General features: G+C 34.0%; 48 protein-coding genes and 4 tRNA genes (1 of these 52 running past the window's edge). 42 read left to right on the forward strand and 10 right to left on the reverse strand.

What is annotated here, in order from left to right; genetic code table 11:
* Nucleotides 1–334 precede the first annotated feature (334 nt).
* The 7 genes from ACX6U0_RS12595 to dnaA form a co-directional block, all read right to left on the reverse strand.
* A complete protein-coding gene (locus tag ACX6U0_RS12595) occupies nucleotides 335–1,375 on the reverse strand; it encodes an HD-GYP domain-containing protein (protein ID WP_464960286.1) in 1,041 nt (346 codons plus the stop codon).
* Between the two features lie 86 nt (nucleotides 1,376–1,461).
* Nucleotides 1,462–3,942 (reverse strand): DNA gyrase subunit A, encoded by a 2,481-nt coding sequence (gene gyrA, locus ACX6U0_RS12600; RefSeq protein WP_464960287.1) that lies wholly within the window; start codon nucleotides 3,940–3,942, stop codon nucleotides 1,462–1,464.
* Nucleotides 3,943–4,013: 71 nt separating this feature from the next.
* The gene (gene gyrB / locus ACX6U0_RS12605; protein ID WP_464960519.1) at nucleotides 4,014–5,933 is read right to left on the reverse strand and encodes a DNA topoisomerase (ATP-hydrolyzing) subunit B; all 1,920 of its coding nucleotides are present in this window, start codon (nucleotides 5,931–5,933) and stop codon (nucleotides 4,014–4,016) included.
* 113 nt (nucleotides 5,934–6,046) lie between these two features.
* The gene (gene recF / locus ACX6U0_RS12610) at nucleotides 6,047–7,168 is read right to left on the reverse strand and encodes a DNA replication/repair protein RecF (protein ID WP_464960288.1); all 1,122 of its coding nucleotides are present in this window, start codon (nucleotides 7,166–7,168) and stop codon (nucleotides 6,047–6,049) included.
* Nucleotides 7,169–7,185: 17 nt separating this feature from the next.
* Nucleotides 7,186–7,404, reverse strand: coding sequence for a S4 domain-containing protein YaaA (gene yaaA / locus ACX6U0_RS12615; protein ID WP_088001666.1), 219 nt, complete (start codon nucleotides 7,402–7,404; stop codon nucleotides 7,186–7,188).
* 222 nt (nucleotides 7,405–7,626) lie between these two features.
* On the reverse strand, nucleotides 7,627–8,772 hold the full coding sequence (gene dnaN / locus ACX6U0_RS12620; protein WP_464960289.1) for a DNA polymerase III subunit beta: 1,146 nt from the start codon (nucleotides 8,770–8,772) through the stop codon (nucleotides 7,627–7,629).
* 156 nt (nucleotides 8,773–8,928) lie between these two features.
* Entirely contained in the window at nucleotides 8,929–10,275 is a 1,347-nt protein-coding gene (gene dnaA / locus ACX6U0_RS12625; protein ID WP_464960290.1) for a chromosomal replication initiator protein DnaA, read from the reverse strand.
* 831 nt (nucleotides 10,276–11,106) lie between these two features.
* Between dnaA and rpmH the strand changes: the two genes are divergently transcribed.
* The 10 genes from rpmH (at nucleotide 11,107) to ACX6U0_RS12675 (ending at nucleotide 20,078) form a co-directional block, all read left to right on the forward strand.
* Complete coding sequence (rpmH, locus tag ACX6U0_RS12630; RefSeq protein WP_056467137.1) at nucleotides 11,107–11,241, forward strand: 50S ribosomal protein L34; 135 nt, start codon at nucleotides 11,107–11,109, stop codon at nucleotides 11,239–11,241.
* 143 nt (nucleotides 11,242–11,384) lie between these two features.
* On the forward strand, nucleotides 11,385–11,765 hold the full coding sequence (gene rnpA / locus ACX6U0_RS12635) for a ribonuclease P protein component (protein ID WP_464960291.1): 381 nt from the start codon (nucleotides 11,385–11,387) through the stop codon (nucleotides 11,763–11,765).
* 60 nt (nucleotides 11,766–11,825) lie between these two features.
* Nucleotides 11,826–12,593: a YidC family membrane integrase SpoIIIJ gene (spoIIIJ, locus tag ACX6U0_RS12640; protein ID WP_464960520.1), complete on the forward strand. Its 768-nt coding sequence runs from the start codon at nucleotides 11,826–11,828 to the stop codon at nucleotides 12,591–12,593.
* Nucleotides 12,590–13,228, forward strand: a complete 639-nt coding sequence (gene jag, locus ACX6U0_RS12645; protein ID WP_464960292.1) for an RNA-binding cell elongation regulator Jag/EloR — start codon at nucleotides 12,590–12,592, stop codon at nucleotides 13,226–13,228. Before spoIIIJ ends, jag begins: the two co-directional genes overlap by 4 nt.
* A 167-nt stretch (nucleotides 13,229–13,395) precedes the next feature.
* Nucleotides 13,396–14,772, forward strand: a complete 1,377-nt coding sequence (mnmE, locus tag ACX6U0_RS12650; protein WP_464960293.1) for a tRNA uridine-5-carboxymethylaminomethyl(34) synthesis GTPase MnmE — start codon at nucleotides 13,396–13,398, stop codon at nucleotides 14,770–14,772.
* Between the two features lie 19 nt (nucleotides 14,773–14,791).
* Nucleotides 14,792–16,678 carry a tRNA uridine-5-carboxymethylaminomethyl(34) synthesis enzyme MnmG gene (mnmG, locus tag ACX6U0_RS12655; protein WP_464960294.1) on the forward strand — a complete coding sequence of 629 codons (1,887 nt, stop codon included), beginning with the start codon at nucleotides 14,792–14,794 and terminating at the stop codon, nucleotides 16,676–16,678.
* A gap of 20 nt (nucleotides 16,679–16,698) precedes the next feature.
* Nucleotides 16,699–17,418, forward strand: coding sequence for a 16S rRNA (guanine(527)-N(7))-methyltransferase RsmG (gene rsmG, locus ACX6U0_RS12660; protein WP_464960295.1), 720 nt, complete (start codon nucleotides 16,699–16,701; stop codon nucleotides 17,416–17,418).
* 85 nt (nucleotides 17,419–17,503) lie between these two features.
* Nucleotides 17,504–18,355 (forward strand): nucleoid occlusion protein, encoded by an 852-nt coding sequence (gene noc, locus ACX6U0_RS12665; RefSeq protein ID WP_464960296.1) that lies wholly within the window; start codon nucleotides 17,504–17,506, stop codon nucleotides 18,353–18,355.
* Between the two features lie 129 nt (nucleotides 18,356–18,484).
* Nucleotides 18,485–19,246, forward strand: a complete 762-nt coding sequence (locus tag ACX6U0_RS12670; protein WP_088001648.1) for a ParA family protein — start codon at nucleotides 18,485–18,487, stop codon at nucleotides 19,244–19,246.
* Nucleotides 19,239–20,078, forward strand: coding sequence for a ParB/RepB/Spo0J family partition protein (locus ACX6U0_RS12675; RefSeq protein WP_464960297.1), 840 nt, complete (start codon nucleotides 19,239–19,241; stop codon nucleotides 20,076–20,078). The genes ACX6U0_RS12670 and ACX6U0_RS12675 overlap by 8 nt, the downstream gene beginning before the upstream one ends.
* Before the next feature lie 283 nt (nucleotides 20,079–20,361).
* Here the strand turns inward: ACX6U0_RS12675 and yyaC are convergent, their stop codons facing one another.
* Nucleotides 20,362–20,937 (reverse strand): spore protease YyaC, encoded by a 576-nt coding sequence (gene yyaC / locus ACX6U0_RS12680; protein WP_464960298.1) that lies wholly within the window; start codon nucleotides 20,935–20,937, stop codon nucleotides 20,362–20,364.
* Nucleotides 20,938–21,169: 232 nt separating this feature from the next.
* Between yyaC and ACX6U0_RS12685 the strand changes: the two genes are divergently transcribed.
* From ACX6U0_RS12685 to ACX6U0_RS12810, 26 genes are all read left to right on the forward strand, one after another.
* A complete protein-coding gene (locus ACX6U0_RS12685) occupies nucleotides 21,170–22,012 on the forward strand; it encodes a mechanosensitive ion channel family protein (protein ID WP_464960521.1) in 843 nt (280 codons plus the stop codon).
* A 31-nt stretch (nucleotides 22,013–22,043) separates the two neighbouring features.
* Nucleotides 22,044–22,241, forward strand: coding sequence for a DUF951 domain-containing protein (locus tag ACX6U0_RS12690; protein ID WP_088001640.1), 198 nt, complete (start codon nucleotides 22,044–22,046; stop codon nucleotides 22,239–22,241).
* Between the two features lie 162 nt (nucleotides 22,242–22,403).
* The gene (ychF, locus tag ACX6U0_RS12695) at nucleotides 22,404–23,504 is read left to right on the forward strand and encodes a redox-regulated ATPase YchF (RefSeq protein ID WP_088001638.1); all 1,101 of its coding nucleotides are present in this window, start codon (nucleotides 22,404–22,406) and stop codon (nucleotides 23,502–23,504) included.
* Between the two features lie 128 nt (nucleotides 23,505–23,632).
* Nucleotides 23,633–23,923, forward strand: a complete 291-nt coding sequence (gene rpsF, locus ACX6U0_RS12700) for a 30S ribosomal protein S6 (protein WP_088001753.1) — start codon at nucleotides 23,633–23,635, stop codon at nucleotides 23,921–23,923.
* A gap of 35 nt (nucleotides 23,924–23,958) precedes the next feature.
* Entirely contained in the window at nucleotides 23,959–24,444 is a 486-nt protein-coding gene (gene ssb / locus ACX6U0_RS12705; RefSeq protein WP_464960299.1) for a single-stranded DNA-binding protein, read from the forward strand.
* A 76-nt stretch (nucleotides 24,445–24,520) separates the two neighbouring features.
* Nucleotides 24,521–24,754, forward strand: coding sequence for a 30S ribosomal protein S18 (rpsR, locus tag ACX6U0_RS12710; protein ID WP_088001749.1), 234 nt, complete (start codon nucleotides 24,521–24,523; stop codon nucleotides 24,752–24,754).
* Nucleotides 24,755–24,906: 152 nt separating this feature from the next.
* On the forward strand, nucleotides 24,907–25,833 hold the full coding sequence (locus ACX6U0_RS12715) for a YybS family protein (protein ID WP_464960300.1): 927 nt from the start codon (nucleotides 24,907–24,909) through the stop codon (nucleotides 25,831–25,833).
* Nucleotides 25,834–25,924: 91 nt separating this feature from the next.
* Nucleotides 25,925–27,901: a DHH family phosphoesterase gene (locus ACX6U0_RS12720; protein WP_464960301.1), complete on the forward strand. Its 1,977-nt coding sequence runs from the start codon at nucleotides 25,925–25,927 to the stop codon at nucleotides 27,899–27,901.
* Entirely contained in the window at nucleotides 27,898–28,344 is a 447-nt protein-coding gene (gene rplI / locus ACX6U0_RS12725; RefSeq protein WP_464960302.1) for a 50S ribosomal protein L9, read from the forward strand. Before ACX6U0_RS12720 ends, rplI begins: the two co-directional genes overlap by 4 nt.
* Before the next feature lie 28 nt (nucleotides 28,345–28,372).
* Nucleotides 28,373–29,734 (forward strand): replicative DNA helicase, encoded by a 1,362-nt coding sequence (gene dnaB, locus ACX6U0_RS12730; RefSeq protein WP_464960303.1) that lies wholly within the window; start codon nucleotides 28,373–28,375, stop codon nucleotides 29,732–29,734.
* A gap of 202 nt (nucleotides 29,735–29,936) precedes the next feature.
* On the forward strand, nucleotides 29,937–31,226 hold the full coding sequence (locus tag ACX6U0_RS12735; protein WP_464960304.1) for an adenylosuccinate synthase: 1,290 nt from the start codon (nucleotides 29,937–29,939) through the stop codon (nucleotides 31,224–31,226).
* Nucleotides 31,227–31,399: 173 nt separating this feature from the next.
* A tRNA-Lys gene (locus tag ACX6U0_RS12740) sits at nucleotides 31,400–31,472 on the forward strand.
* Between the two features lie 19 nt (nucleotides 31,473–31,491).
* Nucleotides 31,492–31,563: transfer RNA gene (locus ACX6U0_RS12745), tRNA-Glu, on the forward strand.
* Nucleotides 31,564–31,586: 23 nt separating this feature from the next.
* A tRNA-Asp gene (locus ACX6U0_RS12750) sits at nucleotides 31,587–31,662 on the forward strand.
* Between the two features lie 7 nt (nucleotides 31,663–31,669).
* Nucleotides 31,670–31,742, forward strand: a tRNA-Phe gene (locus ACX6U0_RS12755).
* 375 nt (nucleotides 31,743–32,117) lie between these two features.
* On the forward strand, nucleotides 32,118–32,822 hold the full coding sequence (gene yycF / locus ACX6U0_RS12760; RefSeq protein ID WP_088001626.1) for a response regulator YycF: 705 nt from the start codon (nucleotides 32,118–32,120) through the stop codon (nucleotides 32,820–32,822).
* A complete protein-coding gene (gene walK / locus ACX6U0_RS12765) occupies nucleotides 32,822–34,657 on the forward strand; it encodes a cell wall metabolism sensor histidine kinase WalK (protein WP_464960305.1) in 1,836 nt (611 codons plus the stop codon). Before yycF ends, walK begins: the two co-directional genes overlap by 1 nt.
* Nucleotides 34,654–36,012, forward strand: coding sequence for a YycH family regulatory protein (locus ACX6U0_RS12770; RefSeq protein WP_464960306.1), 1,359 nt, complete (start codon nucleotides 34,654–34,656; stop codon nucleotides 36,010–36,012). The genes walK and ACX6U0_RS12770 overlap by 4 nt, the downstream gene beginning before the upstream one ends.
* Nucleotides 35,999–36,778: a two-component system regulatory protein YycI gene (locus ACX6U0_RS12775; RefSeq protein WP_464960307.1), complete on the forward strand. Its 780-nt coding sequence runs from the start codon at nucleotides 35,999–36,001 to the stop codon at nucleotides 36,776–36,778. Before ACX6U0_RS12770 ends, ACX6U0_RS12775 begins: the two co-directional genes overlap by 14 nt.
* Before the next feature lie 23 nt (nucleotides 36,779–36,801).
* Nucleotides 36,802–37,596 carry an MBL fold metallo-hydrolase gene (locus ACX6U0_RS12780; protein WP_464960308.1) on the forward strand — a complete coding sequence of 265 codons (795 nt, stop codon included), beginning with the start codon at nucleotides 36,802–36,804 and terminating at the stop codon, nucleotides 37,594–37,596.
* 73 nt (nucleotides 37,597–37,669) lie between these two features.
* Entirely contained in the window at nucleotides 37,670–37,861 is a 192-nt protein-coding gene (locus ACX6U0_RS12785) for a CxxH/CxxC protein (protein ID WP_088001616.1), read from the forward strand.
* A 59-nt stretch (nucleotides 37,862–37,920) separates the two neighbouring features.
* Nucleotides 37,921–38,400 (forward strand): 23S rRNA (pseudouridine(1915)-N(3))-methyltransferase RlmH, encoded by a 480-nt coding sequence (gene rlmH / locus ACX6U0_RS12790; protein WP_464960309.1) that lies wholly within the window; start codon nucleotides 37,921–37,923, stop codon nucleotides 38,398–38,400.
* Nucleotides 38,401–38,590: 190 nt separating this feature from the next.
* Nucleotides 38,591–39,460, forward strand: a complete 870-nt coding sequence (locus tag ACX6U0_RS12795; protein WP_464960310.1) for an AraC family transcriptional regulator — start codon at nucleotides 38,591–38,593, stop codon at nucleotides 39,458–39,460.
* Nucleotides 39,461–39,697: 237 nt separating this feature from the next.
* On the forward strand, nucleotides 39,698–40,384 hold the full coding sequence (locus tag ACX6U0_RS12800; RefSeq protein WP_464960311.1) for a response regulator transcription factor: 687 nt from the start codon (nucleotides 39,698–39,700) through the stop codon (nucleotides 40,382–40,384).
* Complete coding sequence (locus tag ACX6U0_RS12805) at nucleotides 40,371–42,437, forward strand: HAMP domain-containing sensor histidine kinase (RefSeq protein ID WP_464960312.1); 2,067 nt, start codon at nucleotides 40,371–40,373, stop codon at nucleotides 42,435–42,437. The genes ACX6U0_RS12800 and ACX6U0_RS12805 overlap by 14 nt, the downstream gene beginning before the upstream one ends.
* Nucleotides 42,438–43,260: 823 nt before the next feature.
* Entirely contained in the window at nucleotides 43,261–44,763 is a 1,503-nt protein-coding gene (locus ACX6U0_RS12810) for a malate:quinone oxidoreductase (protein WP_464960522.1), read from the forward strand.
* 188 nt (nucleotides 44,764–44,951) lie between these two features.
* Here ACX6U0_RS12810 and ACX6U0_RS12815 read toward each other — a convergent pair whose 3' ends face one another.
* Nucleotides 44,952–46,298, reverse strand: a complete 1,347-nt coding sequence (locus ACX6U0_RS12815; protein WP_464960313.1) for a S8 family serine peptidase — start codon at nucleotides 46,296–46,298, stop codon at nucleotides 44,952–44,954.
* A 347-nt stretch (nucleotides 46,299–46,645) separates the two neighbouring features.
* Between ACX6U0_RS12815 and ACX6U0_RS12820 the strand changes: the two genes are divergently transcribed.
* The 5 genes from ACX6U0_RS12820 to ACX6U0_RS12840 all read left to right on the forward strand — a co-directional run bounded on the left by ACX6U0_RS12820 (nucleotide 46,646) and on the right by ACX6U0_RS12840 (nucleotide 54,593).
* Nucleotides 46,646–48,184, forward strand: coding sequence for a GNAT family N-acetyltransferase (locus ACX6U0_RS12820; RefSeq protein ID WP_464960314.1), 1,539 nt, complete (start codon nucleotides 46,646–46,648; stop codon nucleotides 48,182–48,184).
* A 300-nt stretch (nucleotides 48,185–48,484) separates the two neighbouring features.
* On the forward strand, nucleotides 48,485–50,821 hold the full coding sequence (gene helD / locus ACX6U0_RS12825) for an RNA polymerase recycling motor HelD (protein WP_464960315.1): 2,337 nt from the start codon (nucleotides 48,485–48,487) through the stop codon (nucleotides 50,819–50,821).
* A 233-nt stretch (nucleotides 50,822–51,054) separates the two neighbouring features.
* Nucleotides 51,055–52,086, forward strand: a complete 1,032-nt coding sequence (locus ACX6U0_RS12830) for an ATP-binding cassette domain-containing protein (protein WP_464960316.1) — start codon at nucleotides 51,055–51,057, stop codon at nucleotides 52,084–52,086.
* Nucleotides 52,083–52,898 (forward strand): ABC transporter permease, encoded by an 816-nt coding sequence (locus tag ACX6U0_RS12835; RefSeq protein WP_464960317.1) that lies wholly within the window; start codon nucleotides 52,083–52,085, stop codon nucleotides 52,896–52,898. The genes ACX6U0_RS12830 and ACX6U0_RS12835 overlap by 4 nt, the downstream gene beginning before the upstream one ends.
* Before the next feature lie 249 nt (nucleotides 52,899–53,147).
* Nucleotides 53,148–54,593, forward strand: a complete 1,446-nt coding sequence (locus tag ACX6U0_RS12840) for a DEAD/DEAH box helicase (RefSeq protein ID WP_464960318.1) — start codon at nucleotides 53,148–53,150, stop codon at nucleotides 54,591–54,593.
* A 148-nt stretch (nucleotides 54,594–54,741) separates the two neighbouring features.
* Here ACX6U0_RS12840 and ACX6U0_RS12845 read toward each other — a convergent pair whose 3' ends face one another.
* Nucleotides 54,742–56,022: an MFS transporter gene (locus tag ACX6U0_RS12845; protein WP_464960319.1), complete on the reverse strand. Its 1,281-nt coding sequence runs from the start codon at nucleotides 56,020–56,022 to the stop codon at nucleotides 54,742–54,744.
* 671 nt (nucleotides 56,023–56,693) lie between these two features.
* Here ACX6U0_RS12845 and ACX6U0_RS12850 point away from each other — a divergent pair.
* On the forward strand, nucleotides 56,694–57,671 hold the 5' portion of the coding sequence (locus ACX6U0_RS12850) for a sensor histidine kinase (protein ID WP_464960320.1). The gene runs 498 nt beyond the window's last position; 978 of the gene's 1,476 nt are visible here — the first part of the coding sequence; it begins with the start codon at nucleotides 56,694–56,696; the stop codon falls past the right edge of the window.

Raw genomic sequence — 57,671 nt, forward strand, 5'->3', positions numbered from 1 at the left:
TATTAGGCACGCCGCCAGCGTTCGTCCTGAGCCAGGATCAAACTCTCCATAATAGTTAAGTTTAAATCTTGTATTGCTCAAAAAACTAATAATTGACGTTTTACTTCATGTTTTGTTTAGTTTTCAAAGTTCATTTTGTGTCGCTCATTGGCGACTTCTATATAATATCAAAGCTAAAGCTAATGGTCAAGATGTTTTTATAAAATAATTTTAAAAAAATACGTTATTTTCTATTTCAATTTAAAACCCCTTATTTTATAAGGGTTTCTCCGAAAATACGAGACGAAAACAACGCATTTTTTTCATATCATTATTTTATTACTTATAATAATTTCTACTTTAATATTTGTTCTATAAAAATGTTTCGCTCTTTAGCTAGGTCAATTACTCGGTCGCTGTTTTCTTCCTTCACAATTGGTCTTGTTATTTCTCTTTGAGATTGGTATACAATTTTACCTACAGCACCATTAGATAATAAAACCTTATCTCCTAATTGATAATGGATAACAATTTGATTCATTGAATCAATGACAGTTGGATGAAATTTACCGAAGCATTCTTTATTTAAGTGTTCGATAATTTGATAATCATTTAATTCCTCTTTAGAAAATAAAACTTTATTAAAGAAGTAAGCGCTCGCCCCAAGGATCGAAGCATATTCGTTAATATGAGATGCCTTTAACTTTAATGGATAGCCACTTCCATCTAGTCTTTCCTCATGCTGAAGAATAGCTATTTTCATTTGATCTCGTAAGAATTGAACTTTTTCTACCATACGATAACTATGCATTGGATGGTTTTTATAATCAGAACTATTTTCTAATTGTGCAATACTTTTAAAATGATATTTAGCATAGCCTGCATTACAAAGCGCAGCCGAGACACCAACTTGAATAATATCACCTTTTGAATAGTTAAGTTTTTGTGCAATAAGCGTTGAAAGAAGAGTACATAGTAAACTATGGTGAATGATTTTATCTTTATCATCTTTTAAAGTAACATTCGGTCTAGGTATTTTCTTAATCGTTGTATTTTCTATATAGTCGATCAATGGGATTAAGATTTTTCTAAACTCTACAATATTTAGGGGACCCCCAGATTCCCAACTAATAAAGTGAGTACGACACAATTTCATAGCCTCTTGATAAATACTTATAAATTCTAATGAAGTATTATCATTTTTTGACTTTGAAACATTTGATTCATTATTTTGTGCAATATCTACCTCGATTTCGTTTATGAGAAAAGCTCGGATTAAATCAATATCGAAAATTGTTAATTGTTTTCCCGTGTCAACGATAGGAGTTTCTGTATTTGCTAAAACTGGTTTACTTACAACCCAGCCTTCCCTTAACATTTCCGCACGCACTTTCATTAGTAATCCCCCGTATTATTAGTTTAAAAAAGAGAGAACAAATAATTCTGTTCTCTCTTTTCTTGTCATAGGATCAACTTAAAGTATTATTCTTCTGTTGTTTCGATCTCATCTGTTTCTTCAAGTGTAGAAGGATCTTCTTCATCCTCTTTAGCTGCAATAGCGACTGTAGCAACATGACCTTCTTGATCTAGTCTTATTAATTTTACCCCTTGTGTAACTCGTCCAAGTCGAGAAATTTGCTCAATTGGCATACGAATGATTACACCAGACTCAGTAATCAACATTAAATCTTCTTCATCACTTACGCATTTTAAAGAAATCATCTTTCCGTTCTTCTCTGTAACGTTAAGTGTTTTTAGACCTTTACCGCCACGACTTTGAATACGATATTCTTCTTGAGAAGTTCGTTTACCATAACCAAGTTCCGTAACAACTAGAATATCTAAGTGTTCCTCTACTACTTCCATCCCTACAACATAATCATCGTCAGAAAGTGTAATAGCTTTAACACCTGTAGCTGTTCTTCCCATTGATCTTACATCTTCTTCATTAAATCGGATCATCATACCTTTAGAAGTGCCGACAACAATATCTTTCGTTCCATCCGTTAAACGGACTGAAATTACATCATCGTCTTCTCTTAGATTGATTGCGATTAAGCCGTTTGTACGGATATTTGCGAAAGCTGATAATGGAACACGTTTCGAAATACCAAGTTTTGTTGTAAAGAACAGGTACCAATTTTCTAGGAACTCACTAACAGGAATAATAGCATTGATGCTCTCATCTCTTTCAATTCCTAATAAGTTTACAATTGGTAATCCTTTAGCTGTACGACTATACTCTGGGATTTCATATCCTTTTGAACGGTATACTTTACCTTTATTAGTAAAGAATAAAATCGTATCATGTGTCGATGTTGTCAGTAAATGCTCTAGGAAGTCATCTTCGTTTGTACCCATACCTTGTATACCTCGTCCACCTCTACGTTGTGAACGGTACGTAGAAATAGGTAGACGCTTAATATATCCATTATGAGTTAAGCTAACGATAATATTTTCCACTGGTATTAAATCTTCATCTTCTATGATTTCAACACCACCAGGAACAATTGCTGTTCTTCGTTTATCATTATATTGTTCTTTTAATGCTGTTAACTCTTCACGAATGATTTCAAGAACTCTTTCTTCATCAGCAAGAATAGCCTTTAATTCTGCGATTAATTTAATTAACTCTTGATATTCTTCTTCGATTTTCTCACGCTCTAAACCTGTTAAGCGTTGTAATCTCATATCTAAAATTGCTTGTGCTTGCTTTTCTGATAACTTAAAAGTTTCCATTAAACCAATCTTAGCAATTTCTCCTGTTTGAGAAGCTCTAATTAAACTAATAACAGCATCTAAATGGTCTAGTGCTACTTTTAAACCTTCTAAAATATGTGCACGCGCCTCGGCTTTTTCTAATTCAAACTTAGTTCTTCGTTTAATAACGACAATTTGGTGATCTAAGTAATGTTTTAAACAGCTCTTTAGAGATAATACTTTTGGTTCGCCATTTACTAAAGCTAGTAAATTAATACCAAAACTAGTTTGTAATGCAGTTTGTTTATATAAGTTGTTTAAGAGTACATTTGCATTTGCATCTCTTCTAACCTCAATAACAATACGCATACCATTTCTGTCAGATTCATCTCTTAAATCCGTAATACCTTCAATCTTTTTATCGCGAACTAATTCAGCAATTCGTTCAACTAGCTTCGCTTTATTAACTTGATAAGGTAATTCAGAAACAATAATTGTTTGTCTACCATTAGCTTTTTCTTCTATTTCAACTTTTGCTCTTATGATAATTGAGCCTTTTCCTGTTTCATATGCTTTTCTAATACCACTCTTACCTAAAATCATACCTGAAGTAGGGAAGTCTGGTCCTTGAATAAACTCCATTAATTCTTGAGTTGTAATCTCAGGATCCTTACTTAATGCAAGTACCCCATCAATTACTTCACCTAATTGGTGTGGAGGAATATTTGTAGCCATACCAACTGCAATACCTGTTGCTCCGTTCACAAGTAAGTTCGGGAAACGTGCAGGTAATACGATTGGTTCTCTTTCAGATCCATCGTAGTTATCTTGGTAATCTATTGTATTTTTATTAATATCACGGATTAATTCCATTGATATTTTTGACATTCTAGCTTCTGTATAACGCATCGCCGCAGCAGCGTCACCATCCACTGAACCAAAGTTACCATGGCCGTCTACTAACATATAACGGAAGTTAAAATCTTGAGCCATACGAACCATCGTTTCGTAAACCGCTGAGTCACCATGAGGGTGATACTTACCAATTACTTCACCAACGATACGAGCTGATTTTTTATAAGCTTTTTCTGCCGTCATGCCTAAATCATTCATTGCGTATAAAATTCTTCGATGTACAGGTTTTAAACCGTCACGTACATCCGGTAATGCTCGTGAAACAATTACACTCATTGCATAATCTAGGAAGGAATTACGCATTTCATGACTAATATTGATTTCTTTGATTTGTTGATTTTCGTTCAACATCGGCACCTCCCTTTATTTTACGTTTCTATGTAGGAAAAGGAGCATATAGCTCCTTTAATATTTACTTATTAAATATCTAAATTCTTAACATATCTTGCGTTATCTTGAATAAAGTTACGTCTTGGTTCTACTTTTTCACCCATTAATGTTTCGAACGTTTCATCTGCCTCAATTGCATCCTGAAGATTAACTTGAAGTAAAGTTCTCGTTTCAGGATTCATTGTAGTCTCCCATAATTGCTCAGGGTTCATCTCTCCTAAACCTTTATAACGTTGAATAACTGGTTTTGGAACCGCAGATATATTTGAAAGTATCTCTTCCATTTGTCGATCATTATAGGCATACTGAACTTTTTTACCTTGTTGAATTTTATATAATGGTGGTTGAGCAATATAAATATATCCGCTCTCAATTATTTGACGCATATAACGATACAAGAACGTTAACAATAAGGTACGGATATGAGCTCCATCAACATCGGCATCCGTCATCAATATAATTTTGTGATAACGTGCTTTTTCAATATCGAAGTCTTCACCGATTCCTGTACCAAATGCAGTAATCATTGAACGTACTTCATTATTAGATAAAATTTTATCTAAACGTGCTTTTTCTACGTTAATGATTTTTCCACGTAAAGGTAAAATAGCTTGGAAGTGTCGATCACGACCTTGTTTTGCACTTCCTCCCGCTGAGTCACCCTCTACAATATAAATTTCACTTATTGAAGAATCTTTTGATGAACAATCGGCTAATTTCCCAGGCAAACTTGAAACTTCAAGTGCACTTTTTCTTCTTGTTAATTCACGTGCTTTTTTTGCAGCCATACGTGCTCTAGCAGCCATTAAACCTTTTTCTACTATTTTTCGAGCCTCAGTAGGATTTTCTAGTAAGAATTTATCTAACTTCTCACCAAAAACTTGTTCAGTAATTGTACGAACCTCACTATTACCTAGTTTTGTTTTCGTTTGGCCTTCAAATTGAGGATCAGGGTGTTTAATAGATACAATCGCAGTTAAGCCTTCACGTACATCTTCACCAGATAAATTACTATCTTGATCTTTAATTAATCCATTTTTACGGCCGTAATCATTAATTACTCTTGTTAAGGCAGTTTTAAAACCAACTTCATGTGTACCACCTTCATGAGTATTAATATTATTCGTAAATGAATAGATATTACTTGTATAGCTTTCGTTATATTGAAGAGCAATTTCAACAGTTATTCCATCTTTTTCACCAATTACGAAAATCGGTTCTTCATGAATAACTTCTTTTGAACGATTTAAATGCTCTACATAAGATTTGATTCCACCTTCGTAGTGGTAATCTTTCTTTTGTTTGTTCTCTCTACGGTCTTCGATTGTTAAACGCAGACCTCTATTTAAAAATGCTAGTTCTCTTAAACGATTTGCTAACGTATCAAATTCATAAATTGTTGTTTCAGTAAAAATTTCCGCGTCAGGTTTGAAGTGTGTAATCGTACCTGTAATGTCTGATTCACCAACTATACTCATATCAGCTACTGGAACACCTTTGGCAAACTCTTGATAATATATATTTCCATCACGGTGAACATGAACATCTAACTTTGTAGAAAGGGCGTTAACTACAGAAGCACCAACACCATGTAATCCACCTGATACTTTATAACCGCCACCGCCGAATTTACCACCAGCGTGTAGTACTGTCATAATAACTTCTAATGCAGGTCTACCCATTTTTTCATGAATACCTACTGGAATTCCACGACCGTTATCTTTAACTGTAATACTATTATCTTCTTCTATGATGACGTTAATTTCATCACAATAACCCGCTAAAGCCTCATCTATACTATTGTCTACAATTTCCCATACTAAGTGATGCAAACCTTTTCCACTTGTAGATCCGATATACATACCTGGTCGTTTACGAACGGCTTCTAAGCCTTCTAGAACTTGTATTTGATTTTCATCATAATTATGTTCTTGCATTTTCTGATCCATTGTCATGAACACTCACCTACTTTTCTTATTTTACATAAAAGAATTATCAAATTTCAGCTATGCTTTTTAGGCGGCGTAGTAGAAATTTCTAAATAAAAATGTCGAAAATTTACTTAATCAGCATTACTAATAATTGTTCCATGTGAAACATTTATAATGTTTGCTTGCTTTATCGTTTCATGTTGAATGCCGTCGACACTTGTAGTAGTTACAAAAGTTTGCACTTTATTTTGAATAGCATTTAATAAATGAGTTTGACGATAATCGTCTAATTCTGAAAGAACATCATCAAGTAGAAGGATAGGATATTCGCCTACTTCCTCTTTAATTAGTTCAATCTCCGCTAGCTTTAATGAAAGAGCAGTCGTCCGCTGTTGTCCTTGTGACCCAAAAGTCTGGACATTTTTGTCGTTAACCATAAAAACCAAATCATCTCTATGAGGACCAAGCAGTGTAGTACCTCTAGATACCTCACGCTCTTTTTCAGCTTCAAATTGTTTTATGTACTCTTCTTCCATTTTCGTCAAATCTGTTAAATCTGATACATTGATGCTTGGTTTATATATAATTTCTAGTTTTTCAGTCTCTCTAGAAATCTGACTATGAATTGGCGACGCCCAATCTTGTAATAATTTAATAAACGAAATTCGCTTTTCTACTATTTTCACTGCATGTTTTACTAGCTGAGCAGTAAGAACTTCAAGCATTAAATAGTTTCGATCCCGACTCGTTTGTAAGGTTCTAAGTAGTGAATTTCGTTGTTGGAGGATTCTTTGATATTGACTTAATTCATGTAGGTAAACTGGCGATACTTGTCCTAATTCCATATCAAGAAATTTACGACGCACTTGTGGACTACCTTTTACTAAGTGTAAATCCTCTGGAGCGAACATAACGACATTCATTACGCCTATATATTGACTTAACTTCATCTGTTCAAGATGGTTTAGCTTCGCTTTCTTACCTTTCTTTGAGAGGATTAGTTGTAGTGATACATGTTGATTTTTCTTTTGTAACGTACCTTTAATTGTACCATACTCTTCATCCCAACGTATCATTTCTTTATCGTTGCTCGTACGATGCGACTTTGTTAAAGCTAGCACATAGATAGATTCCATTAAATTTGTTTTACCTTGTGCATTTTCTCCAATTATAACATTTACGTTATTTTGGAAATTTAATTCAAGTTGTTCATAATTACGATACTGTTTTAATTGTAAATCTTTAATATACAATGGGATTCCCCCAAAACTTATGAAGTTATAATATACGTACCAATTCCTGTAATAGAAATAGTGTCATTTACAACTAATTTCTTACCTCTTCTATTTTCAGGCTCATTATTTACAAAAATCTCGTGTTCAGATAAAAACCACTTTGCCATTCCGCCTGTATCAATTACACCCGCTAATTTTAAAAATTGTCCAAGTGTAATATATTCAGTATTTATTTTAACTTTTTCATTTTTCATTTTTCATCACCCTCAAATATCCATTTCTTAATTGTACTAAACTTCTAACAGAAAAAAAATAGGAATCCCATATTTTCTATTGCAAGAGTAAAAAGACTGACCTATTTGTACTTTGCACTCTCCAAAAGACAGTTAGTAGAAAAAATATAAATCATTCTACAAAACAAGTGGAGGTTGCTAGTACATTCTATAGGTCAGCCCCTTTTAGGTAGAATTTACTAACTAGTATGTGCGAACAGGTAAAATTAATTGCAATGTTCTTGAATCATTAACCGTACGGATTAAAAATGGTCTCATTGCTCCTGTAAACTGAATATAAATTTCAGGACTTTCAATGGCCTTTAATGCATCCATTACATATTTCGCACTAAATGATATTTTTAACTCTTCACCCTTAATATCCTCACAAGCAATCTCATCAACGACTTTTCCGATTTCCGGAGAATAAGAAGAAATATTTACAAGTGTATTACCTTTTGTTTCTAAGTGTACAACATTGTTTCTACCTTCTCTTGCAAGTAGAGAAGCACGATCAATCGCTTGTAAAAACTCTTTTGTCATTACAGTTAGTTCGGTTTTGCTTTCACTTGGAATCAATTTTGAAGTATCAGGATAATTTCCTTCAAGTAATCTCGTAAAGAACAAAATATGCTTTGTTTTAAATAATGCTTGGTGTTCAGTTAAAACGATATCAACTTTTTCATTGCTATCATCAAGAATTTTACTTAATTCATTTAAACTTTTTCCTGGGATTACGACACTTGCTTTAAACTCACTTGATAAAGCATTGTTGTCAATTTTAGCTTGTCTTAAAGCTAAGCGGTGACTATCAGTAGCAATACAAGTTAGTTCTCCATTTTCTATCTTCCAATTTACACCTGTTAAAATTGGTCTTGTTTCAGATGTAGATACTGCGAAAACAGTTTGACGAATCATAAATTTAAGTAAATCTGCAGAAATAGAAATTGTTTCATGTTCTTCAATTTGTGGAAGTAATGGATACTCCTCTGCATCAAAGCCATTTAAACTAAATTCTGTTTTTCCTGCTCTTATAGTTGTTACATAATGACTGTCTGATTCTAATTCCACAAAATCAGCAGGTAATTTTTTTACAATATCACTAAAATATCTAGCGTTAAGTACGATACTTCCTGGTTGTTTCACATCTACTAATTGTTGGTCGTCTACAATAGTTGGTAGATAAGATTCAATAGAAATATCTGAATCACTACCTGTTAAAGTAAGACCTTCATTTGTAACAACTAATTTTATACCCGTTAAGATTGGAATTGTTGTTCTAGATGAAACAGCTCTCATTACATCTTGTACAGCTTTAACAAGATGATCTTTTTGTACTGTAAATTTCATTTTTTGTACTCCTTATATATTTTATAAAATAATATAGTAATAGTAGTAGGGCCTGTTAATTTGTGGATAACCCTAATTTAGTAAAGAAAAATAAGTCTATCAACATGTGGATAGACTGTGTAAAAAAACTAGAAAGTTATGCACAGCTTCAAGTATCTACTGATTTAATTTTTCATTAATCTCTTTAATTTGAGATTGAAGTTGTGAGTCAGTTTCTACCAATTTCGATATCTTTTCATGTGCATGAATAACTGTTGTATGATCTCTACCACCAAACTCTTCTCCAATTTTAGGTAAGGAATGGTCTGTAAGCTCTCTAGATAGATACATTGCTACTTGCCTAGGAAATGCTACTGATTTAGTACGCTTCTTGGCTTTAAAGTCCTCTAATTTAATATTAAAAAACTCTCCCACAGTACGTTGGATATCATGTATTGATAAGGTTTTCGGTTTTGAAGACGTAATTAAATTCTTTAATGCCTCTGCAGCAACACTAGCATTAATATCTTTATTAATTAATGAAGAATAGGCTACAACACGTATCAATGCACCTTCTAATTCTCGAATATTCGTATCAATTTGATTTGCAATATATAACATGACTTCATTTGGTATATCTAAACCCTCTGCTTTTGCCTTTTTGCGCAAAATGGCAATCCTTGTTTCTAAGTCAGGAGGTGTAATATCTGTTATTAAGCCCCATTCAAATCGTGAGCGAAGACGATCTTCTAGTGTAGGAATTTCTTTAGGTGGTCGGTCACTTGAAATGACAATTTGCTTACTTTCTTCATGTAGAGTATTAAAAGTATGGAAAAATTCTTCTTGTGTTTGTTCTTTTCCTGCTAAAAATTGAATATCATCAATAAGTAGGACATCTACATTACGGTATTTGTTTCTAAATTCAATAGCTTTGTTATCACGAATTGAGTTAATGAATTCATTCGTGAATTTTTCAGAAGATAGATAAACGACTTTTGCATTTGGATTATGCTCAAGTACATAATGCCCAATCGCATGCATTAAGTGGGTTTTACCTAATCCTACTCCCCCATAAATAAATAAAGGGTTATATGCTTTTGCTGGCGCTTCAGCAACAGCTAATGAAGCTGCATGTGCAAAACGATTACCAGATCCAATTACGAAAGTATCAAAAGTATATTTTGGATTTAACATACTTTGTCCGAATTCAACTGGTTCATCATATTTAACCTTTTCTTTAACTGCTGGAATATTCATTTCTATTTCTTCAATATGGTTTTGAGGAAGGATGAACTTAATTTCTAATTCTGCTCCAGTAATTTCTAAAACTGTATCCATGATTAAAGAAGAATACTTTGATTCTAGCCAATCACGTGCAAACTCATTAGGCGCAATAATGGTTAATATATCATTTTTTAATGAGAATGCTTTTGTTGATTTTAACCATGTTTCGAAGCTTGGCTTGCTTATCTTTTTCTCTATTTCTGATAGAACCCTGGACCAAAGATCCCCTATATTCTCCAAAGAATAATCCCTCCTTACAAGACGTGTATAAGTTTTGTACAAGCACTATATTCAAACTGTAATTTTTATACATTTCGTTGTATATGCCTTAATTCAATTATCTTCAAAATTCCACTTTATTTGACAGTATTCACCTATGTGGATAACTTTAAATAAGCATAAGTGTAAAACCTGTCCACAAGTTATTAACAGTTGTGGACAATTAAATATTAAAATCGACTTGTCCATAAGAGGAAAACAAATTAATGATATCAAAAAACTTTAGGTATTTCAATGAGTAGTTCATGTTATCCACATGCTAATCCACCTGTTAAAGAAAATTGTCCACAGAAAAGTAGCTTGTGCAAAACTTGTCAATAAGTGTTGTGAGTAAAAATTTTGTTGATAAATCTTATCCACAACGTATTTAACAATTTTATAAAAAGGGAATGTAATCAATTTTTAGTTATTTTTTTATACATTAAAATTGAGATGAAAAAAATCTTTCGACACTCTCGTTTACAGATGATTAATTTGTTTATAAATACGCTGAGAGGAAAAGATAGAAGTAAAAGTTTATTCTTTTAAGTAATCTGATAATGAACAATTTATTAAGTAGTTAATTGGAGATATAATGTCAGGGAACTTGAACAGAATGACAAAACTTTTTTAGAGTACTTATATAAAGAAAGAAAAATTTTAAACATGAAAACGTATGGAATCAGTCATTCTTCTATATATAATTGTAAAAAATAAAGATGATTTAATATCTTACATTGACATAATGACCATTTATTCTTTATAATTTATTGGACTGTCTATTACAGTAATTCCTCAGGGAGGTGTCATATAATGAAAAGAACATTTCAACCAAACAAACGTAAACGCAGTAAAGTACATGGTTTCCGTAGCCGTATGAGCACTGCCAATGGACGTAAAGTTCTAGCTGCTCGTCGTCGTAAAGGTAGAAAAGTATTATCTGCGTAGGCCACTGTCAACAGTGGTCTTTTTCGCTAATTAGAAGGCCTTTTTTTGCTTTAAATGTCACATTTTGTAAGTAAAAAAGGCCTCATTTTTTATGAAAATATTGGTATGATAATTGAAGGAATCTTTAGAGGTGTCAGTAAAACATGAACAAGAAAAACAGAATAAAAAAGAACGAAGATTTTAGTCGCGTTTTTCGAGAGGGTACATCTACTGCGAACCGACAATTCGTAATCTATACATTAAGGAAAGAAGATCAACAGCAATTCCGAATCGGATTATCTGTAAGCAAGAAGTTAGGTAATGCCGTAGTAAGAAATCATATAAAGCGCTATATTAGACAAGCTCTCCATGAACTTAGCGATGATCTTCAATTAGAAATGGATTATGTAGTGATCGCTAGAAAACCATGTACTGAACTACCTTTTAATGAATTTAAAAAAAGTTTAATTCACGTATTAAAAAGGGCAGAAGCGCTGAAAAATCGTGATTCAAAACATAAAACAGATAAAAAACAAATTAAGTAATTACATATTTAATTGTAACAACTTAAAGGAGGAACTAGTTTGAAAACTAAGAAGTATCAAATGCTAGTTGCAATTCTTTTCTTAGTAGTAGTGTTAGCTGGATGTTCACAAACAAACCAAGCAATCACACCTGAAAGTACTGGGATATGGAATCAGTATTTCGTTTATCCGTTATCTTGGTTGATTACAGAGGTAGCTAAAATTTTCGGTGGTAGCTACGGTATGGCAATTATCATCGTAACAATTTTAATTCGTTTAGCATTATTACCATTAATGATCAAACAAATTAAAAGTACGAAAGCAATGCAAGCGATTCAACCTGAAATGTTAAAGCTTAGAGAAAAATATTCTTCTAAAGATCAAAAAACAGTTCAAAAATTAAATGAAGAAACAATGAAATTGTACCAACAGCATGGTGTTAACCCACTATCTGGTTGTTTACCAATTTTCATTCAAATGCCAATATTAATTGCTTTCTACCATGCAATTATGAGAACAATGGAAATTAAAGCACATGATTTCTTATGGTTCCAATTAGGTCAACCGGATCCGATTTATGCATTACCGATAATCGCAGGGATCACTACATTTATCCAACAGAAAGTATCAATGAATACTACTACAATGGCAGGTCCTGCGGCGCAACAAATGAAAATTATGCTTTATGTTATGCCGATCATGATCTTAGTATTTGCAATTAACTTACCTTCAGCATTAGCACTTTACTGGGTAGTTGGTAATACATTTATGATCATTCAAACATTACTTGTAAATAGAACTGGTAACACACCAGATCCAAAAAACAATGTAGGAGGGGCTAGTAAGTGAGAGAAGTAACTGCTACTGGTCAAACAATCGAACAAGCAGTTCAAAATGCACTTCAGCAACTTAGTTCAACAAAAGAAGAAGTAGATATCGAAGTATTAGAAGATGGGAAAAAAGGATTTTTGGGATTTGGTTCAAAGCCAGCTAAAGTATTAGTTATTAAAAAGAAGACTTTAGTAGAAAAAGCTTTTGATTATATTTCAAATATCGTTATATGTTTAGATGAAACAGCCCACATCGATTACGACTTTCAAGATAAAAAAGAGCCATCTCTTTCATTTACAATAAAAGGTGATAAAGTCGCTCTTATTATCGGGAAAAGAGGCAATACTTTAAATGCACTTCAGTTTTTAGTGCAAACTTATGTAAACCGTCATTCAAAGCAATTAATTCATGTTGTAGTTGATGCTGAGAATTATCGATTAAAACGTAAAGAATCACTAGAAATATTAGCAAAAAAGGCCGCACAGACAGTTTTAAAAACAAGAAAGGCTGTTTCGTTAGAGCCAATGCCTTCTTTTGAAAGAAAGATAATTCACCATGTACTGACTGACATGCCAAATATTGCTACTAAGTCAGTTGGACAAGATCCATATCGTCAATTAGTAATTGATATCAAAAAACCAATTAAGGACTAACCTTAGTTGGTTTTTTTGATGCTTGCTCTTTTAGGCATTTAAGTTTACTTGTACTTTCGTAGGGTTATAATATAAAAACATTCAATTATAAAATTCTTTATGCTATGCTATAGGTTTAGAAGTAACATGTTATCTTTTATATAACATGCTCTAGAGGTGATATTCTAATGGAATTTGATACAATTACAGCGATATCGACACCTAAAGGCGAAGGTGCAATTGCCATCGTTCGATTAAGTGGAGACGAGGCTGTTCAAATAGCTAATAAACTGTTTAAAGAAAAAGATTTAAATAGAGTAGATTCACATACAATTCATTATGGTCATTTAGTAGATCCTAGTACTGAAACAGTAGTGGAAGAAGTAATGGTTTCGGTATTAAGAGCTCCAAAAACATTTACTCGTGAAGATGTAGTAGAAATCAATTGTCATGGTGGAATCTATTCTGTTAATAAAGTACTAGAATTAGTACTGTCATCAGGTGCTAGACTAGCCGAGCCCGGTGAATTTACGAAAAGGGCATTTCTAAATGGACGTATTGATTTATCACAGGCTGAAGCAGTGATGGATTTAATTCGTTCAAAAACTGATCGAGCGATGGCAATTGCCATGAACCAAGTTGAGGGTCGACTTTCTAAGATGGTTAATGGACTGCGACAAACACTTTTAGAAATTCTTGCTCATATTGAAGTGAATATTGATTATCCCGAATATGATGATGTTGAAGAAATGACGAATACAGTATTAATTGAAAAAGCAAAAACAGTTCAAATTGAAATTCAAAGACTTCTTGAAACATCAAAACAGGGAAAAATCTTACGTGAAGGGCTATCTACTGTTATTATTGGCAGACCGAATGTTGGTAAGTCCTCTCTATTAAATACGCTTGTGCAAGAAAGTAAGGCAATCGTTACTGATATTCCTGGTACTACAAGGGATGTAATTGAAGAATATGTAAATGTTAAGGGTGTTCCACTCCGTTTAATTGATACAGCTGGTATTCGAGAAACAAAAGACGTTGTAGAAGCAATTGGAGTAGAACGTTCGAAAAAAGTATTACATTTAGCCGATCTGGTATTGTTTGTTTTAAATAATAATGAGCAACTTACTGAAGAGGATCGTGTTTTATATAAACAAATGAGCGATAAAGATGTAATCGTCATCATAAACAAAACAGATTTACCACAAAATCTTGATATAGAAGAAGTAAAGCAATTAGTTGGTAATGCTACAATTGTAACGACTTCTTTAAAAGAAGAACAAGGTATTGAAGATCTTGAGAAAGCGATTGCTGCTTTATATTTTGAAGGGCAAATTGAGGCTCAAGATTTAACCTATTTATCAAATGCTAGACATATCGCATTATTAAAGCAAGCGGAATCGACGATTAATGATGCTACCGAGGCAATGAGAAATGGAATGCCGATTGATTTAGTTCAAATAGACTTAACAAGAGCGTGGGAATTGTTAGGTGAAATTATTGGAGATACAGTACAGGAAAGTTTAATAAACCAATTGTTTTCTCAATTCTGTTTAGGGAAATAAAGGGTTAGGAGGAAGTTACATGAGTTTTGAAGCAGGCAATTATGATGTAATTGTTATTGGCGCTGGTCATGCTGGTTGTGAGGCAGGACTTGCAGCTGCTCGTATGGGTGCAAAAACGTTAATGCTGACGATTAATTTAGATATGGTAGCATTTATGCCGTGTAACCCTTCAGTAGGAGGACCTGCTAAAGGGATTGTTGTACGTGAAATTGATGCACTTGGTGGGGAAATGGGTAGAAATATTGATAAAACTCATATCCAAATGAGAATGTTAAACACAGGGAAAGGCCCTGCAGTACGTGCATTACGTGCTCAAGCGGATAAATTCGCGTATCAGCACGAATTGAAAAAGACGATTGAGAATACTGAACACCTTACTTTAAAGCAAGGATTAGTTGAAAAACTTATAATCGAAGACGGTGTTTGTACGGGTGTCATTACGCAAACAGGTGCCATTTATCGTTCTAAAACAGTTGTTATTACGACTGGTACTTTTTTACGTGGTGAAATAATTGTAGGTGAATTAAAATATTCTAGTGGACCTAATAATCAGCAACCAGCAATCAAGCTTTCTGAGCACTTAGAGGAACTAGGTATTGAGCTTGTACGTTTTAAAACAGGTACACCGCCTCGTGTAAATAGTCATAGTATCGATTATTCGAAAACAGAAATACAACCTGGAGATGATGTTCCACGTGCTTTTTCTTATGAGACAGAAGCTATTGAAACAGATCAAATTCCTTGTTGGTTAACATATACGAGTGAAAACACTCATCAAATTATTGACGATAACCTTCACCGTTCACCGATGTACTCTGGTATGATTAAAGGAACTGGACCGCGTTACTGTCCTTCTATTGAAGATAAAGTAGTTCGCTTCAACGATAAACCAAGACATCAAATCTTCTTAGAGCCTGAAGGAAGAAACACACAGGAAGTTTATGTTCAAGGTCTTTCTACAAGCTTACCAGAGGATGTACAAGAGAAAATGCTTCGATCAATTGCAGGGTTAGAAAATGTTCAAATGATGAGAACTGGTTATGCAATTGAGTATGATGCGATTGTACCAACCCAATTATGGCCAACATTAGAAATTAAACATATAAAAAATCTTTATACAGCGGGACAAATTAATGGTACTTCAGGATATGAAGAAGCTGCTGGCCAAGGATTAATTGCAGGAATTAATGCAGCTTGTCGTTCATTAGATAAAAAAGAACTGATTTTAGATCGTTCTGAAGCCTATATTGGTGTTCTTATTGACGACTTAGTAACGAAGGGGACAAATGAACCTTATCGTTTACTTACTTCTAGAGCGGAATACAGATTATTACTTCGCCATGATAATGCTGATTTAAGACTGACGAAAATAGGGCATGAGTTAGGCTTAATTTCTGATGACAGATTTGCAGATTTCGAACAAAAGAAAGCTCAAATTGAAGAAGAAATTAGTCGTTTAAAATCAACTCAGTTAAGACCAACTGAGCAAGTTCAAGGTTTAATCGCAGAAGTTGGTGGTAGTGAATTAAAAGATGGGATCAAAGCGGCAGATTTATTACGTCGACCTGAAATGAACTATGAACATATACACGTCCTTTCTCCTTCTGAAAAGGATTTACATCCAGATGTAAAAGAACAGGTTGAAATTCAAATTAAGTATGAAGGATATATTGAAAAATCATTAAATCAAGTAGAACGTATGAAGAAAATGGATTTAAAGAAAATCCCTGAAAATATCGATTACCAAGCAATTAATGGTCTAGCGACAGAAGCGAGACAAAAACTTGAACAAGTACGTCCACTATCGGTTGGGCAAGCATCACGTATATCCGGAGTAAACCCAGCAGATATTTCAATTCTACTTGTTTATTTAGAACAAGGAAAAATTGCAAGAATATCGAACTAATATAGATAGGGGAATTACTAGTGAACAAAGAACAATTTATTGCTGCACTAAAAGAAAAAGGCATTCATTTATCTGATTTCCAATTAAAACAATTTGATATATACTTTCACACGCTAGTTGAATGGAATAATAAAATGAATTTAACTGCTATTACAGGGGAAGAAGAAGTATATTTGAAACATTTTTATGATTCAATCAGTGCCTCCTTCTACTTTGATTTTTCAAATGAGATGACATTATGTGATATTGGTGCCGGAGCAGGTTTTCCTTCTATTCCCATTAAAATATGTTTCCCTTCTATCCGATTAACAATAGTAGACTCTTTACAAAAGAGAATTTCATTTTTGAATCATCTAGCTACTGAATTAAAATTAGAAAATGTTGCATTCCATCATGATCGCGCAGAAACATTTGCTAAAAAAGAAGGAATGAGAGAATCTTTTGATGTTGTTACAGCTAGAGCTGTTGCTAGAATGTCAGTATTAAGTGAATTATGCTTGCCACTTGTTAAACCTAATGGACATTTTGTTGCTTTAAAGGGTGCTGCTGGTCAAGATGAGTTAGATAAAGCAGATTATGCAATTAAAACACTTGGTGCTGAAGTAAAAGCGATTAATCATTTTGTTCTTCCTGGGGAAGATAGTGAACGAAATATTGTTATAGTAGAAAAGAAACGTAAAACGCCAAACAAGTACCCACGTAAGCCTGGTACTCCTGGTAAAGAACCATTAGAAAAATAATTTTATAAACTAACAAATGTTTCACGTGAAACATTTGTTAGATTTAATTTGTTGTGAACGAAATTCTAAAAGGGTGGGAATCACATTGAAAAGCACTTTATCGAAGTTATTTGGCTTGTCAGAAAAAGAAATAAGTGATGATGTCCAAGACTCAGTTACAAGTAATGAAGTTATACGTCAAATTCCGGTATCTGATATCGTTCCAAATCAGTACCAACCAAGAACTTTTTTTGATGATGAAAAAATAAAGGAATTGGCATTAACGATTAGAACGCATGGTATAATCCAACCAATCGTTGTTAGAGAAATCCAGCCTAACTTTTACGAGATTATTGCAGGTGAACGCCGTTTTAGAGCGGTATCATCATTAGGTTGGGACACAATCCCTGCAATTGTAAAAACCTTTAATGATACTGAAACCGCTTCTGTTGCACTGATTGAAAATCTGCAACGTGAAGAACTGTCTCCATTTGAAGAAGCTGTTGCATATCAAAAGTTAATCGATTTACATAATCTTACGCAAGAAGCACTGGCTCAGCGTTTAGGTAAAGGGCAATCTACAGTTGCTAATAAGTTAAGACTGTTAAAATTGCCTGAAGAGATTCAACAAGCTCTGCTAGATAAGTCAATTACAGAGCGACACGCTAGAGCTCTTATACCATTAAAGCTACCTCAGCTTCAAATCAGCTTATTGCAAGAAATTGTAGAAAAACAATTGAATGTTAAGCAAACTGAAGACCGTGTAGTTGCTTTGCTTACCGAGAAAAAGCCAAAAGCACGTCCTAAAATAAAAGCAATAAGTAAAGATATTAGAATAGCAATGAATACGATTCGTGAATCATTACAAATGGTAACGAAAACCGGTATGGATATTGATAGTCAAGAAGAAGAACATGATGATTACTATCAAATTACAATTAAAATTCCTAAAAAATAATGATTAAATTCACCTCTTCCAAAGTGGTGAATTTTTTTTGTTCATTTTTAAATCTAAACACAATGATGATTGTATTCGTGATAGAATAGAAAATAAGAATTGTTTGTTGTGGAAGGAGTAGATTACGTAGTGGTTAAGGTAATCTCGATTGCAAATCAAAAAGGTGGTGTTGGTAAGACAACAACATCAGTTAATTTAAGTGCTTGTTTAGCACATTTAGGAAAAAAAGTATTATTAGTTGATATAGATCCTCAAGGTAACGCTACTAGTGGAATTGGTATTGAAAAGGCAGATGTAAATCAGTGTGTGTACAATGTATTAGTTGATGATGTCGAAGCAAAAAGTGTGATTATAAGCACCGCAATTCCTAATTTTGATATTATTCCAGCAACAATTCAACTTGCTGGAGCGGAAATCGAATTAGTCCCTACTATCTCTAGAGAAGTACGTTTAAAACGTGCATTAGATACTGTAAAAGGAAACTATGATTACATATTAATAGATTGTCCTCCATCTCTAGGTTTATTAACACTAAATTCACTTACAGCTTCTGACTCAATTATTATTCCAGTACAATGCGAGTACTATGCTTTAGAAGGATTAAGTCAACTATTAAGCACAGTAAGATTAGTGCAAAAACATTTAAACAAGAATTTAGCAATTGAAGGCGTATTGCTTACTATGCTGGATGCTCGTACAAATTTAGGTATCCAAGTAATTGAAGAAGTGAAAAAATATTTTCAAGATAGAGTTTATAAATCAATTATTCCAAGAAACGTCCGTTTAAGTGAAGCGCCAAGTCACGGCAAACCGATCATTACATATGATCCAAAGTCTAGAGGTGCAGAAGTATATCTCGAACTAGCAAAGGAAGTGATTGATAATGGCTAAAGGTTTAGGCAAAGGCATCGGAGCATTTTTTCAAGATATGGATAATCCAAATGAAGAAATCGTTCAAGAAATATCACTAAAAGAACTTAGACCAAATCCTTACCAACCTCGAAAAATATTTGATGAAACTGCAATGCAAGAATTAACGCAATCTGTTTTAGAACATGGGATTCTTCAACCTATTATTGCTAGGAAAAGCATTAAAGGCTATCAAATCGTAGCTGGTGAAAGACGTTATCGCGCTGCGAAAGCTGCTGGATTAAACACTGTTCCAGTCATTGTTAGAGAATTGACTGAAGAACAAATGATGGAACTAGCAGTACTTGAAAACTTACAAAGAGATGATTTAAATCCTTTGGAGGAAGCTGAGGCTTACCAGTCATTAATTGAACAATTACATTTAACACAAGAACAACTTGCTAAAAAACTAGGTAAAAGTAGACCACATATAGCGAACTATCTTAGAATCCTGACTTTACCTAACTCTGTTCAGAAAATGGTTGAGACTGGTACACTCTCTATGGGGCACGGTAGAGCTTTATTAGGTCTTAAACGTAAAGGTTTAATTGAGGGAACTGCTTTAAAGGTTGTTGAAAAGAATCTTAGTGTCAGAGAAGTAGAAACATTAGTTAACGAATTAAATGATAATGTTTCACGTGAAACACAAAAGAAAATTCCTAATAAGAATATATTCTTCAGTGAATATGAGGATGTTTTACAAGAGAAATTTGGTACATCTGTAAAAATTAAATCCACAAAAGATAAAGGGAAAATTGAAATCCAATTCTTTAATAAAGAGGATTTAGAACGAATCCTATCTATCATTAAATAAATAATGTATACGGACTATAGTTTGTAAGTTACATACAAATTATAGTCCTTTTTTTGTTGTTAAATTTGGATCTCTTCTAGAGAATATTTGGATTGGTAAGATCAGACAGTAATTGCTCTCTACGGATTTATCTAAGAAGGACGAACCCCGTCCTTCTATAATTGAGCATACTGGAGTTATCATCAACCACCACAATCCTCAATAGCATAAATATTTCGAAATAACATGAAAATAAGTGCAAATTCATTTACTACATTATGAAACTATTAATATTATCTTGCAGTTAACTAGTCAATTTGCTTTCTGTTTCTTTAATAGACTTTGCAATAAATTTGGCCATTTTCATGACTAAACTTAATCTAGTATTTTGTAAAACATAAAACTCCATGAAACCACTGACATTCACGACTCCAGTTAAATTAATTTCACCAACTAAAGGTAAATCCTTTTTCATAGCGGCCCCTGGTTTTAATGGTCCATTTGATAAACGCACACTTCCAATGCTTTTAACTCTGCCTAAACATGCATCAACAGCAATAATAAACGGATTTTTATACTTATTTTTGATTGTTTCAAGTTGTTCAGAAAGATTTAACGCATGAATTGGTTCATCAAGAGTACCATAATAATGGAATCTACTTACATTCAATTCTCCTAATAAAGTACCGACTAGTGGACCTAATGAATCACCTGTTGAACGATCAGTACCAATACATACAAATACAATGTCATTAGTGTAGATACTAGGAAGAGATTTGCTTAAATGATCTGCAAATTGGTTAACTGCATTGTCATCATCCAAAAATACAGAATAATCATCCTTAAATAAACTACGAAAAGGATTTGCCGGAAATTGCATACTATCGCCCACTTTTCATTTAAAAGAGTAGTAATAGTTTATGCAATATTTAAACAATTTATACTATATTCTACCTTTCTTTATCATAAAATTACTATATGATTACATTTGTAGTTATTTATGGTTTTAAAGTATTAATTCGTTTAGTATAACTTTTGAAGAAATAGAAAGTGGTAAGGAGGATAAAATGAAAAATACATTAAATGAAGCAGAAGCAACCATTAAGAAAAGTATGTTGACTGAGAGTCAATGGGACACGCTTTGGACTTCTTCGATAAAAATAGCTGTAATTATTATCGTTTCTGTTTTAGCGATTAAATTTGGAAGAAAATTAATTCGCCGACTACTAAAAGTACAAGCAAGAGGACCTTTACAAGTTTCAGAAAGACGATCTGTTACGTTAGTTAGATTGTTAGAAAATGTCATTGCGTATGTTGTGTTTTTTATTGCTGTTCTTACAATTTTACCTATCTTTGGGGTTGAAACTAGAGGGTTAATCGTAGGTGCCGGAGTTGGTGGTGTAGCATTAGGTTTTGGTGCACAAAGTTTAGTGAAGGATATCATCTCAGGATTTTTCATTTTATTTGAGGATCAGTTCTCGGTTGGGGATTATATTAGAGTTCAAACCTTCGAGGGTACGGTACAATCGATTGGTTTAAAAACAACAAAAATTAGGAGTGCGACAGGAGAGCTACATATCATTCAAAATGGTATGATCACTGAAGTAACTAATTTTTCGTTGCATAACTCAGTTGCCATGGTCGATATCAGTATTTCTTATGAAGGCGATATTGAACATGCTCAATCAGTTATTGAAGAACACTTAGTGGAAATGCCAGAACGATATGAAGAAATGGTAAAAGCACCAGAATATCTTGGTATTCAAAGCTTTGGTCCTTCAGAAGTAGTGATTCGAATCGCATCAGAAGTAAAACCAATGGCACAATTTAAAATATCAAGAGCAATTCGAAAAGAGATTAAAGAAGTGCTTGAACGAAATAACATAGAAATTCCATATCCAAAAATGGTATTATATAGACAACCAGAACCTACTAATGAAAAGGCAAAGTCTTAATTCTACTATTTAAGGAAGTGAAATAGTCGACATGGAAGAGAAAGTTTTTGATTTAAATGATATAGTAGAAATGAAAAAAGCACATCCATGTGGTGTGAACAAATGGAAAATTATCCGTATGGGAATGGATATCCGTTTAAAATGTGAAGGCTGCGGACATAGCGTCTTAATTCCGCGTAGAGAGTTTTCACGTAAATTAAAAAAGGTTTTAACAAAAGCTGAAGAATAGACGAAAACATTATTAAAAAGGTATCTAGTATGAGCGATCTTTTTACCGTTCATATTAGATGCCTTTCGTATGTAAGAAATAACATTCGGATTTTCTTGTTATTTTTTCTTGAAATCAATATAATTGTGAAAGATTAACTAAGTTCGTATAGGAGTGGAAACTATGGCATTAACAGCAGGTATCGTAGGTTTACCAAACGTAGGAAAGTCAACATTATTTAATGCAATTACACAAGCTGGTGCGGAATCAGCAAACTATCCGTTTTGTACAATTGACCCTAACGTGGGTGTAGTAGAAGTACCGGATTACCGTTTAGAAAAATTAACTGAATTAGTTCAACCGAAAAAAACAGTTCCAACAACCTTTGAATTTACTGATATTGCAGGAATCGTAAAAGGTGCAAGTAAGGGTGAAGGATTAGGAAATAAGTTTTTATCACATATTCGTCAAGTAGATGCAATTTGTCAAGTAGTAAGATGCTTTGCAGATGACAATATTACACACGTTTCAGGTAAAGTAGATCCAATCTCAGACATTGAAACGATTAACCTAGAATTAATTCTTGCCGATTTAGAATCAGTAGAAAAAAGAATTGATCGTGTTGCTAAGTTAGCAAAACAAAAAGATAAAGATGCATCTTATGAACATGAAATTTTAGTGAAATTAAGAGACGCATTCGAAAGTGACAAGCCTGCTCGTTCAGTAGAATTCACTGAAGAACAAATGAAGGTTGTAAAAGGATTACATTTATTAACGACTAAGCCAATGCTTTATATTGCTAACGTTGGTGAAGATGATATTGTTGATCCGTCATCAAATGAGTTTGTTGAAAAAGTTAGAGCTTTTGCAGCGGAAGAGGGTTCTCAAGTTATTGTGATTAGTGCAAAAATTGAGGAAGAAATTTCTGAGTTAGATGATGAAGAAAAGCGTTCATTCTTACAAGAAATTGGTATTGAGGAATCAGGTCTTGACCAATTAATTAGAGCTGCTTACCACTTATTAGGATTAGCGACTTATTTCACGGCTGGAGTACAAGAGGTACGTGCATGGACATTTAAAAAGGGTATGAAGGCTCCTCAATGTGCAGGCGTAATTCATACAGATTTTGAACGTGGATTTATCCGTGCAGAAACTGTATCTTATGAAGATTTAGCAACATATGGTTCAATGCCATTAGCTAAAGAAGCTGGAAAAGTGCGCCTTGAAGGTAAAGAATATATCGTTCAAGATGGAGATGTAATGCATTTCCGCTTTAATGTGTAATAGGTAGTAAAAATTTTATTGGTTTGCTATCTAAAATCTTTTATGCTATAATTTTATTTCGTGAGTGATTATATAAATTGCTCCTTGCCCTTAACTGGGCCGTTAGACCAAAAGGAGGTGACATTGTGATGAATAAATACGAAATCATGTACATCGTTCGACCAAACATGGAAGACGAAGCGCAAAAAGCTTTAGTTGAGCGTTTTAACAACGTTTTAACTGAACAAGGTGCAGAAATCACAAACGTTAAAGAGTGGGGTAAACGTCGTTTAGCTTATGAAATTAACGATTTCCGTGATGGACACTACATGCTTGTAAATGTTTCTGCTCAACCAGAAGCAGTACAAGAATTCGATCGTTTAGCGAAAATCAGCGAAGATATCATTCGCCATATCGTTATCCGTGAAAATGACAAATAATAATTTTTGAAATGCCTTAGGGAGGTAAGAATCAGATGATCAATCGTGTTGTGCTTGTAGGTCGTCTAACAAAGGATCCAGACTTACGTTATACACCAAGTGGGGTTGCTGTAGCTACATTTACTCTAGCAGTAAATCGTACCTTCTCAAATCAGCAAGGAGACCGAGAAGCAGATTTTATTAACTGCGTTATCTGGAGAAAACCGGCTGAAAACGTTGCGAACTTCTTGAAAAAAGGAAGCTTAGCTGGCGTTGAAGGACGTATTCAAACTAGAAGTTATGATGGCCAAGATGGTAAAAAAGTTTATGTAACAGAAGTTGTTGCTGACTCAGTTCAATTCTTAGAGCCAAGAAATGCATCAGGCAATCAAGGTGGTTCGTTTAATACAAACCAACAAAACCAAGGTTTTAACGCTGGAAATCCTTTTGAAGCACCATCACAAAAGCCTAGCTTTAATGATGATCCATTTGGTGGGACAAGCAAAACAATTGATATCACTGATGATGATCTTCCTTTTTAATAAAAATAGCGTAATGTTGAACGGTAAACATTACTAAAAACAATTCTTAAAAAAGAAGGAGGGAAATAAGATGGCAATGGGTGGACGTAAAGGTGGACGTGCTAAGCGTCGTAAAGTTTGTTACTTTACAGCTAACGGCATTACACACATCGATTATAAAGATACTGAGTTATTAAAACGTTTCGTATCAGAGCGTGGTAAAATTTTACCTCGTCGTGTAACTGGTACTTCAGCTAGATACCAACGTAAATTAACGATTGCAATTAAACGCTCTCGTCAAATGGCATTATTACCATACGTGGCTGAATAAGCTGAATAATAAAAAGTACAGCATTCTCGTGCTGTACTTTTTTTGTATTTTAAGGGATCTAATGAACTTTTCATTTTTTTTAATAATTTATGGTAAAATAGGTATTAGTATGCTTACCGATTATTATTGGTTTAGTTGAAAGGAGCCATATTTTGAAATCGACTCGCTTTATAACCGAGGGGGCAGTGCTTTTAGCATTTTATTCAGTTATGCTTTTGCTGCTTACATATGTACCATTTCTCTCAATCGTACTAACTTATTTAATGCCCCTACCATTTATCATATTTAGCTTGAAATATTCTATTAAGGAATCTCTTTTATTGATTTGTGTTGCTTTAGGACTGACACTCGTCATTACTCAAGCTTCTTTTATCCTAGGAACTTTAATGTTTTCGACAGTAGGTATAGCAATAGGATATCAACTTAGGAAGGAAAGAAGCAAAGGAGAAATTTTATTAACTAGTACATTTTTATATTTCATACATATAGTACTAATATACTTAATAGTACAACTTATGTTTGATATTAATATTACAAACATGTTCACAACGAGAATGACTGAGTTGCTTGAAACAAGTAAGAATTTATCTTCAGATTTAGGTTTTTCATATAATGAAAAGAATGTTAAGGTTCTGACAGAAGCAATTAAGCTGTTACCTGTTTTGGTACCATCTATTATGTTAATGTTAGGCTTTGCTATGGCATTTTTAACGCAGCTATTAACATTCCCCATCGCCAAAAGATTAGGTTTCAAAACGCCTAAATTTAAGCCGTTTAGAGAGTTTAGGTTACCATTAGGGTTTATGTGGTTATATTTATTGATCACGATCCTTTCTTACTTTGGATCTAAACCAAATGGATTCTTATATACAGCGGTTATGAACATATCTTATGTATTACACATCTTAGTAATTACGCAAGGATTTGCAGCGATATTTTATTTTAGTCATATTAGAAAACTATCTAAAGCAGTGCCTATTCTAATATTAATTGCAGGTCTACTGATTAACGGGTTAATGATTTTTGTTTTATTAATTGGGATTGTATCAATTGGTATTTTTAATAGAACAAAGAAATAAGCTATTTTTTGGTTTTATATTTGGCAGAATAGGTAAAAATAATCTTATTTTGTATAGAAGTTAGATTTTATTTGATTTAGGGGCTGAACTTATGCAAGATTTTCATAAGAAACAGGTGTTTCTTATTCCCGTCTATCTATTAACTGCTCTTGCGATATTTCTAATAGGAACTGTAGTTTATATACGTCCACAGCTAGGTATACTCTTTATTATCATCTTTCTATTCGTTATCTTTTTAGTGGTAAAGATTGAAATAAAGTATCGACACATTTTAGATATGTATATTGAATCAGTTATGTCGAGAGTGAAAAATTTAAGTAATGAAGCAATTACAAAAATGCCAATAGGTGTGTTACTTTATGATAAAGAGTACCATATCGAGTGGGGCAATCAATATATTACAAATATTTTGGACGACCAATCATTAATTGGAAAACATATTTATGATTTATCAGATGGTCTAATGTCTTTGATTTCAAAAAAAGAGAAAAAAGAAGATGTTATTACCATTAATAAGAGAACGTACCGAGTCGTCATTAAAAGAGAAGAACGTTATATTTATTTATTTGATGTCACAGAACAAGCACAAATGGAGAAATTGTTTGAGGATCAAAGAACAGTTATTGCGGTAATTCTACTTGATAATTACGATGAGATGACACAAGGTTTAGATGATCAAGAACGATCTAGTATCAATGGATCTGTGACGACAATACTAAATAGCTGGGCTAATAAACATGGCATATTTTTACGAAGAGTGTCTTCTGATCGTCTGTATGCTGTATTAAATGAAGGAATTTTAAACGTATTAGAAAGTAATAAGTTTGCAATTCTTGATCATGTCAGAGAAGAAACGACAAAACGAAATTTACCAATCACTTTAAGTGTTGGGGTTGGCATTGGTAGTGAGAATTTACCTGAACTTGGCCAACTTGCACAGTCTGGATTAGATCTGGCATTAGGACGCGGTGGAGACCAGGTAACAGTAAAGAATCTTAATGGGAAAGTAAAGTTTTTTGGTGGGAAAACAAATCCAGTTGAGAAACGAACTAGAGTTAGAGCTCGTGTAATTTCTCATGCATTAAGGGATCTAATGAAGAGTAGCTCAAATGTAATGATAATGGGTCATAAGTTACCAGATATGGATGCGTTAGGTTCTGCTGTTGGTATTTTAAAAATGGTTACACATAATGAAGTTAATGGTTATGTTGTCATTAAAAAGGATGAAGTAGATAGAAGTGTTAATCGTTTAATGAAAGAAATGACAAAAAACGAACAATATATGACATGCTTCATTTCACCTGAGAAAGCAAAAGAACTGGTAACTGAAGATACACTAATTATAGTTGTTGATACGCATAGGCCAACTATGGTAGAAGTAGAGTCACTATTAGACGAAACTGATAAAATTGTTGTCATTGACCATCATCGAAGAGGAGAAGACTTCATTAAAGATGCCATTCTTGTGTACATGGAGCCTTATGCATCTTCTACAGCTGAATTAGTTACAGAGTTATTAGAATATCAACCGAAAAAAATTAAGCTAAGCATACTTGAAGCAACGGCTTTACTGGCTGGTATCATTGTTGATACGAAGAGTTTTACATTCCGTACAGGTGCAAGAACGTTTGATGCAGCATCTTACTTGCGTTCAAATGGTGCTGATACCATTCTTGTCCAAAACTTATTAAAACAAGATATGAATGAATATATACGCAAATCAGAGCTGATTGAAGAGGCATACATGTACAAGAACGGCTTCGCAATCAGTTATGGTAAAGAAAATACAAACTATGATCAAGTGTTAATTGCTAAAGCTGCTGATACATTATTAACGATGACAGATGTAATAGCATCTTTTGTCATTGCAAAGCGTAATGATAATCTTGTCAGCATAAGTAGCCGATCATTAGGGGATATAAATGTTCAACTAATTATGGAAGAGCTTGGCGGTGGTGGACATTTAACAAATGCAGCCGCACAACTAGAATCTTCTTCAATTCGAGAAGTAGAAATAAAATTATTGAAAATAATTGATCAATATATCGAAGGGAGAACAAACAAATGAAAGTAATTTTCTTAAAAGATGTAAAAGGAAAAGGTAAAAAAGGCGAAGTAAAAAACGTAGCAGATGGATACGCACATAACTTTTTAATTAAGAATGGTTATGCTGTTGAAGCAACAGGCGGCAACGTAAAAACGCTTGATGCGCAAAAAAATAAAGAAGCAAAAGATGCTGCTTTAGAATTAGAAAATTGTAAGAAACTAAAAGAAACAGTTGAGGGAATTACTGTTGAACTAAAAGCGAAATCTGGAGAAGGCGGCCGTCTTTTTGGATCAATTTCTAGTAAACAAATTGTTGAAGAGCTACAGAAGGTTCATGGAATTAAACTAGATAAGCGCAAATTTGAAATGAACGATCCAATTCGTGGACTTGGTGTAACTAACATTAAGGTTAAACTTCACCAAGAAGTAACTGCAACATTAAAAGTACACGTGAAGGAACAATAATGTAATTTAAGCATCTGGAGGACAAAATATGAGTGATTTGTTAAATGATCGTACTCCGCCGCAGAATATAGAAGCTGAACAAGCAGTATTAGGAGCAGTCTTGTTAGATTCAGATGCTTTAATACCAACTTCAGAACGGCTTTTACCAGATGATTTTTATCGAGCTGCTCATCAAAAGTTATTTGAAGCGATGTTAAGTATTTCTTCGAGAAATGAGCCTCTAGATGTCATCACTCTAACTTCTGAATTAGCAAAACAAGGTTTGCTTGAGGAGGTAGGAGGCGTATCCTATTTAAATGATCTATTAGCTTCAGTACCAACTGCGTCTAATGTTGAATACTATGCTAAGATGGTTGAGGAAAAATCAACGTTAAGAAGATTAATAAGGACAGCTACAAATATTGCAAATGAAGGATATGCATCTGAACATCCTGTTGATGTTATTTTAAATGAAGCTGAAAAGAACATACTACAGGTTTCTCAACGTACAAATGTTTCTGGGTTTCAAAATATTAAGGATGTTGTTTTCCATACATTTAGCAAAATTGAAACGTTATTTAATCAGCGTGGGGATATTACTGGGATCCCTACAGGTTTCACAGATTTAGATCGAATGACAGCGGGTTTTCAGCCCAATGATTTAATTATTGTTGCTGCTCGTCCTTCTGTTGGTAAAACAGCATTTGCCTTAAATATTGCACAGAATGTTGCTACAAAAACAGATGAAAATGTAGCTATATTTAGTCTAGAGATGGGTTCAGATCAATTAGTAATGCGTATGCTTTGTGCAGAAGGCAATATTAATGCACAGGCGCTACGTACTGGTAATCTTGAACAAGAAGACTGGAATAAGCTTACTATGGCTGCTAGTAGTTTAGCGAATACAGGGATCTACATTGACGATACACCTGGTATTCGCGTAAACGATATTCGTGCTAAATGTAGAAGACTGAAACAAGAGCATGGTTTAGGAATGATCTTAATTGATTATCTACAACTTATTCAAGGTAGTGGCAAAGGCGGCGGAGACAATCGTCAGCAAGAAGTTTCAGAGATTTCCCGTTCACTTAAGGCACTAGCAAGGGAGTTAAAAGTTCCCGTAATCGCACTTTCTCAGCTTTCTCGTAGTGTTGAGTCAAGACAAGATAAACGTCCGATGATGTCTGATATTCGTGAATCTGGAAGTATTGAGCAAGATGCTGATATTGTTGCTTTCTTGTATCGTGATGATTACTATGATAAAGAATCTGAGAATAAAAATATTATTGAAATTATTATTGCTAAACAAAGGAATGGCCCAGTAGGTACCGTTCAGCTGGCATTCGTAAAAGAATATAATAAATTCGTTAACTTAGAGCGTAGGTTCGATGAGCATGCGCCTACAGGTTAAATTTGATCACATAGTTATTCTATGTGATTATTTTTTTTTGTTAGGGCAAACTAAAAACATGAGTTTTTATTCATGTAATTACGAACGAAGAAATGTAAAAACCGAAAAAAACGAATCATATCATTGACAAATAACGTAAGTTTGATATACTAGTTTTGGTTTTAGTTCGGAAATAGCGAATTTTATTCGGAGGTGCAATACATTGTCATCAGTAGTAGTAGTTGGTTCTCAATGGGGAGACGAAGGAAAAGGAAAAATTACTGACTTTTTATCTCAGCAGGCAGAAGTAGTTGCTAGATATCAAGGTGGTAATAATGCAGGTCATACAATTGTTTTTAATGGCGTAAAATACAAACTTCATTTAATTCCATCAGGTATTTTCTTCTCGGAAAAAATTTGTGTTATTGGAAACGGAATGGTTGTGGATCCTAAAGCGTTAGTTCAAGAACTAGCGTATTTACATGATAAAGGTGTTTCTACTGATAACTTACGTATCAGTAACCGTGCACATGTCATCTTACCTTATCACTTAAAGCAAGATGAGCTAGAAGAAGAGCGTAAAGGTGATAATAAAATCGGAACTACTAAAAAAGGGATTGGCCCAGCTTATATGGATAAAGCTGCTCGTGTTGGTATACGTATGGCGGATCTTCTTGATAAAGAAGAGTTCTATATTAAATTAAAACGTAATCTTGAAGAAAAAAATAATTTATTCGAAAAGATGTATGATTCAAATAGTCTTGATATTGATGAAATTTTTGAGCAATATTATGAATTTGGTCAACAAATTAAAAAATACGTTTGCGATACTTCAGTAGTATTAAATGATGCAATTGATGGTGGAAAACGCGTTTTATTCGAAGGTGCTCAAGGTGTAATGTTAGACATAGACCAAGGTACTTACCCATTTGTTACTTCTTCTAACCCTGTTGCAGGTGGAGTAACAATCGGATCAGGAGTCGGACCAACAAAAATTAATCATGTTGTAGGAGTATGTAAAGCTTATACAACTCGTGTTGGAGAAGGGGCATTCCCAACTGAGTTACATGATGAAATTGGAAACACGATTCGTGAAGTAGGTCGTGAATATGGTACAACAACTGGAAGACCACGACGTGTTGGTTGGTTTGATAGTGTTGTAGTTCGTCATGCTCGACGCGTAAGTGGTATTACAGATCTATCACTTAATTCTATTGATGTGTTAACAGGCCTAGAAACAGTGAAAATCTGTGTAGCATACAAATACCGTGGAGAAACGATTAACGAGTTCCCTGCTAGCTTAAAACAGCTTTCAGAGTGTGAGCCTGTTTATGAAGAGCTTCCAGGTTGGACAGAAGATATCACTGGAGTAAAAGATCTTAATGAACTTCCAGTTAATGCAAGACATTATGTTGAACGTGTGTCTCAATTAGTTGGAATCCCATTATCTGTATTTTCAGTAGGACCTGACCGTAATCAAACGAATATTGTTCGTAACGTTTTCGGAGCATAATTAGTTAAATAAAGCCCTTAAAATTGATTTTTAAGGGCTTTTATTTTCTTTTTACAAGATAAATACGAAAAAAAGTATTGCGCTACTATTTGTTTGCATGTTATAATGAATCTTGTCGTCATAACAAGTAATTAGTTTTAAATGACGTGCGTTTAATCTAGTATTTTTAATACGAGCCATTAGCTCAGTAGGTAGAGCATCTGACTTTTAATCAGAGGGTCGAAGGTTCGAATCCTTCATGGCTCATCTTTTATACATATATCATGGCCCGTTGGTCAAGCGGTTAAGACACCGCCCTTTCACGGCGGTAACACGGGTTCGAATCCCGTACGGGTCACTTTTATTTATAAATATTGTATTGGTCCCGTGGTGTAGCGGTTAACATGCCTGCCTGTCACGCAGGAGATCGCCGGTTCGATCCCGGTCGGGACCGCCATATATTTGGCTCGGTAGCTCAGTCGGTAGAGCAGAGGACTGAAAATCCTCGTGTCGGCGGTTCGATTCCGTCCCGAGCCATCATAAAAACTACTGTAATTACAGTAGTTTTTATTTATTTAAACCCACATATAACAGAGGAAATTTATATTTTATTTAAATAAAAATTAATGGAAAATGAGTAGGATTTTACAAAAAAACCTACTTAATTTAAAATAGAAGTAGTAGATTAAGCCTCTAGCAACAAGCTAGGGCTTTTTTTCTAAGATGAAAGTCGAAGAAAGTGTTGATTTAAAAAGGACACATAACTTATTAGTCGTATTGTATATATAGAGACAATCCTACAAAACGAAATTGCTAAGATACGTTTAATTGTTGCCTAATTTATTATGAAATTGCTAAAGCTATGAATAGAAATGGCACGCAGCTAAACTTACTAGAAAAGGAGTGCGGGGAATGAATAAGAAAATACTAATAGTGGATGATGAAAAACCAATTGCAGATATATTAAAATTTAACCTTGAAAAAGAAGGTTTTGAAATTGTTTGTGCGTATGACGGGGATGAAGCATTACAAAAAGTTGATGAGTTTCTACCTGATTTAGTTTTATTAGATATTATGTTACCAATTAGAGACGGATTAGAGGTATGTAGAGAAATCCGTAAGAATCATGAAATGCCAATCATTATGATTACAGCAAAAGACTCTGAATTAGATAAAGTATTAGGTTTAGAAATGGGAGCAGATGACTATGTAACGAAACCATTTAGTACAAGGGAATTGCTTGCCAGAGTAAAAGCTAACTTAAGAAGACATCAGACTGGTGCATCGTCTGAAAAAGAAGAGTCAGTTGAAGTCGTAATCGGTTCGCTTGTGATTAATCCAAATGCGTACATCGTAACAAAACGAGGAGAAAAAATAGAATTGACTCATCGTGAATTTGAATTACTGTACTATTTAGCGAAGCATATCGGTCAAGTTATGACAAGAGAACACTTACTTCAAACAGTTTGGGGATATGACTATTTCGGAGATGTACGAACTGTAGACGTAACAATCAGAAGACTTCGAGAAAAAATTGAGGATAATCCAAGTTATCCATTATTTATTGTAACTAGAAGAGGAGTAGGCTACTACTTACGTGATCCGGAGCAAGATTAATGGCAGCCAAAAATAAAGTAGGTTTATTTCAATCAATCGTATTTAAATTTGTGCTTGTATATATCTTGCTTATATTAGTTGCGATGCAAGTAATCAGCGTTTATTTTTCTAGAGAACTTGAAAAGCAATTAGTCAATAACTTCTCAGATTCGATAAACGAACGTGCGAATATGCTAGCCTATAATATTAAAATAGAGTACGAAAAAAAGAAAACCCTGGATGACCCAGAAGTAAAAGAAAAAATTCAAAAGATCGTTGCAGATTTTGGTGAAAATATAGGTATAACTGATGTAAGGGTAGTTAACCAAAATAGTGAGGTAATCGCTACTTCAGATTCCAACAATCGGACGATTATAGGAAAACGAACAACTGATATATTAATTAAAAGGGCTCTACTAGCTGGTACGAATACTGAAAAGGTTTTATTAGATCGTAAGAATGGCCATCGAATGAGAATCATCGTAATTCCAGTATTTGAAAATGACGAAACTGTTGCAGCTATCTACACAAGTGCTTCAATGGAAAGTACTTACGATAGGATGGAATTAATTAATCGCATTTTTTCTACGGGAACATTGATTGCAGTTGCTATAACCTCGATTCTCGGAATACTGTTGGCGAAAGCAATTACGAAGCCAATTTCGGAAATCAGAAGACAGGCTCAAGAAATGGCTAAAGGTAATTTTTCTCGCAAGCTAAAGGCATATAGTGAAGACGAGATAGGTGAGCTAACGATATCTTTTAATAATCTATCAAGGAACCTACAACAAGCTAGAGCGTCTACTGAAGGTGAAAGAAGAAAACTTCAATCTGTACTAGAACATATGACGGATGGTGTTATAGCAACAGACCGTCGAGGAAAAATAATACTATTAAATGATCCAGCTGAGGCGATGTTGAATGTTTCACGTGAAACAGTATTAAATCAGTCGATTTTAGAAGTACTTGGTATTGAAAAGGTTCATACATTAGACGACTTATATGAAGAGCCGGATTCAATCATGCTTGATTATAGTGAAAATAAACGACCAATGATTATCCGTTCTAGCTTTTCGACAATCCAAAAGGATACAGGAAAAGTAAATGGATTGATAGCTGTACTTTATGATGTAACAGAACAAGAAAAAATAGAGCAAGAACGTAGAGAATTCGTAGCGAATGTATCGCATGAATTAAGAACACCATTAACGACGATGAGAAGTTATTTAGAAGCACTTTCTGATGGAGCTTGGGAAAATAAAGAAATAGCACCTAAATTTTTACAAGTTACCCAAGATGAAACAGAAAGAATGATTCGATTGGTTAACGACTTATTGCAGCTATCTAAATTAGATAGTACAGAGTATCGTTTGTTAAAGGATTGGGTGAACTTTACCGAACTATTTAATCGAATAATCGATCGTCATGAAATGAGTAAATCTCAAAAGGTTACATTTAAAAGAGAGTTTTTAAATAAAACAAGATTTGTTTTTATTGATGAAGATAAGATCACGCAGGTTTTAGATAATATTATTTCAAATGCATTAAAGTATTCTCCAGAAGGTGGCAAAGTTACCTTTAGAATTAAAGAATCAAGGGATCAAATACTTGTAAGTATTACAGATGAAGGTATGGGAATTCCTAAAGATAATTTAGCGAAAATATTTGATCGTTTTTATCGAGTAGATAAGGCTCGTTCAAGACAAGTCGGAGGCACAGGACTTGGACTAGCAATCGCAAAAGAGATGATTTATGCGCATGATGGTCATATTTGGGCTAAAAGTGAAGAAGGAAAGGGTACAACAGTTTATTTCACGCTTCCGGTAGCTGATGACCAAGAGGATGAGTGGGAATGAAAAGTGAACATATAAAATCAATTATATTATCAACTTTAGTTGCAATCAGTTTGGTTCTTTCATATAGCTTATTATCGTATCAACCAGCTTACGATGTTATGCAAAATTCTAATTATGATTATGTACAAAATGTTTCAATTGGTGCAAAGAAACAATTTAAGGATGTAGTTGTGCCAACTGAACTAGTAGTGCATGAAACAAATAATCATTATCTAACAACAAAGCAAAATAATATTTTACCGTTATTTAGAGCAATACAAAAAACAGAAATATCTAGTTTTAGTAATATAACTAGTAAAACGTCTCTAGAAAATTATCAAAGGATTACAAAAGGGAAAAATAAAGTTGAAATCATTTTTCCTACACTAATTCCAATTGAAACATTGAATAAGGTATTAAACTTAGATTCAAAAAGATTACAAAATGTTCTTTTTGATCGAATGATTATTAGTCTTTCAACTAAACAAGATGATTCTACAAAAATTTATTTTGCAAATGAGTCACTAAATGTCATATACGAAGCTATTTACGATAATTCAGAAGTAATTACAGCGGTTGAAAAAGTAAAAAATAACTATGACCATTATATTGAATGCTCGAAATTTGAGTTAGATTCTGGGAAGTTTATTTATTTACCTAAGAAAACTGTGAAATTAAAAACGATTGAATATTTAACTACAGACATTGCTATTGATAAGTTAAAAGATGCAATTTTTTACGATCCGTCAAAAGTTAGAAAAGAGAGTAGTAGCTCTGGTGATACATTTACAGATGGTACAAGATTAATGACAGTATCACAATTAAATCGTTCGCTAACTTTTGTTAATCCAACTACGGCAGAGGACAATAGTCAAAGCCCAAGTTCATTAGTTGAAAGAAGCTTTGAATTTGTTAATCAACATGGTGGTTGGACTGATCATTATATATTAACGAATATTCAACCAGATAAAAGTGAAGTATCCTTTAGATTTTATGTAAACAATCTACCTGTTTATAAAAATGCTACGATTTCAACAAAATTGGGAACTGACGATGTTCAAACATTTAAACGTCCGTTATACAAGTTTGGTTATCGTATGGAGAAAAACGAGAGTGAAGTTGAATTAATGTCTGGTTCACAAATCATGGAAGTCATTAAAAATAATAAATCCATTAATGATTCATTAATTAAAGATATTAGTTTGGGATATGAAACGATCTTTAATAGTGAGAAAGAAACGACAATGAGTCAACCTTATTATAGTCGGGCAGTAGAATTAAAGCCTGTTTGGATTATCCATTATGGAGATTCTTATAAAAAGATTGATCAAGATATGCTAAGCAGAATTGGGGTGAATATTGTTGGATTGGAGTAGAATCAAAACAATATTTATTTTAACATTCTTAGTGTTAGACTTGTTTTTAGCAATTCAATACTATCAAAAAAGAAGCAATTACCAAATAGATGTTATTGCGGAATCTACGATTGAGGACCAGTTAAAGGCGAATGACATCACATATGTTGCTTTACCTAAAGAATCCTTGAAAGAGACTTATATCGTAGGCAATAGCAAAATTTTCTCTGATAAAACAATTACAAAGCAAAAAGGACAGGACATCGAAATTTATAAAGATGTGCTTCAAAGTCGATTAAAAGACGTGGTAAAGCTCCCTGAAACCAATAGAATTTTCTTCTTAGAGAATTTTGTTAAAGAGTATGTTTGGAATGGAAATAATTATCGATTCTGCAAGAGGGATGTAAGTACAAAAACATTCTATTTCTGTCAAAGTTATAAAGATCGACTCATTTATAATATTGATAGCTCTGTTGTAGAAATTAAGTATAATGATAATGACGAAATTGTTTCTTATCGACAACGCTATATTGAAGATTTAAAAGACATGGTAGATAAAAAAGATGTACAAGAAGTTCTTCCTGCGATTAAAGCAATCGAAAATCTTTATGTAAAAGATGAGTTAAAGCCAGATGATCGAGTGACAAAAGTTGATTTTGGATATTACACATTAATTCCGTTATCGACTGGCGTAAAAGTCATAGCACCAGCTTGGCATTTGGTTGTAAATGAGGATCGAGATTATTTTGTAAACGCAATAGAAGGACAAGTTAATAAGATAGAATAAATACAGTGGAGTGGTGAATCAGTATGAGTTTGCATTTTAGCGTACTTGCAAGTGGAAGTACCGGAAATGCGTTGTACGTTGGGACGGAGAAAACAAAGCTTTTAGTTGATGCCGGGCTAAGCGGTAAGGCGATGGAGTCGTTGTTTAAGGATATTAATAGGGATATTAAAGAAGTCTCTGGCATACTTGTTACTCATGAGCATAGCGATCATATTAAAGGGCTTGGTGTTCTCGCAAGAAGATACCAAGTCCCAATTTATGCAAATGAAAAAACATGGAAAGCAATGAACCACCTAATTGGAGAAATTCCAACTGAGCAAAAGTTCATTTTTAATATGGAAACGACACATCAATTTGGGGATTTAGAAGTCGAATCATTTGGTGTATCGCATGATGCTGCCGAACCAATGTTTTACGTATTTCATCATAATGGAAAGAAATTTGTAACAATAACGGATACAGGATATGTAAGTGATCGTATGAAAGGAATTATTTCCAATGCAGATATGTACATTTTTGAGAGTAATCATGATGTAGAAATGCTAAGAATGGGGAAATATCCATGGAGTATTAAACGACGTATCTTAAGCGATATGGGGCATGTATCTAATGAGGATGCTGCATTAGCAATGGCTGACGTTATTGGAGACAAAACACAACGTATTTATCTTGCGCATTTAAGCCAAGATAATAACATGAAAGAGCTTGCCAAAATGTCTGTTACACAAACATTAGAGGGAAAAGGATTTGAAGTTGGAACGCAGTTTGCGCTACATCATACAGACCCTCAAAAACCAACAGATATAGTGTATGTATAATATGAACGTATACTTCAGGGGAGAGTTTACTTTCCCTTATTTTTTTTGTAAAAAATTAAGGAGATGAACATAAATGGAAAAAGTAATAGTAAGTTGTGATGAACATGTTGAATGGGCACTAGATGATTTTGTGGATAAGTATAGTGAAACGCCATTGTTGAATAAAGTCGAAAAAACGCAAAATATATCCACAACCTGTGAATATTGTCAAAATGATGCCATATATATTGTATCGAACATAGATTCCCCCACTAAATGTGGATAGAAATTGTGGGTATGTGGATAACTTTTGTGTATAACTTGTTTGTAAAGTGAGGATATAATGTGAATATCTCAATTATTAGTGTTGGAAAATTAAAAGAGAAATATTTAAAAATGGGGATAGATGAGTACATAAAGCGATTATCTAGTTATGCAAAAATGGATATAATCGAAGTGCCGGATGAAAAAGCACCAGAGAACTTAAGTGATGCAGACATGTTAATTGTAAAAGAAAAAGAAGGCGAAAGAATACTTAGCAAAATATCTGATGATTCATATGTAATTGCACTTGCGATAAAAGGAAAAGAGCATACGTCAGAATCGCTAGCAAAAAAAATAGATCAATTAGCGACATACGGAAACAGCAAGGTAGCATTTGTAATTGGAGGTTCATTGGGCTTAAGCGATGCAGTCATGAAAAGAGCGGATGATACACTATCATTTTCAAAAATGACATTTCCACATCAATTAATGAAGTTAATTTTGGTGGAACAGATTTATAGAGCTTATCGAATTAATAGGAATGAACCGTACCATAAGTAAATGATCAATCGCTAGAAGTTAGATGTTAGCTAATACACAGGTTATTTAAAAAAGGATAAAAATGAACACGAAAGCAGCTTAGAGTATTTCTAAGCTGTTTTTCATCTTAATCCGATATAATCCGTATATAAAATATCGAGTGAAAAATCAATGGTTACAATATGATGTAACTGTAAAGGAGGGAAATGAAATGTTGCAGGAATTCAACCAATTAATGGATTACATCGATCATAATTTAACGGAAGAAATATCCGGAGAAGAAATATCAAAAATAGTTGGGCTATCTGATTATCATTTTAAAAGAATGTTTTCGTATATGGCAGGAATGTCATTGAGTGAGTATATCAAAAACAGGAGATTATCAGTAGCAAATGTTGAATTAATAAATGGTGCGAAGGTTACAGATGTTGCCTATAAATATGGCTACAATTCAATTGAGGGATTTTCAAGAGCCTTTCGTGAATGGTGCGGCTTCTTACCTTCAGAAGTAACGAAAAATAAAATTCAAAAATCATTTCCCAAATTTTCATTCTTTATTGATATAAGGGGAGGAATTTCCATGGAATTCAAAATTGAAAAGAAAGAGAAATTTAGTATAGTTGGAGTTTCGAAAAGGGTGCCAATACAATTTGAAGGTGTCAATAATGCAATTTTAGAACTAGCCAAGTCAATTACCGAACAACAAAGAAATGAGATGCATCAATTAGCTGATTTATATCCTCATCAAGTCTTGAATGTATCTTATGATTTTGATGATGATTATTTAGAAGAAAAAGGTTACCTAACTCATATGATTGGTTTTGCAACAACAAAAGTAAATCAATTTGCTGATTTGGAACAACTTTCTATTGAAGAAAGTTTATGGGCAATTTTCCCTAATCAAGGACCATTTCCTGCAACCCTTCAAGAAACGACTGCTAAAATATATTCGGAGTGGTTGCCATCTTCAGGTTATGAAATAGTTGACCTACCTGGAATTTCTTTTACAAAGCATGATGGTACTTATGAAAATGTATATAGTGAAGTTTGGGTGCCAATTAAGGAAAAAAGTAAGCGTTAGTTATGAGAATAAAGGTATAAGAGTTGTTTTCTACCTAATATCGTATTGCATCTTCTATACCAATAAAATAGAATGACCTTAACAAGCCAGCCTAAAAAGCTGGCTGTTTTTATTAATCCTAAGAAAATCTTAAGATTTGTGTTAGGTGGTTTTTAATATTTTCTTGATATCATCCTGTTAACTTCAAAAATAAAGGGGTGGTTTCATGTTGAAATACATACATAGGAGAGAATTTACATGAACATTTTAGTTTGTGATGATGATACATCGATTGTAGAAGCAATTTGCATTTATTTAGAAAATGAAGGATATAGCATATTTAAGGCTTATAACGGAGAAGAAGCTTTAGAGGTTATTGAAAATCAGGAGATTCATCTGATTATTATGGATATTATGATGCCGAAGCTAGATGGAATAAGGGCAACGATGAAGATTAGAGAAAATAATAAGGTACCTGTGATTATGCTTTCTGCTAAGTCTGAGGATTCGGATAAAATTTTAGGCTTAAATTTAGGAGCAGATGATTATATAACGAAGCCTTTTAATCCTTTAGAGCTAATAGCGAGGGTTAAATCTCAGCTTCGAAGATATACGACATTTGGGAGCCTTGAGGCCAAAAGCAATGTTTATCGAAGTGGTGGACTTGTGATCGATGATGAAAGTAAAACAATCACTGTTGATGGGGAGGTCGTTCACCTTACTCCAGTTCAATATAAGATTGTGAAGCTTTTGACTGAGAATGCTGGTAGGGTATTTTCAATCGAAGAAATTTATGAAAGAGTTTGGAACGAAGCGGCGTTTAATCCGGAAAATACAGTAACGGTACATATACGCAAAATTAGAGAGAAGATAGAAATCAATCCGAAAGAACCTAAATATTTGAAAGTGGTGTGGGGAGTTGGATATAAAGTTGAAAAAATATAGCCACTTATTAACAACAAAAATCATTGTTTTTATAATAGCCGTTTTATTTTTTTCGGGCATTGTTAAGTCAATTTCAGTTGTAGCAGTTCAAGTTGATGATGATTTTGGAATTATTTTTGAACAGGACTACTTCCTTAGTCAATCCTTTATACAAGAAGTCGAAACGGTTGTCAGTAGCCTAACGCAATTAGTGGGAGTGTATAAGAATGAGGAAAATATCTTAAAGGGTGGAACAATAAGCAAAGAGGACATCAGAAACATTGAAGACGATTTATATCCTGAATTTGTAGAACGATCCAAAAGATATGATCCAAGCTTAAGCCATGAGAAAAATCTCCAAACATTTCAAGAAGAGTACGCGGAAGAAATTAGTCAGGAAAAGAAAAAACTGATCATGAATGATGTAAAGGAATATCATTTATTGATTCAAAATTTAGATCAGCATAATGAATTATTATATTACGGAGGTGACGGTGTTAACGAATATAAAAATAGCTCGAAAACAGAGGATTTACGAAATTATCCTTCATCTTTACTATTTGATGGTTATAAAACTACTATTTATCCTGAAAAGGTTAAAAAGAACGAACATCTTCAATTGATTACAAGCAGTACAGATCAATTAAACCCGAAAAATACAAAAGTTTATGTAGCTTTCCCGCATGAGATTTTAAATCTTAAAATAAAAGAATGGGAAGAAAATAAGGAAATTGCAACGAAAGAGTTCTATCTTTTTATTGGGAGCTTAATAGGGTTTATAGTTTCATTTGTGTTTTTAGTATTGATTATTGGTAGAAATTCATTTAAGGATAATGAACTACACTTCAATAAATTAGATACATTATTTAATGATGTAAAAGTAGTACTATTATTTGGTCTGACTATATCTTGGGTGGCTTTGGTGGATGGTCTCACCCTTGAAACAATTAACAAAATGACAGTTTTATTTACGATTCCGTTTGCTATTTTAGGACTACTGCTAATTTTATCAATTGTAAAGCATATTAAAAATGGAACCTTATTAAAACATACATTCATTTATCTATTAATAAGTAAGCTTTGTGCATTTATTAGAAATGTATATAATAGCGGAAGCACTGGTGTAAAGACTGTACTAATTGTAATAGGTTATCCAATCTTAGTCGCGTTAACATTTTTTATCTTTCCAATAACTTTGGGCTTTGCAGCTTGGTTTGCATATAAACGAATCAAAAAATTTAATGCGATAAAAGAAGGTGTAGAGAAAATAAAAGAAGGGGATATTCAACATCGTATCATCGTAGAAGGAAAAGGAGAGTTTGCACGACTTTCCGATAATATAAACAGCATTACTGATGGCTTAAAAAAGGCAGTAGATAGTGAATTAAAGAATGAGCGGTTGAAAACAGAACTAATTACGAATGTATCACACGACATAAGAACACCACTAACGTCAATCATTACTTATGTAGATCTATTGAAAAAGGAAAAGGATCTAACAAAAATAGAAGAGTATGTTGAGGTTTTGGATCAAAAATCAAAACGTTTAAAGGTTCTAACAGATGATTTATTTGAAGCCGCTAAGGCTACCAGCGGAACGATTCCCGTCCATTTAGAACGTATAGATATCTTATCATTACTAACCCAAGGTCTGGGTGAAGTGAATGCCAAAATTGAGGCTTTAGATTTAACATTTAAAATAAATCACCCTGACGATAGACTATATATTTCAGCAGATGGGAAATTATTGTGGAGATCCGTTGAGAATCTATTATCAAATATATTCAAATATGCTCTCAGAGGATCAAGGGTTTACATCGATATTGAAGATAAAGGAAATGAAATCCTACTAACATTTAAAAATATTTCTGCCTATGAGTTAAATATTTCAGCGGATGAATTAATGGAACGTTTTAAAAGAGGCGATGAATCAAGAAATAGTCAAGGAAGTGGACTAGGTCTTTCCATTGCTAAAAGCTTGATTGATATACAAAAAGGGCAATTTATCATACAAGTTGATGGAGATTTATTTAAGGCAATGATTAGCATGCCCAAATACCAAAGTAATGAGTAACTAGTGCTTGTTATGGAAGGGTAATGGTAGGAGACCAAATGATTTGTCATATCCATCAACTAGGAATAAATATAAAAGAGAACCATATCATTTTTGATATGGTTTTTTGTCTGGAATCTTTTCAAAATATTGTTGTTGTCTATTGGGTTTATACTGATATAAACAGAAGTCGATCATAACGGAAGGTGCGAGACTCCTGTAGAAGATACAGGAAGGCTTAAAACCCCGCAGGTCAAGTAAGGTAGGATACTATTTTCACGACGTCCTGTCCGTAACACATGCATAATCACATCGTGCGGACCCAGGAGACTCAGCTTGCCCCACGTAAAGGGAGCAGCTGGAGTTAAAATCAACTAACACATTCTATAGAAATTTATAAGAATTAACCTAGTAAAAAATAATTACTGCAGATTAACAAGTGAGTAAATGTACAAAAAATAATTGCAAAAAAATAAGGTGTCAGAAAAATGATAAATGGTAATTAAAGGCTTATTCCCATGTAAAATGCTTAATTAAGGATATTTTTGTTTATTCTAAGGGCCTATTAGAAGATTCTCACTTTTTTACCGGCTGTAAATAGTATATAATTATCTGATAATAGTAGATATTTTAGTATAAGGAAAATAGAAATAAATGGTTAGTAAGTATAAAAATTAATAGTGTTATACTATTATGAGTTTTATTTTAATAGTGTTATACTATTTAATAAGTTATAATTGGAATAGGAAGTGGTGTGTTCCTTGATGGCACCTTGTTTTTTTGTGACATCATGGTAGGTGCACCTACTCTTTATTTCAAATATAGGGGGATAAGGGTGGGTAAAATGATAAACAGACAGGAAAAAACTGACGTTATCTTAATTGGTGCAGGAGTTATGAGCGCGACATTAGGGTCATTACTGAAGGAGCTAGTACCGGAATGGGAAATCAAAGTGTTTGAGAAACTTGCAAACGCTGGAGAAGAAAGCTCTAATGAATGGAATAATGCGGGGACGGGCCATGCTGCACTTTGTGAGCTTAACTATACATCCGAGAAATCTGACGGGTCTATAGATATTAGTAAAGCCTTACAAATAAATGAACAGTTTCAACTTTCAAGACAATTTTGGTCTTATCTAGTAAACAGTAATCTAATTCGTAATCCACAGGACTTTATAATGCCAATACCTCACATGAGTCTAGTTCATGGAGAAGAAAATGTTTCGTTTTTGAAAAAACGTTTTAAAGCGCTATCAAATAACCCTTTATTTCAAGGAATGGAATTTTCAGATGACCCAGAAAAGCTGAAGGAATGGATTCCATTGATTATGGAAGGGCGCATTTCAAATGAGCCGATCGCGGCAACAAAAATCGACTCTGGTACGGATGTTAACTTTGGAGCATTAACACGTATGTTATTTGATCACTTAGAAAGTAAAAATGTTGAGTTAAACTATCAGCATGAAGTTAGGGATCTTAAACAAACTAAGGATGGTTCATGGGAACTAAAAGTGCATGATATGGAAGCGGGTAAGACTGTATACCATACTGCTAAATTCGTCTTTATCGGTGGCGGTGGCGGAAGTCTACCTTTACTTCAAAAGACTGGTATTCCTGAATCAAAACATGTTGGAGGCTTCCCGGTAAGCGGACTATTTATGGTATGTAACAATCCGGAGGTTGTCGAGCAACACCATGCAAAAGTGTACGGTAAAGCTAAAGTTGGAGCTCCTCCAATGTCTGTTCCACATCTTGATACGAGATACATCGACAATAAAAAAACATTGCTGTTTGGCCCTTTTGCTGGCTTCTCACCAAAGTTTTTAAAAACAGGTTCAAATTTAGATTTGATCGGTTCAGTAAAACCGAATAATCTCTTCACTATGTTGGCAGCTGGAGTTAAAGAAATGTCATTGACGAAATATTTAATTCAGCAAGTTTTGTTATCAAATGAAAAACGTTTGGAAGAATTACGAGAATTTATTCCAAATGCTCAACTTGAAGATTGGGATATAGTAGTAGCAGGTCAACGCGTACAGGTTATTAAGGATACTGAGGCGGGCGGTAAAGGAACACTTCAATTTGGTACGGAAGTAATTAGCGCTGCTGATGGATCAATAGCTGCATTACTTGGTGCTTCGCCAGGAGCTTCTACTGCCGTTCATGTAATGCTTGAAGTATTAGAAAAATGCTTCCCAGAACAAATAAAAGAGTGGGAAGCTAAAATAAAAGAAATGATTCCTTCGTACGGAGTTTCACTTATGGATCATCCAGAATTAATACAAGACATTCATACGACTACTGCTAAGGCGCTTGGTCTAACTGAAAAAGAGTTAGCATATAGTTAACTTTATTTCAATGGGATATAAAAACAAGGGTCCCAATCAAAGAAGATTAAGTAATATATTTCATTAATGAAATAAGCAAAAAGGATCTGAATTCAGATCCTTTTTATTTATTAATTGCTTAAATAACGAAAGATTAAAAGAACGTTATATTTTTTTTTAATAAGTTAATTGGAAAGAATACAGCTGAACTATTTTAAAGCACCTACAGCATTAATTGATCCAAAACCTGATTCACCATCATACCCAGGTTTGAACCAGTCATCTGCTGAACTTTGAATAATATGTTTTACTTGAGAAGGAGAAAGAACGTCCTTACCATATTTTGCGATGATTACCCCAGCAAGACCAGCAGTTTTAGGGGCAGCCATGGATGTACCCGCATAAAAAGCATACCCACCAGGAACAGTTGATAAACACAATTTATACGTATCTCTAAGTGATTTGTCACCAGTAGCTAACCAAGCCGTACCATAATCACCACCTGGAGCAATCACATCAATTTTTCCTACTCCATAATTCGAATAATAAGTTAAATTCTTCTCTTGCCCACCAGCGGCTACACGAATTAACGTTTGGCTACTAGGGCTTCTGTGTGTAGCTCCATTATCATCCCCGGAAAGCTTACCAGGGCTGGATATATCCACACCAGCATTTCCTGCAGAACCAACTACAGTAACCCCTTTCTTAATTGCATATTGAATAGCACGGTTGAAGAGACGAACATCGGCAACGATGTCTTTTGTCGCGTATTCAGGATTTTGGAACCAATCATATCCACCAAGTGACATGTTCACAACATCAACATTGTCATCTGCTGCTGTCATTAAGGCATTAGCAATATCAGATGTAGCTGCTCCACCATCAGGACCAAATACACGATATGCAGCGACCTTTAATTGTGGCCCGATACCCAGTACTCTTCCATTACCGGCGATAGATCCTGCAACATGGGTTCCATGTCCATCTTCATCCATTGCACTTGTAATACCAGGAACGAAAGACTTTCCATAAGCGTAGTTATTTTTAATATCAGGATGAGTATAGTCAATACCGGTATCGACTACTGCTACTACAACATCCTTACCGTTTGTTGATTTTCCTGTTCCACCTTCCATATTCCAGGAGGCGCCATTATTTGTTACTTGTTTAATGTCCCATTGATATTTGTTATATAAATCATTTGCAGCAGTGGCAGTAAAGTCTTCATGAAGAACATCAACATCAACTGGTGCTTCAGGATATATCGTATTTTCAACGCCTGCATCTAAAACAGATGAGCTTTTTTGAATTTCAGCCAAGAAACTTGGATTATCTGATTTGACATTAATAACCCCTAGTTTTGTTAATGACTTTGTTACTTTACCACCGGCACTTTTAATTACTTCTAAATAGTTAGAAGGAAGGTTCGTTTCTGATTTAAAGACAACTACATAGTTCTTATCCACCTCTTGAGCTTGTCCAACGTTTAGGCTACTAAAGATGGTAACAGCACTCAAAGCAGCTGTTAAAGTACCTGCAATAAAATTTTTTTTCATAGTAAATCCTCCGTTTTCTTTGTTAAGAATTTTCTAACAATTAAATTATAAAATTAACAAATGCATTCTACAACGGGGGGATTTTGTTTATTCTTGTCTTTACATAGGTTATCCTTAAAATTCTTTCGACAGATTAGCTCAAATGGATATAGATAACACTAAATTAACTGCAGGGTTCGAGAAATAATTTCCAACTCAAAAAAGTGTAGGGTTGTTTTGTGTTAAAAGATGATTTGTTGCATGTTAAAAGGGAATTTATGGGTATCATAACGGTTGTATTAGTAAATTCGAGAGACTTCTATTTTGAAAAATAGTAAGAGTCACCTTTAAAGAAAGGGCGTGAAACGATGTCTGAGTCAGATATATCGAAATATGAGAAGAAAATCGTTGTACGTAACATACGTATGGAAGATATTCCAGATATAATGGCATTATCAAATCGTTGCTTTCCTGGTATGGAGGGATGGAAACGGGAACAGTTAGAAAGTCATATACGAATCTTTCCAGAAGGACAATTCTGTGTAGAATATGAGGATAAAATTGTAGGTTCTTGCTCAAGTCTCATGGTTGAATTTGACGAATATAATGATCAGCATACGTGGAATGTAATTACAGATAACGGCTATATTACGAATCATGATCCACATGGATCTAATTTATATGGAATTGAAGTAATGGTAGACCCAGAATATCGCCGTATGAAAATTGGACATCGTCTTTACGAAGCTCGAAAGGAGCTTGCTCGTCAATTAAATCTCCAGAGCATTATCATTGGTGGTCGAATCCCTAATTATCATAAGCACAAGAAAGAGATGACACCTCGTGAATATGTTGCAGCGGTTGAGAAACATAGCATTTATGATCCAGTTTTATCCTTCCAATTATTAGAGGGGTTTACAACGAAACGAATTAACACAAGCTATCTTCCAGACGATAAGGCATCAGATTCTTTTGCTACTTTGATGGAATGGAATAACATTGATTACTTACCTAAATCTAGAAGAGTATATCGAGCATCCTTCCCCGTAAGAATTTGTGCCATACAATACATGATGAAGAAAATTGACTCATTCAATGATTTTACTCGACAGATAGAGTACTATGTAGACGTTGCAGCTGATTTTGGTTCAGACTTTGCAGTATTTCCTGAACTATTTACAACCCAGTTGATGTCTTTTCTTGAAGAAAAACGCCCTGATCAAGCAGTTCGTAGGCTTGCAACCTACACCGAACAATACATTGAACTTTTTACAGAACTTGCGGTAAGGTATAATGTCAATATTGTAGGGGGATCCCATTTCGTAGAAGAAAATGAAAATATTTATAATGTAGCATATCTATTTCGCCGTGATGGCACAATTGAGAAACAGTCGAAGCTTCATGCAACTCCTAATGAGCGGAAGTGGTGGGGGATTGCAGAGGGGAACGAAATCCGAGTGTTTGACACGGACTGTGGAAAAATTGCGATTCAAATTAGCTATGATATCGAATTTCCAGAGCTAGCACGCATTGCAGTAGATAAAGGTGCAAATATCATTTTTGTCCCATTTTGTACAGAGGATCGTCAAGGATATCTCCGGGTACGTTACTGTGCACAAGCACGCGCCATTGAGAATCAGGTGTATACCTGTATTGCGGGTACAGTGGGCAATTTAACACACGTAGAAAACGTAGACATTCAGTATGCACAATCTGGTATTTTTTCGCCATCAGATATTGGATTCGCAAAAGATGGAATAGTTGGTGAATGTGATGCAAATATTGATACAGTTGTTGTAGGAGACATTGATATTGAGAAGTTAAGACGTTCAAGAAATGCTGAGTCAGTAAGACAACTACGTGATCGACGACGTGAATTGTCCAGAATAGAATATAAGAACTTATAATTGGATGAAGATGTTTTTAGTTGAAAGTGTGCATTTGCATTGAAAGAAGTAAGAATGAAGTAGTTAAGTATTCAAGTGAAAGTCTGACTGAATTAGTTGGACTTTTTTTGGTGAGAAGTTAAAAGGTCGGTATAAAATCGAAGGTTGGAAATACATTGATTAAAAAGAAGAAACGTGGTAGAGTAGTATAGATTACACTTTAATGTTTATTGTTAGGGTAAAGTTTCCCTATTTTAATTCTACAACAAAATTACACTTCAGTCAACCCTTATTTTCAAATTTTTTAAAGGAGTGCATGAAATGAACAAAGAACTTCGTCAGGAACAAAATCGAGTCGACACAATCATGGATATAATTGCAGATCAAATCGTCAAGATGGAAGGAGAGACTAACCAACGTCAAAATGAAGTGATTGGTATTCGTAAAAACTTTTGGGATGAAGTAAAGGTCAATACTGATAATTTTGATGATTATTTAGAGACTATTCTTAGTCTAAGACAACAGGCACAAGTTTTATCAGTTAGCCAAAGCACTCATAAGCAAGCATCTAAGCGATTATCAGCTCTAAGAAGAATGAATGATGTACCGTATTTCGGCCGAATTGACTTTACTGAAGAAGGCACTTCTGAATTAGAACGGGTCTATATTGGAGTCTCTACGCTAACAGATGAAAGTGGAGAAAACTTTTTAATCTATGATTGGCGCGCACCAATCTCGAGTGTCTACTATGATTATCCGCCAGGGCCAGCTGAATATGTAACGCCAGGGGGCACTATTCGTGGTAAGTTGGACCAAAAGTGGCAGTATATCATCCGTAATGGAGTAATTGAATCGATGTTTGATACGAGTCTTACAATTGGTGATGAGATATTACAGCACGTGCTTGGTAAAGGCACTGATAAACATTTACACAGTATAGTTGCCAGTATTCAACAAGAACAAAATCAGATTATTAGACATGATCAAGGAAGGCTGCTCATCGTTCAAGGAGCAGCTGGCAGTGGCAAGACATCGGCTGCATTGCAACGAATTGCGTACTTGCTTTACAAATATAGAGAATGGTTAAAAGCCGATCAAATTATATTATTTTCACCAAATGCTATGTTTAACAATTATGTATCAAGAGTGCTACCTGAGTTAGGTGAAGAAAATATGCAGCAAGTTACTTTTCAAGAATACTTAAGCCACCGATTAAGCGATCAATTTAAAGTTGAGGATAATTATGGTCAATTAGAATATGTATTAACTCAAACAAGTGATACTTCCTACCAAGCTAGGACTTCAAATATTCAGTTTAAAGCTTCAACACGCTTTTTTGAGGTTATTAAAGCATACAGACAGTCACTAGAAACATCTGGAATGATCTTTAAAGGTATTAAGTTCAGAGGAAAAACGCTTATCTCTTCTAAAGAAATAAAAGAAAGATTTTATAGTACCGACACTTCACTTCGCTTTTATAACAGAATTGAGAAGTTGACAGAATGGTTGAATAAACGAATTGATGAAACAGAGAAATTAGAACTGAAAAAGCCATGGGTCGAAGAAGAAATCGAGCTTCTTAGTAAGGATGATTACCAGAAGGCTTATAAGTTTTTACAGAAAAAAGAGGGCTTTAAAGATGATTCATTTGACGATTATGAGAAAGAGATTAAGGTTTTAGGCAAAATGGTTGTGCGAAGAAAGTTAAAACCATTACGTAAATGGGTTAAAATGCTACATTTTGTTGACATGAAAGGCGTTTATAAGCAGTTATTTGCGAACTCGACTAAGATTGAACAGTTAATCGAAGGAGAAAAACCTAAGCATTGGGATGATATATGTCAACTGACGTTCAACATGCTAGATGAAGGTAAATTGTATTATGAAGATGCTACTCCGTTTCTACTTTTAAAAGAATTAATCCAAGGCTTTCAGACAAATGCTTCAATTAAACAGGTGCTAGTGGATGAAGCACAAGATTATTCACCGTTTCAATTTGAATTTTTGAAGCGTTTGTTTCCTGCTGCAAGGATGACAGTACTTGGTGATTTTAACCAAGCAATATTTGCCCATGCCAGTGAAATGGTCAATTTCCACATACTGAAAGGCTTGTATGGACCAGAAGAAACGCATGCAATAAATTTGACTCGAAGTTATAGATCAACTAAACCAATCGTTGAATTTACAAGGAATCTGGTTCCTGGTGGCGAACAGATTACAGCTTTTGAACGAGACGGAGAAGTGCCTGTACTTACACAAGTGTTAAATCGAGATGAACTGCATCGCCAAATCACTTTTAAAATCGAAGACTTGAAGAAACGAAATTACAATACAATAGCAGTAATATGTAAATCCGCTGCAGAAAGTGCTGACGCCTTCGAAGCTTTAAAAGATATCGAGGGAATCAAGCTTGTTAAAAGCGGGACTGTTGAATATGAGCAAGGCATAGTGGTCATACCTGCATATTTAGCCAAGGGTATCGAGTTTGATGCTGTCATCATTTATGATGCATCCAAGGATGTATATGGTGATGAAAGCTTACGTAGACTGTTTTACACTGCATGTACCCGAGCTATGCACCATTTACAGCTATACAGTATGGGAGAACCAAGCCAAATTTTAAAACATAGTTCAACGAAAAGCTTAGTCCTAAACTAGAAAATGTAATTTCAAAAAAGAGAACTCATTATTAAGTTAATGAGTTCTCTTTTATTTTTCAAGTAAACCTCCATAAGTAAATTAACTAATATGTTATAGAGCAACAAAATTTATCTTTCAATACTCCATTACAGTACCTTTCTATTCTTGTAAGAGTTGTACTCTGAAGTTCATAATTTATTCATAAATCATTGATACCATCACTATGTATTTAAAAGTAGAGGAGGTATAAAATGGAGTATTTAAACAGAAAGATAGTCGCACCAGACAATGGTGATTGGGCTGTTGAGGCACGCGGACTCGTTAAAGTATTTGGTGATAATCGAGCGGTAGACGGAGTAGATCTAAATGTGCGTGCTGGTTCGATTTATGGTGTACTTGGTCCAAATGGGGCCGGTAAAACAACTACAATTAGGATGCTGGCAACTTTATTACGGGCAGACGCAGGCTCAGCAAAAATATTCGGACACGATGTTGTCAATGAGGCTCAGATTGTAAGACAACTGATAGGGGTAACGGGTCAGTATGCTTCGGTTGACGAGTCACTTAGTGCTACTGAGAATTTAGTTATTTTCTCTCGACTACTAGGGTTAGGTCGTGCAGAGGCAAAGAATAAGGCTTCAGAATTATTAGAGGAATTTGGGCTCACTGAAGCTGCCAAGCGTCCGTTAAAAAATTTCTCGGGTGGAATGCGTCGCAGACTAGATTTAGCGGCCAGTCTTATCGCGCAACCACCGCTCATCTTTCTTGATGAACCAACTACAGGGTTAGATCCTCGTACGCGTAATCAAATGTGGGATACCATCCGTAGATTGGTAAAGAACGGGTCAACGGTGTTATTAACGACACAATATCTACAAGAAGCTGATGAACTTGCTGACCGAATCGCAGTTATCGATCATGGCCGAGTTGTTGCAGAAGGAACGGTTGATGAGCTAAAAGCGTCGGTTGGAAGTTCTTCATTACATTTAACAATACAAAATCCTGAAAGGATCGAGACAGCACGTCTGACAGTAGAAAGACTACTGAATGTCCATTCTAAAATATCACGAGAAGAAGGAAAAATTACTGCGCCTTTGGCAGACGCTGATAAAGTAACTGACTTACTGATCGCTCTTCGTGAAACTGATATTCAATTAGCTGAATTGAGTGTTCAGAAACCGACCTTGGATGAGGTCTTTTTAACGATTACTGGTAGTGATATAGAGAACGACAATCCTGAGACGTCCCACGAATCAATTAAGGTGGGGGAGGTAAGAGTATGAATCAAACATATCAGCGTACTGTAAACAATCGTCAACTAAAGAATAGAACTAGCTTTCGTCAGTCAGTAAGTAACTCATTTACAATGGCTTACCGTGGACTGCTAAAGATTAAACGAACACCGGAGCAATTATTCGATGTTACACTTCAACCAATCATCTTCACTCTAATGTTTACTTATATTTTCGGTGGAGCAATTTCTGGTGATGTAAAAAGCTATTTACCAGTCATTATCCCCGGAATACTTGTGCAAACAGTCATTACTACCTCTATTGTCACTGGTGTGCAGCTGCGGGAAGACATGGATAAGGGCGTGTTTGATCGTTTCAAATCACTTCCTATTGCACGAATTGCACCTTTAGCAGGTGCTTTATTAGCAGATACAATCCGTTATACAATAGCAACTGTCTTGACGTTTACGATGGGATATATTATGGGCTATCGTCCAGAAGGTGGTCTAGGTTTTGTTATGATTGCTGGACTTATTGTAATTGTGTGTTCATGGGCAATTAGCTGGATCTTTGCTTTCTTTGGAGTGATTGCTAGAACTGCATCAAGCGTTCAAGGTATTTCAATGCTGGTTCTTTTTCCAATGACTTTTCTATCCAATGCATTTGTACCAGTTGATACGATGCCAAACTGGCTTCAATGGTTTGTAAAAATAAACCCAATTTCGCATCTAGTGACAGCAGTTAGGGAACTAGCTAATACTGGAACAGCCGGTTGGGATTTATCAATCTCACTGATTGGGGCCGCAGTTATTGTCATCATCTTTGCCCCTCTTACAGTTAGTGCTTATATGCGACGAACTTAGTTAATCTTTATGCTCTTAATTAATAATAGGTTTTCCATGAGGTAACGTACTTTGTGGGAAACCTTATTTTTTTGTAGCCTCCCAGTTCATTAGAATTTTATTGAATGAAGTATGGTATGATAAAATTTCTTACGGTTCTTTTCAAAAATATTGTTGTACTAAAAATAAATGATAACTAAAAGAAAATAGACTATAAACTAATTAAACAGAAATAATAAGAACATATTCTAAAATAAATGAGGCCAAGTTATGGGGAAAAATAGCTTTAAAGATTATCAACTAAGTAGTGAAATTGTAAATGCTCTAGAACAACTAGGGTTTGAAAATCCTACAGAAGTTCAGAGTAAAGTCATACCTCTTGTATTAAACAAAACGGACCTAGTAGTAAAATCGCAAACAGGAAGTGGAAAAACTGCGTCTTACGGTATACCAATTTGTGAACTAATTAATTGGGAAGAAAATAAACCACAAGCACTTATATTAACACCAACTAGAGAACTTGCTGTTCAAGTAAAAGATGATTTTATTAATATTGGACGATTTAAGAGAATTAAAGCAGTCGCAGTATATGGTAAACAACCGATTGTTATCCAAAAAACAGAATTAAAACAAAAAACTCATGTTGTTGTGGGAACACCTGGTCGAGTATTAGATCATATTGAAAGAGGCACATTGAGCTTAGATCAAATTCAGTATCTTGTTATTGATGAAGCAGATGAAATGTTAAACATGGGTTTTATTGACCAAGTTGAAGCTATTATCAACGAGATGCATAGAAATAGGGTAACGATGTTATTTTCAGCCACTATACCGGATGAGGTAAAACATCTTGCAAACCAGTACATGAAAACTCCTACGAACATTGAGATTAAAGCAACCGGGCTTACAACAGATAAGATTGATCATTCGTTATTTGAAGTTGAAGAAGATCAAAAGCTATCCTTACTAAAAGATATAACGATTGTACAAAATCCAGATAGTTGTATCATCTTTTGTAGAACAAAGGATAGAGTGGATAGTTTGTATGATCAGTTAGCAGATTTAGGTTATAGCTGTGATAAAATTCATGGCGGAATGGAACAAGATGATAGACTGCATGTGATGAATGATTTTAAACGTGGTGAGTTCCGTTATCTAGTATCAACGGATGTTGCAGCAAGAGGGATTGACATCGATAATATTACTCATGTCGTTAACTATGACCTTCCTTTAGAAAAAGAAAGCTATGTCCACCGCACTGGTCGAACTGGACGAGCTGGTCAAAAAGGAAAAGCAATTACGTTTGTTACACCTTTTGAAGATCGATTCTTAACAGGAATTGAAGAATATATCGGTTTTAAAATTCCAAGGAAAACTGCTCCTACAAAAGAAGAAGTAGCAAATAAAATCTCTGCATTTGAAACGAAAATGAATGTCGAACCGACTATTAAACAAGCTAAAAGTGAAAAGTTAAATAAGCAAATTATGAAATTGTATTTTAATGGTGGTAAGAAGAAGAAGCTTAGAGCGGTTGATTTTGTTGGGACGATTGCAAAAATCGAAGGAGTAACGGTGCAAGATATTGGCATCATCACAATACTAGACACTGTTTCATATGTTGAAATTTTAAATGATAAAGGTCCAATTGTATTGAAAAAGATGAAGAATACAACAATAAAAGGTAAGTTATTAAAGGTGCATGAAGCAAAAAAATAATGCCCGCACTGGCAAACATAAAAAGTCTCCCAAAAATTATGATGAGAATTGGGAGACTTTTTTTAATTGGTTATGTTCAAGTTGTTTAGATATCCAAATAAACTTTTTAGACTTCACAGACCACAACTTATATTAACAGAGTCTTACATTAAACATGATCAAGTGTATCAGAAGAACTCGCTTCAATTTGTGGTTCTGAAACTCTAGTTAAAATAATGATTCCGATGACAAATAAAATAATTAAACTAAACACACCCATATTTGAACGTCCTGTCATTTGTGCAGTTAAACCGACTAATAAAGGTCCCATAATCGAAGCAAATTTGCCGAAAATATTGTAAAAACCAAAAAACTCATTTGATTTTTCTTTAGGTACAAGCTTTGCATAAAATGATCGGCTTAATGATTGAATGCCACCTTGTGAGGTTGCAACAAGCATTGCTAAAATCCAAAAATCTACAGCTGTTTTTAAGAAGAATGCATAAATACAAATAATAATATAAATGCTGATTCCAACATAAAGCATTTTTTTACCAGAAAATTTTTCTGATAGTCTTCCAAAAAGGATTGAAAAAGGGGCAGCTACAACTTGCGTAACAAATAAGATAATCAGTAGGTTTGTTGAGCTAATTCCAAGATCAGATCCATAAGCTGTAGACATAGTAATAATGGTTCCAACGCCATCAATATAAAAGAAATAAGCAAGTAAGAATAAAAATAAAGCCCGATATTGGCGAATGTTTTTAAAGGTCTTTCCAAGTCTTTTAAAGCTATTTATAATTGGATTTTGTTCAGGTTCAATAAAATAGTTTTGATGGACATTTCGTAAAATAGGGATTGAAAATAAACCCCACCAAATAGCGGTAATCAAGAATGCAATTTGACTTGCTGTTGTTGTCGTGATTGGAAGAATATCTTGTTGGGCTAAAATGATAATCGCAATGCTAATCAGAAATGGAATTGTACTCCCAATATAACCTAAACCAAAACCTCGAGCAGATATTCTGTTCATTCGTTTCTCAGAAGTGACATCTACTAAAAATGCATCATAGAAAACATTTGCTCCAGCGGATCCTATCGCTGCAATGGTATAGCAGATTAATAATAACAACCATTTATCACTAGGAATAAATGCAAGTAGAGCTGTAAAGGATACACCAAGTGCTAAAAAGAAGGAGAAAAACTTCTTTTTAAATCCCCTATAATCAGCTATTGTACCAAGAATTGGTCCTAACATTGCCAAAATGAAAGTGGAAATTGCAATGGTATAACCTAAATAAGCAGTAGAATCTGAAGCGCTCATTCCAGCTTTTGTAGCTGCAGCCTTATAAAATAGTGGGAAAACAGCAGTAGTAATAATAATAGAGTAAGCTGAATTGGCCCAATCATATAACATCCAACTATTCTCTTGCTTTGTAAAACTCTTCATGAGTTTTTCCTCCTAGTAAACTAGTAATTTCTATTATTATTTTACAGAAAAATACATCATAAAAATATGAATTGTTATAAAATTTTACATCAGTTTTACACTAATTATTCCTAGTGATTGAGACAATTGTTAATAAGTGAAAATAGGTGAATCAAAAGGTGATTAAGCATAACTTTATTTCTCCTAAACAGCACTGTATTTTTTATTTCATTAACTTTTAATACTTTGTTAATACATTGTTCTCTGTGAGTTAAGTATTAGAGGTTACTATGTAGTTAAGTCAACGGTTGATTTAAATAAAATATAAACTACAGGAGAATTTTAACTAGTACAGAGATTAATAATGTTGAGGCATAGAATAAAGTTAGCGCTGAAGTAAAAGTAGGTTGTTTTCTCATTAAGAGACTGAAGTGTTACAATTATCTTTGAAAATAAAGAAAATGTCTTTCAAACTACGCGTCATGTTTAAGCGGTAGTTCAATGGCATGCTCAAAAATTTCGATTGCCTGAAGTGAAAATAGTAGAGCCTAGAATTAATTATAAAGTGTAATCTGAAAGGAAGTAACGCAACTTTGTGTTTCATTTATTATTAAATTAGGCTATTAAAAATAGTTGTCATTTATGTAAGGACAACCTTTCTTTTTAAGTTTTATCTATTTAGGAGGGATTGCATGTCAATCCGTTTGAGAATGTTATTATCCTATACGGCTATGTTAGTCGTAACAATTGGACTTTTTATTATATCAGGGTTATTAATGGTTTTAGCTATAACTGGAGATATGAGTAGTATAAAACACTTATTTGCAAATCATTATTCACATAAACCGATAACGGCTCAAGAAGAAAGTGTATTTTTAGATTTGAAATATTTAGCGTTGAAACAACCTGAGCAACTCTTAGATGAAAATACTTTAAAAGCATATGATGAACAGTTAAAGGACGTATCATCAGCCCTTATCATTCGAAAGGGAGCTTCATTTGTTTATAAGACAGATAAATTAAAATCTATCCATAGCGTAAAAAATCTTCCGAAATTTGAACCTTCAAATATTCATATTAGGGATACAATTAGTTACGGTAAGTATTATTTTTCTTATGTGAAATTTGATTTTTATTATAATGATAAAGATTTAGGTAGCATTTTTGTCATAAAGAAAGTTAGTCCATATGTTGCTTTATCTAAGAATTTATTTCCGATTTTAATTGGTGTTTTATTGATATTATTAATTGTAACGAATGGCATATTAAACTTCTTAGTAACGAGAAGTATTGTAACACCATTGTCGGCGTTAAAGCTTGCTACACAAAAAATTAGAGATGGGAATCTAAATTTCAAAGTGACTGCAAGATCAAATGATGAAATTGGGCAACTAAGTGTAGCTTATGAAGAAATGCGTCAAAGGCTAAAAGAATCAATAGATCTACAATTAAAATATGAGGAAAATAGAAAAGAACTTATTTCAAATATATCTCATGATTTAAGAACACCTATTACTGCTATTAAAGGATATGTTGAGGGAATCAAAGATGGAGTCGCTGATTCTCCTCAAAAAATGGATAGTTATCTTACAACAATTTATCAAAGAGCAACTGATATGGATGCTTTAATTGATGATCTTTTTCTATTTTCAAAATTAGATTTAAAAAAG

This window comes from Gottfriedia sp. ABJ_BB2_2 (assembly GCF_055484705.1).

Bases quoted from the DNA above. Each gene is read 5' to 3' on its own strand.
- ACX6U0_RS12785 (WP_088001616.1), top strand. From the start codon at position 37,670: ATGGAAAAAGTAATAGTAAGTTGTGATGAACATGTTGAATGGGCACTA.
- rpmH (WP_056467137.1), top strand. From the start codon at position 11,107: ATGAAAAGAACATTTCAACCAAACAAACGTAAACGCAGTAAAGTACAT.
- ychF (WP_088001638.1), top strand. From the start codon at position 22,404: ATGGCATTAACAGCAGGTATCGTAGGTTTACCAAACGTAGGAAAGTCA.
- ACX6U0_RS12835 (WP_464960317.1), top strand. From the start codon at position 52,083: ATGAATCAAACATATCAGCGTACTGTAAACAATCGTCAACTAAAGAAT.
- ACX6U0_RS12810 (WP_464960522.1), top strand. From the start codon at position 43,261: ATGATAAACAGACAGGAAAAAACTGACGTTATCTTAATTGGTGCAGGA.
- rpsF (WP_088001753.1), top strand. From the start codon at position 23,633: ATGAATAAATACGAAATCATGTACATCGTTCGACCAAACATGGAAGAC.
- yycF (WP_088001626.1), top strand. From the start codon at position 32,118: ATGAATAAGAAAATACTAATAGTGGATGATGAAAAACCAATTGCAGAT.
- yyaC (WP_464960298.1), bottom strand. From the start codon at position 20,937: ATGCAATTTCCGGCAAATCCTTTTCGTAGTTTATTTAAGGATGATTAT.
- ACX6U0_RS12830 (WP_464960316.1), top strand. From the start codon at position 51,055: ATGGAGTATTTAAACAGAAAGATAGTCGCACCAGACAATGGTGATTGG.
- ssb (WP_464960299.1), top strand. From the start codon at position 23,959: ATGATCAATCGTGTTGTGCTTGTAGGTCGTCTAACAAAGGATCCAGAC.
- ACX6U0_RS12815 (WP_464960313.1), bottom strand. From the start codon at position 46,298: ATGAAAAAAAATTTTATTGCAGGTACTTTAACAGCTGCTTTGAGTGCT.
- mnmE (WP_464960293.1), top strand. From the start codon at position 13,396: ATGGAATTTGATACAATTACAGCGATATCGACACCTAAAGGCGAAGGT.
- ACX6U0_RS12845 (WP_464960319.1), bottom strand. From the start codon at position 56,022: ATGAAGAGTTTTACAAAGCAAGAGAATAGTTGGATGTTATATGATTGG.
- ACX6U0_RS12685 (WP_464960521.1), top strand. From the start codon at position 21,170: ATGTTGACTGAGAGTCAATGGGACACGCTTTGGACTTCTTCGATAAAA.
- mnmG (WP_464960294.1), top strand. From the start codon at position 14,792: ATGAGTTTTGAAGCAGGCAATTATGATGTAATTGTTATTGGCGCTGGT.
- yaaA (WP_088001666.1), bottom strand. From the start codon at position 7,404: ATGAAAAATGAAAAAGTTAAAATAAATACTGAATATATTACACTTGGA.
- ACX6U0_RS12690 (WP_088001640.1), top strand. From the start codon at position 22,044: ATGGAAGAGAAAGTTTTTGATTTAAATGATATAGTAGAAATGAAAAAA.
- ACX6U0_RS12840 (WP_464960318.1), top strand. From the start codon at position 53,148: ATGGGGAAAAATAGCTTTAAAGATTATCAACTAAGTAGTGAAATTGTA.
- dnaN (WP_464960289.1), bottom strand. From the start codon at position 8,772: ATGAAATTTACAGTACAAAAAGATCATCTTGTTAAAGCTGTACAAGAT.
- ACX6U0_RS12720 (WP_464960301.1), top strand. From the start codon at position 25,925: ATGCAAGATTTTCATAAGAAACAGGTGTTTCTTATTCCCGTCTATCTA.
- ACX6U0_RS12675 (WP_464960297.1), top strand. From the start codon at position 19,239: ATGGCTAAAGGTTTAGGCAAAGGCATCGGAGCATTTTTTCAAGATATG.
- ACX6U0_RS12820 (WP_464960314.1), top strand. From the start codon at position 46,646: ATGTCTGAGTCAGATATATCGAAATATGAGAAGAAAATCGTTGTACGT.
- ACX6U0_RS12780 (WP_464960308.1), top strand. From the start codon at position 36,802: ATGAGTTTGCATTTTAGCGTACTTGCAAGTGGAAGTACCGGAAATGCG.
- gyrB (WP_464960519.1), bottom strand. From the start codon at position 5,933: ATGGATCAGAAAATGCAAGAACATAATTATGATGAAAATCAAATACAA.
- ACX6U0_RS12770 (WP_464960306.1), top strand. From the start codon at position 34,654: ATGAAAAGTGAACATATAAAATCAATTATATTATCAACTTTAGTTGCA.
- rplI (WP_464960302.1), top strand. From the start codon at position 27,898: ATGAAAGTAATTTTCTTAAAAGATGTAAAAGGAAAAGGTAAAAAAGGC.
- dnaB (WP_464960303.1), top strand. From the start codon at position 28,373: ATGAGTGATTTGTTAAATGATCGTACTCCGCCGCAGAATATAGAAGCT.
- ACX6U0_RS12800 (WP_464960311.1), top strand. From the start codon at position 39,698: ATGAACATTTTAGTTTGTGATGATGATACATCGATTGTAGAAGCAATT.
- ACX6U0_RS12795 (WP_464960310.1), top strand. From the start codon at position 38,591: ATGTTGCAGGAATTCAACCAATTAATGGATTACATCGATCATAATTTA.
- rpsR (WP_088001749.1), top strand. From the start codon at position 24,521: ATGGGTGGACGTAAAGGTGGACGTGCTAAGCGTCGTAAAGTTTGTTAC.
- walK (WP_464960305.1), top strand. From the start codon at position 32,822: ATGGCAGCCAAAAATAAAGTAGGTTTATTTCAATCAATCGTATTTAAA.
- rnpA (WP_464960291.1), top strand. From the start codon at position 11,385: ATGAACAAGAAAAACAGAATAAAAAAGAACGAAGATTTTAGTCGCGTT.
- ACX6U0_RS12595 (WP_464960286.1), bottom strand. From the start codon at position 1,375: ATGAAAGTGCGTGCGGAAATGTTAAGGGAAGGCTGGGTTGTAAGTAAA.
- helD (WP_464960315.1), top strand. From the start codon at position 48,485: ATGAACAAAGAACTTCGTCAGGAACAAAATCGAGTCGACACAATCATG.
- spoIIIJ (WP_464960520.1), top strand. From the start codon at position 11,826: ATGCTAGTTGCAATTCTTTTCTTAGTAGTAGTGTTAGCTGGATGTTCA.